At 61.5% G+C, this 56,934-nt stretch carries 51 protein-coding genes and 2 riboswitches (2 of these 53 cut by a window edge); of the genes, 30 read left to right on the top strand and 21 right to left on the bottom strand.

Features of this window, described 5'->3' with window-relative positions; genetic code table 11:
- Positions 1–233, top strand: the final stretch of a protein-coding gene (gene ybaL / locus AACH87_RS10460; RefSeq protein ID WP_338798750.1) for a YbaL family putative K(+) efflux transporter. The gene continues 1,507 nt to the left of window position 1, outside the view; only the last 233 of its 1,740 coding nucleotides appear in the window; the start codon falls outside the window, past its left edge; it ends in the stop codon at positions 231–233.
- A 32-nt stretch (positions 234–265) separates the two neighbouring features.
- Here ybaL and AACH87_RS10455 read toward each other — a convergent pair whose 3' ends face one another.
- The 6 genes from AACH87_RS10455 to AACH87_RS10430 all read right to left on the bottom strand — a co-directional run bounded on the left by AACH87_RS10455 (position 266) and on the right by AACH87_RS10430 (position 5,702).
- Positions 266–880 (bottom strand): DUF1566 domain-containing protein, encoded by a 615-nt coding sequence (locus AACH87_RS10455; protein WP_338798749.1) that lies wholly within the window; start codon positions 878–880, stop codon positions 266–268.
- A 230-nt stretch (positions 881–1,110) separates the two neighbouring features.
- Positions 1,111–1,776: a methionine ABC transporter permease gene (locus AACH87_RS10450; RefSeq protein ID WP_338798748.1), complete on the bottom strand. Its 666-nt coding sequence runs from the start codon at positions 1,774–1,776 to the stop codon at positions 1,111–1,113.
- A gap of 6 nt (positions 1,777–1,782) precedes the next feature.
- Entirely contained in the window at positions 1,783–2,838 is a 1,056-nt protein-coding gene (locus AACH87_RS10445; protein ID WP_338798747.1) for a methionine ABC transporter ATP-binding protein, read from the bottom strand.
- Between the two features lie 125 nt (positions 2,839–2,963).
- The gene (locus tag AACH87_RS10440; RefSeq protein ID WP_338798746.1) at positions 2,964–4,199 is read right to left on the bottom strand and encodes an MFS transporter; all 1,236 of its coding nucleotides are present in this window, start codon (positions 4,197–4,199) and stop codon (positions 2,964–2,966) included.
- A gap of 109 nt (positions 4,200–4,308) precedes the next feature.
- Complete coding sequence (locus tag AACH87_RS10435) at positions 4,309–4,950, bottom strand: CoA transferase subunit B (protein ID WP_338798745.1); 642 nt, start codon at positions 4,948–4,950, stop codon at positions 4,309–4,311.
- 44 nt (positions 4,951–4,994) lie between these two features.
- Complete coding sequence (locus tag AACH87_RS10430; RefSeq protein ID WP_338798744.1) at positions 4,995–5,702, bottom strand: CoA transferase subunit A; 708 nt, start codon at positions 5,700–5,702, stop codon at positions 4,995–4,997.
- Between the two features lie 120 nt (positions 5,703–5,822).
- Between AACH87_RS10430 and AACH87_RS10425 the strand changes: the two genes are divergently transcribed.
- Positions 5,823–6,365, top strand: a complete 543-nt coding sequence (locus AACH87_RS10425; RefSeq protein ID WP_338798743.1) for a PAS and helix-turn-helix domain-containing protein — start codon at positions 5,823–5,825, stop codon at positions 6,363–6,365.
- 136 nt (positions 6,366–6,501) lie between these two features.
- On the opposite strand, the gene AACH87_RS10420 is transcribed toward AACH87_RS10425, so the two are convergent.
- Together AACH87_RS10420 and AACH87_RS10415 are read right to left on the bottom strand one after the other, a co-directional pair.
- Entirely contained in the window at positions 6,502–7,782 is a 1,281-nt protein-coding gene (locus tag AACH87_RS10420) for an NAD(P)/FAD-dependent oxidoreductase (RefSeq protein ID WP_338798742.1), read from the bottom strand.
- Between the two features lie 199 nt (positions 7,783–7,981).
- The gene (locus tag AACH87_RS10415; protein ID WP_338798741.1) at positions 7,982–8,383 is read right to left on the bottom strand and encodes a carboxymuconolactone decarboxylase family protein; all 402 of its coding nucleotides are present in this window, start codon (positions 8,381–8,383) and stop codon (positions 7,982–7,984) included.
- 105 nt (positions 8,384–8,488) lie between these two features.
- Between AACH87_RS10415 and AACH87_RS10410 the strand changes: the two genes are divergently transcribed.
- Both AACH87_RS10410 and AACH87_RS10405 read left to right on the top strand, forming a co-directional pair.
- Positions 8,489–9,115: a peroxidase-related enzyme gene (locus AACH87_RS10410; RefSeq protein ID WP_338798922.1), complete on the top strand. Its 627-nt coding sequence runs from the start codon at positions 8,489–8,491 to the stop codon at positions 9,113–9,115.
- Between the two features lie 4 nt (positions 9,116–9,119).
- A complete protein-coding gene (locus AACH87_RS10405) occupies positions 9,120–9,845 on the top strand; it encodes a hypothetical protein (RefSeq protein WP_338798740.1) in 726 nt (241 codons plus the stop codon).
- 22 nt (positions 9,846–9,867) lie between these two features.
- Here AACH87_RS10405 and AACH87_RS10400 read toward each other — a convergent pair whose 3' ends face one another.
- The gene (locus AACH87_RS10400; RefSeq protein ID WP_338798739.1) at positions 9,868–10,650 is read right to left on the bottom strand and encodes an SDR family oxidoreductase; all 783 of its coding nucleotides are present in this window, start codon (positions 10,648–10,650) and stop codon (positions 9,868–9,870) included.
- Between the two features lie 266 nt (positions 10,651–10,916).
- On the opposite strand from AACH87_RS10400, the gene AACH87_RS10395 reads away from it, so the two are divergent.
- The gene (locus AACH87_RS10395; RefSeq protein ID WP_338798738.1) at positions 10,917–12,617 is read left to right on the top strand and encodes an electron transfer flavoprotein-ubiquinone oxidoreductase; all 1,701 of its coding nucleotides are present in this window, start codon (positions 10,917–10,919) and stop codon (positions 12,615–12,617) included.
- A gap of 221 nt (positions 12,618–12,838) precedes the next feature.
- Here AACH87_RS10395 and AACH87_RS10390 read toward each other — a convergent pair whose 3' ends face one another.
- Entirely contained in the window at positions 12,839–13,297 is a 459-nt protein-coding gene (locus AACH87_RS10390) for an Lrp/AsnC family transcriptional regulator (RefSeq protein ID WP_338798921.1), read from the bottom strand.
- 459 nt (positions 13,298–13,756) lie between these two features.
- On the opposite strand from AACH87_RS10390, the gene AACH87_RS10385 reads away from it, so the two are divergent.
- From AACH87_RS10385 to AACH87_RS10340, 10 genes are all read left to right on the top strand, one after another.
- Positions 13,757–14,728, top strand: a complete 972-nt coding sequence (locus AACH87_RS10385; protein WP_338798737.1) for a TRAP transporter substrate-binding protein — start codon at positions 13,757–13,759, stop codon at positions 14,726–14,728.
- An 83-nt stretch (positions 14,729–14,811) separates the two neighbouring features.
- Positions 14,812–15,306: a TRAP transporter small permease gene (locus tag AACH87_RS10380; RefSeq protein ID WP_338798736.1), complete on the top strand. Its 495-nt coding sequence runs from the start codon at positions 14,812–14,814 to the stop codon at positions 15,304–15,306.
- Positions 15,303–16,580 (top strand): TRAP transporter large permease, encoded by a 1,278-nt coding sequence (locus AACH87_RS10375; protein WP_338798735.1) that lies wholly within the window; start codon positions 15,303–15,305, stop codon positions 16,578–16,580. The genes AACH87_RS10380 and AACH87_RS10375 overlap by 4 nt, the downstream gene beginning before the upstream one ends.
- 16 nt (positions 16,581–16,596) lie before the next feature.
- Positions 16,597–16,688, top strand: a riboswitch (glycine riboswitch).
- Between the two features lie 21 nt (positions 16,689–16,709).
- Positions 16,710–16,835, top strand: a riboswitch (glycine riboswitch).
- A 52-nt stretch (positions 16,836–16,887) separates the two neighbouring features.
- Positions 16,888–18,042 (top strand): glycine cleavage system aminomethyltransferase GcvT, encoded by a 1,155-nt coding sequence (gene gcvT / locus AACH87_RS10370; RefSeq protein ID WP_338798734.1) that lies wholly within the window; start codon positions 16,888–16,890, stop codon positions 18,040–18,042.
- 102 nt (positions 18,043–18,144) lie between these two features.
- Positions 18,145–18,519 (top strand): glycine cleavage system protein GcvH, encoded by a 375-nt coding sequence (gcvH, locus tag AACH87_RS10365; RefSeq protein ID WP_338798733.1) that lies wholly within the window; start codon positions 18,145–18,147, stop codon positions 18,517–18,519.
- Between the two features lie 155 nt (positions 18,520–18,674).
- Positions 18,675–21,587 (top strand): aminomethyl-transferring glycine dehydrogenase, encoded by a 2,913-nt coding sequence (gcvP, locus tag AACH87_RS10360; protein ID WP_338798732.1) that lies wholly within the window; start codon positions 18,675–18,677, stop codon positions 21,585–21,587.
- Positions 21,588–22,014: 427 nt separating this feature from the next.
- Positions 22,015–22,407 carry a hypothetical protein gene (locus AACH87_RS10355; protein WP_338798731.1) on the top strand — a complete coding sequence of 131 codons (393 nt, stop codon included), beginning with the start codon at positions 22,015–22,017 and terminating at the stop codon, positions 22,405–22,407.
- A 173-nt stretch (positions 22,408–22,580) separates the two neighbouring features.
- Positions 22,581–22,778, top strand: coding sequence for a hypothetical protein (locus AACH87_RS10350; RefSeq protein WP_338798730.1), 198 nt, complete (start codon positions 22,581–22,583; stop codon positions 22,776–22,778).
- 167 nt (positions 22,779–22,945) lie between these two features.
- The gene (locus tag AACH87_RS10345; protein ID WP_338798729.1) at positions 22,946–24,658 is read left to right on the top strand and encodes a hypothetical protein; all 1,713 of its coding nucleotides are present in this window, start codon (positions 22,946–22,948) and stop codon (positions 24,656–24,658) included.
- Between the two features lie 1,160 nt (positions 24,659–25,818).
- Positions 25,819–26,217: an FKBP-type peptidyl-prolyl cis-trans isomerase gene (locus AACH87_RS10340; RefSeq protein WP_338798728.1), complete on the top strand. Its 399-nt coding sequence runs from the start codon at positions 25,819–25,821 to the stop codon at positions 26,215–26,217.
- 196 nt (positions 26,218–26,413) lie between these two features.
- Here AACH87_RS10340 and AACH87_RS10335 read toward each other — a convergent pair whose 3' ends face one another.
- Positions 26,414–27,076, bottom strand: coding sequence for an NAD(P)H-dependent oxidoreductase (locus AACH87_RS10335; RefSeq protein WP_338798727.1), 663 nt, complete (start codon positions 27,074–27,076; stop codon positions 26,414–26,416).
- A gap of 317 nt (positions 27,077–27,393) precedes the next feature.
- Here AACH87_RS10335 and AACH87_RS10330 point away from each other — a divergent pair, with 317 nt between their 5' ends.
- Both AACH87_RS10330 and AACH87_RS10325 read left to right on the top strand, forming a co-directional pair.
- Positions 27,394–29,598 carry an ATP-binding protein gene (locus AACH87_RS10330; protein ID WP_338798920.1) on the top strand — a complete coding sequence of 735 codons (2,205 nt, stop codon included), beginning with the start codon at positions 27,394–27,396 and terminating at the stop codon, positions 29,596–29,598.
- 31 nt (positions 29,599–29,629) lie between these two features.
- The gene (locus tag AACH87_RS10325) at positions 29,630–30,280 is read left to right on the top strand and encodes an RluA family pseudouridine synthase (protein WP_338798919.1); all 651 of its coding nucleotides are present in this window, start codon (positions 29,630–29,632) and stop codon (positions 30,278–30,280) included.
- 76 nt (positions 30,281–30,356) lie between these two features.
- On the opposite strand, the gene AACH87_RS10320 is transcribed toward AACH87_RS10325, so the two are convergent.
- Both AACH87_RS10320 and AACH87_RS10315 read right to left on the bottom strand, forming a co-directional pair.
- Positions 30,357–30,803: a DUF4902 domain-containing protein gene (locus tag AACH87_RS10320; protein WP_338798726.1), complete on the bottom strand. Its 447-nt coding sequence runs from the start codon at positions 30,801–30,803 to the stop codon at positions 30,357–30,359.
- A 93-nt stretch (positions 30,804–30,896) separates the two neighbouring features.
- Entirely contained in the window at positions 30,897–31,610 is a 714-nt protein-coding gene (locus AACH87_RS10315) for an autoinducer binding domain-containing protein (protein ID WP_338798725.1), read from the bottom strand.
- Between the two features lie 246 nt (positions 31,611–31,856).
- Here AACH87_RS10315 and AACH87_RS10310 point away from each other — a divergent pair, with 246 nt between their 5' ends.
- The 5 genes from AACH87_RS10310 (at position 31,857) to AACH87_RS10290 (ending at position 37,030) form a co-directional block, all read left to right on the top strand.
- Entirely contained in the window at positions 31,857–32,411 is a 555-nt protein-coding gene (locus AACH87_RS10310) for an acyl-homoserine-lactone synthase (RefSeq protein WP_338798724.1), read from the top strand.
- A gap of 48 nt (positions 32,412–32,459) precedes the next feature.
- On the top strand, positions 32,460–33,131 hold the full coding sequence (gene cysC, locus AACH87_RS10305) for an adenylyl-sulfate kinase (RefSeq protein ID WP_338798723.1): 672 nt from the start codon (positions 32,460–32,462) through the stop codon (positions 33,129–33,131).
- Entirely contained in the window at positions 33,128–34,135 is a 1,008-nt protein-coding gene (locus tag AACH87_RS10300) for a hypothetical protein (RefSeq protein WP_338798722.1), read from the top strand. The genes cysC and AACH87_RS10300 overlap by 4 nt, the downstream gene beginning before the upstream one ends.
- The gene (locus tag AACH87_RS10295) at positions 34,132–35,211 is read left to right on the top strand and encodes a sulfotransferase (RefSeq protein WP_338798720.1); all 1,080 of its coding nucleotides are present in this window, start codon (positions 34,132–34,134) and stop codon (positions 35,209–35,211) included. Before AACH87_RS10300 ends, AACH87_RS10295 begins: the two co-directional genes overlap by 4 nt.
- A 160-nt stretch (positions 35,212–35,371) precedes the next feature.
- Positions 35,372–37,030 carry a methyl-accepting chemotaxis protein gene (locus tag AACH87_RS10290; RefSeq protein WP_338798719.1) on the top strand — a complete coding sequence of 553 codons (1,659 nt, stop codon included), beginning with the start codon at positions 35,372–35,374 and terminating at the stop codon, positions 37,028–37,030.
- A 65-nt stretch (positions 37,031–37,095) separates the two neighbouring features.
- On the opposite strand, the gene AACH87_RS10285 is transcribed toward AACH87_RS10290, so the two are convergent.
- Positions 37,096–38,007, bottom strand: coding sequence for an EamA family transporter (locus AACH87_RS10285; protein WP_338798718.1), 912 nt, complete (start codon positions 38,005–38,007; stop codon positions 37,096–37,098).
- 159 nt (positions 38,008–38,166) lie between these two features.
- Between AACH87_RS10285 and AACH87_RS10280 the strand changes: the two genes are divergently transcribed.
- The 4 genes from AACH87_RS10280 (at position 38,167) to AACH87_RS10265 (ending at position 42,099) form a co-directional block, all read left to right on the top strand.
- Positions 38,167–38,709, top strand: a complete 543-nt coding sequence (locus AACH87_RS10280; protein WP_338798717.1) for a MarR family transcriptional regulator — start codon at positions 38,167–38,169, stop codon at positions 38,707–38,709.
- 281 nt (positions 38,710–38,990) lie between these two features.
- A complete protein-coding gene (locus tag AACH87_RS10275; RefSeq protein WP_338798716.1) occupies positions 38,991–39,752 on the top strand; it encodes an SDR family NAD(P)-dependent oxidoreductase in 762 nt (253 codons plus the stop codon).
- An 89-nt stretch (positions 39,753–39,841) separates the two neighbouring features.
- Positions 39,842–41,026: a beta-ketothiolase BktB gene (bktB, locus tag AACH87_RS10270; protein WP_338798715.1), complete on the top strand. Its 1,185-nt coding sequence runs from the start codon at positions 39,842–39,844 to the stop codon at positions 41,024–41,026.
- A gap of 77 nt (positions 41,027–41,103) precedes the next feature.
- Positions 41,104–42,099, top strand: a complete 996-nt coding sequence (locus AACH87_RS10265) for a tripartite tricarboxylate transporter substrate binding protein (protein WP_338798714.1) — start codon at positions 41,104–41,106, stop codon at positions 42,097–42,099.
- Positions 42,100–42,226: 127 nt separating this feature from the next.
- On the opposite strand, the gene AACH87_RS10260 is transcribed toward AACH87_RS10265, so the two are convergent.
- The 6 genes from AACH87_RS10260 to AACH87_RS10235 form a co-directional block, all read right to left on the bottom strand.
- Complete coding sequence (locus AACH87_RS10260) at positions 42,227–42,664, bottom strand: universal stress protein (protein WP_338798713.1); 438 nt, start codon at positions 42,662–42,664, stop codon at positions 42,227–42,229.
- A 116-nt stretch (positions 42,665–42,780) separates the two neighbouring features.
- A complete protein-coding gene (locus AACH87_RS10255; protein ID WP_338798712.1) occupies positions 42,781–43,563 on the bottom strand; it encodes a 2OG-Fe dioxygenase family protein in 783 nt (260 codons plus the stop codon).
- 173 nt (positions 43,564–43,736) lie between these two features.
- The gene (gene alaS / locus AACH87_RS10250) at positions 43,737–46,346 is read right to left on the bottom strand and encodes an alanine--tRNA ligase (RefSeq protein ID WP_338798711.1); all 2,610 of its coding nucleotides are present in this window, start codon (positions 46,344–46,346) and stop codon (positions 43,737–43,739) included.
- A 168-nt stretch (positions 46,347–46,514) separates the two neighbouring features.
- Positions 46,515–47,774 (bottom strand): ABC transporter substrate-binding protein, encoded by a 1,260-nt coding sequence (locus AACH87_RS10245; RefSeq protein WP_338798710.1) that lies wholly within the window; start codon positions 47,772–47,774, stop codon positions 46,515–46,517.
- Positions 47,771–49,387, bottom strand: coding sequence for a sensor histidine kinase (locus AACH87_RS10240; protein WP_338798709.1), 1,617 nt, complete (start codon positions 49,385–49,387; stop codon positions 47,771–47,773). Before AACH87_RS10240 ends, AACH87_RS10245 begins: the two co-directional genes overlap by 4 nt.
- Entirely contained in the window at positions 49,374–50,144 is a 771-nt protein-coding gene (locus AACH87_RS10235) for a response regulator transcription factor (RefSeq protein ID WP_338798708.1), read from the bottom strand. Before AACH87_RS10235 ends, AACH87_RS10240 begins: the two co-directional genes overlap by 14 nt.
- A gap of 305 nt (positions 50,145–50,449) precedes the next feature.
- Between AACH87_RS10235 and AACH87_RS10230 the strand changes: the two genes are divergently transcribed.
- The gene (locus AACH87_RS10230; RefSeq protein WP_338798707.1) at positions 50,450–51,811 is read left to right on the top strand and encodes a CitMHS family transporter; all 1,362 of its coding nucleotides are present in this window, start codon (positions 50,450–50,452) and stop codon (positions 51,809–51,811) included.
- Positions 51,812–51,915: 104 nt separating this feature from the next.
- On the opposite strand, the gene AACH87_RS10225 is transcribed toward AACH87_RS10230, so the two are convergent.
- Positions 51,916–53,340 carry a PLP-dependent aminotransferase family protein gene (locus AACH87_RS10225; RefSeq protein WP_338798706.1) on the bottom strand — a complete coding sequence of 475 codons (1,425 nt, stop codon included), beginning with the start codon at positions 53,338–53,340 and terminating at the stop codon, positions 51,916–51,918.
- Between the two features lie 208 nt (positions 53,341–53,548).
- On the opposite strand from AACH87_RS10225, the gene gabT reads away from it, so the two are divergent.
- The 3 genes from gabT to AACH87_RS10210 form a co-directional block, all read left to right on the top strand.
- Positions 53,549–54,841, top strand: coding sequence for a 4-aminobutyrate--2-oxoglutarate transaminase (gabT, locus tag AACH87_RS10220; RefSeq protein WP_338798918.1), 1,293 nt, complete (start codon positions 53,549–53,551; stop codon positions 54,839–54,841).
- A gap of 38 nt (positions 54,842–54,879) precedes the next feature.
- Entirely contained in the window at positions 54,880–55,977 is a 1,098-nt protein-coding gene (locus AACH87_RS10215; protein WP_338798705.1) for an ABC transporter ATP-binding protein, read from the top strand.
- An 80-nt stretch (positions 55,978–56,057) separates the two neighbouring features.
- On the top strand, positions 56,058–56,934 hold the 5' portion of the coding sequence (locus AACH87_RS10210; protein ID WP_338798704.1) for an ABC transporter substrate-binding protein. The gene runs 155 nt beyond the window's last position; the window shows 877 of its 1,032 coding nt (coding positions 1–877); the start codon lies at positions 56,058–56,060; its stop codon lies off the right edge, out of view.

Below are 56,934 nucleotides of genomic sequence, written 5' to 3'. Positions count from 1 at the left end.
ATGTACGCCAGATGGCTGAAACCGCCCGCGCACTCAACCCGGCAGTGGACGTGGTGGTGCGCAGCCACAGCGAAGAAGAATCGGCACTGTTGCGCGCCGACGGCGTAGGCGCGGTGGTCGTCAGGGATGAAGCCCTGGCCCAGAGCATGGCGCGCCATGTGCTGAACCACTATGCGCATGCAGACGAAGCCCCCGCAAGCCAGCGCCACACCACGGCGGGTGTGGGCGCCTGAGAGCGTGTTCACGTTCTGCGCAGTAGACAGCGTTACTGTTGCTCCGTCAGGCTGCGCACCAGTCGCACGGGTAACTTGGTGTCTTTGCCCACATCCTTGCGCGATTCGCCGGTGCGCAGGTTCACGGCCCAGCCGTGCAGAAACGACATCTGATTGGACGATGTTCCTGAGCGGCTTTGCATGACGTTGCCGTAGGTGTACTGGCTTTGCTGTACCGATTTCACATCGGTGGTGGAAGTCCAATGCCAATCAGGCGGAGATGCGGGGAACAACGCAGTGTCCAAGCCCGGTTTTTGTCCCGGGCGCTTGAAGAGGTGCTGCAGCTCGGGCGCACGCGGCAGCCGCCAGTCCACGCCCTCGGCCTTCGCACGCTCTGCTGCGCGGTTTCGAGCCTCTGCCCTGTCCAGCATCAGCGGGGTGCCTGTGCAGGTTTTCCCGTTCCAGCCCATCCCCTCCACGCAGCGCGCCCAGGCCAAGCGCAAGCGTGGGTCTGCCACATACGATCCGTCGGCTGATACCTTCAAAGGCACCGCCTCCTCGTCATCCTGCGCCCAGCAGGTGGCAGGGGCCAGCACGGCACACAGCAGCCACAAGGCAGCGAGGTAGCGGGTGCTGTGCGTGCGGGATAAAGAATGGGGAACAGTCATGCCAGCCATTCTTTCACGATGATGCGCAGTGGCAAGCCCTACAACAAGCTGTTCGCGCCAAGGTTTGACGCAGCGCACACCCTGCGTGCACTGCCCCTTTCCGGCTACCGTCTCGGATCTCGCACGAGAGATACAAAAACCAAATAAAAATAGCCGCTAGCGCCCGTTACAAAAGCGCCGGCAGCTATTAAATTATGAGCAATGCTGTTTGAGTAACTCGGCGGGCAGGCTCAACGATGGCTCAACTTGCGCACAGCCCAGTCCCCCAGGCTCTGAACAGCTTGCACGAAGAAGATCAGCACCAGCACCACGGCCAGCATGATCTCGGGCAGAAAACGCTGGTAGCCGTAGCGAATGCCCAGATCACCCAGCCCGCCACCGCCAATGGCACCGGCCATGGCCGAATAGCCGGTCAGGCTCACGAAGGTAATGGTCAACCCTGCCACGATGCCTGGCAACGCCTCGGGCAGCAGCACCTTCCACACAATCTGGCTGGTGGTTGCGCCCATGGCCTGGGCGGCCTCTACCAGGCCATGGTCCACTTCGCGCAAAGCGGCCTCTACCAGCCGTGCCACAAAGGGGGCGGCCGCAATGGTCAAGGGCACGACCGCGGCGGCCGTGCCAATCGAAGAGCCCGTCACAAACCGCGTCAACGGGATGATGGCCACCAGCAAAATGATGAAGGGCGTGGAGCGGATGGCGTTCACCACCCAGCCCACCAGCTTGTTGACGGGGCCGTTTTGCAGCACGCCGCCGTGGTCCGTCAACCGCAGGAATACGCCCAGCGGCACGCCCAGAAGGGCTCCCACCACGCCAGAAATGCCGACCATGATGATGGTCTCCCACAGCGAGGTGACAAACAGCTCCAGCATGGCTTCTGTGAAATTCGCAAACATGTTCTCTTACCCTCCGCTTTCCACAACCTGCACTTCCACGCCGCTGGCGCGCAGATGCTCTACAGCACCTTGCAGGCGGGCGGGCTCGCCTGTGGCGTACAAGGCCAGCGAGCCAAAGGTCTGGTCCTGAATTTCATCCACCTGCCCGTGCAGGATGCTCATGTCCACCTGAAACTCGCGCACCATGCGCGAGAGCACAGGCTGATAAGCGCTCTCGCCCGCATACGACAGGCGCAGCAACTGACCCACATGGCCCGGAGCCGAATTGCGCAGCTGGCTCGCAAGCTGGTGCACATGCTGCAGCACGCTGGCGGGCAGCTCTTGCGGAAGGATTTCGTCAATCAGGCTCTTGGTAATGGCCTGCTGGGGGCGGGTGAACACATCCAGCACCCGGCCCTGCTCCACGATGCTGCCAGCATCAATCACGGCCACGCGGTCTGCCACCTGCTTGATGACCTGCATCTGGTGAGTAATCAGCACCACTGTGAGGCCCAGCTCACGGTTCACCTGCCGCAGCAGGTCGAGGATGGAGCGGGTGGTCTCAGGGTCCAGCGCCGAGGTCGCCTCGTCGCTCAGCAGCACCTTGGGGCGGCTGGCCAGTGCACGCGCAATGCCCACCCGCTGCTTCTGCCCGCCGCTGATCTGGGCGGGGTAGCGGTCGGCCAGCGCGGCCAGGCCCACCAGTTCCAGCAACGGGCTCACACGCTCGCGGATGGCCGCTTTGTCCATGCCCGCCAGCTCCAGCGGCAGGGCTACGTTGTCGAACACCGTGCGCGACGACAGCAGGTTGAAATGCTGGAACACCATGCCGATGTCCCTGCGTGCCTCTCGCAACTGGGCATCGCTGAGCTTGGTCAGGTCCCGTCCGTTCACGATCACTTCGCCACGCGTGGGGCGGTTGAGCAGGTTGATGACGCGCACCAGCGAGCTTTTACCCGCCCCGCTGCGACCAATGATGCCGAACACCTCGCCTGGTGTGATGTGCAGGTCAATGCCCCGCAAGGCCTCCACCGGGCCTTTTGGGCCCTGGTATGTCTGGGTGATACCCCGTAACTCAATCATGCAAGCAAACGCGCCGCCCAGGTGGGTCACCCGCAGCGGCGCCGAAAAGTTGTGTAGGGGCTGAAATGTAGTGCGCGGCTATAAAAAATCAAACCATCAAAAAATTACGTCATAAGACACAGAGGTTATTTGGCTGCGGACGTGCTCTCCGCAGTGCAGCCCTGTACAGCAGCCTCCCGGGAGCGTCGCAGCGTGCCCGATATCACCCAGCCCAGAGCCACCACCCCCAGCGCCGCAGCGGTAAAAACAGGCACCAGCCAGCCCCGGTCCACACTCAAAGCCACCAGAAACACGCCCGCAGACTGCCCCATGAACAAGAGGCACGCAAACAGCGTCACGGCCATGCCCCGTGCGTGTGGCGCCATCTGGGTGGCTTGCGTCTGCAGGGTGTTGTGCAGCATGTAAAAGCCAAGCCCCGCCAGAAAACAGCCCACCACTGCCAGCCCCACCAGCGGGGCCCAGGCCAACAGGAGCAACCCACTGGCAATCAGCGATGCCCCAAGCAAAGCCAGTCCATGCTCCCCCAGCAGTGCGAGCCAGCGGCGTGCAAACAGGCTGTACAGCAGGCCGCCCACGCCGTAGAGAACCATCACCCCGCCTGCAGCCGCTGCCGACAGGCCAAACCCCTCCACCATGCGGCTGGGTACAAAGGCCAGGGTACCAAACGCCAATGCGCCTTCCAGCGTGACCACCGTGAGAACCCAGCGCACACGGGGTGCGGCCAACAGGTTGCGGGTATTGAGCAGGTACGAGCGCAAGGAAAACCTGGCAGGTGCGGCGGCCTGCCCGGCCATCGCTGACATCGCAGCCACTGCCGTCACTTGCCGCCACAGCAAAAAGGCCGCCATACCAAACAACAGAGACAACACGGCGAAGGCTACACGCCAGCCCAGCGCCTCCACGACAAAGCCACCAAACCACTGGCCCGCCATCATTCCAGAAACCGTGGCCACCATCAGCGCTGCCAGGGTTTCCTGGCGCTGCTCGTAGGGCACTTGGTCACCAATCCAGGCCATGCACAGTGGAATGATGCCGGCAGCGCATGCCCCCATGGCCGCACGCGAGACCACCAGCGCTGAAAGATTGGGAGCCAGCGCTGTAACACCGCTGAAGAATGCGCAGGCGGACGTTGCACCAATCACCACCCGGGTCTTGCCCCAACGATCGCCCAGGGGGCCATACACCAGCTGCAGCACACCATAGGCCACCGCAAACGCCGCGATCACTGCAGAGGCATCGCCTGTGCTCACCTTGAATTCGCTGGCCAGGGCGGGCAGCATGGGGTCACACACGCGCATGGATGCCATGCTGCAGAAAGCGGCCAGCGCCATGAAGCGCAGCGTACGGGTCGTGGTTTGCATGGCCGAGATTGTCAACGCATCTCTTCCGCGCCGCTCGCGCCAACAAAAAGGCCGACCACCCCAACGGGTGGTCGGCCCTGTTCTCAAATGAATGGAAAAGAGCGAAAGATCAGCGCAGCAAGGTCACGCCCGTCTTGGCCTGGATCTGCTCAAAAGACACCCCTGGTGCCAATTCCACCAGCTTGAGCCCCTCAGGCGTCACATCCATCACACCCAGGTCGGTGATGATGCGGTCCACCACGCCCACGCCCGTCAGGGGCAATGTGCAGCTGGGCAGAATCTTCATGTCTTCCGTCCCATCTTTCTTGCGGGCCACGTGCTCCATCAGAACGATGACGCGTTTGACGCCTGCCACCAGGTCCATGGCACCGCCCATGCCTTTGACCATCTTGCCGGGAATCATCCAGTTGGCCAGGTCGCCCTTCTCGCTGACCTGCATGGCCCCCAGAATGGACAGGTTGATCTTGCCGCCGCGGATCATGGCAAACGACTGGTCGCTGCCAAAAATGGACGAACCCTTGATGGTCGTCACCGTCTGCTTGCCTGCGTTGATCAGGTCCGCATCCACCTCATCTTCGGTGGGGAACGGGCCGATGCCCAGCATGCCGTTTTCGGACTGCAGCCACACTTCCTTGTCGGCAGGCACAAAGTTGGCAACCAGCGTGGGAATGCCGATGCCCAGGTTCACATAAAAGCCGTCTTCGAGCTCTTGGGCGGCGCGCGCCGCCATTTGGTCTTGACTCCACGACATGTTTACTTCTCCAGCTTGTTCTGTACTTGGGTGCTGAAGCAGGCTCACACGCCCGCTTTCTCCGTGATGGTGCGCTTTTCAATGCGCTTTTCGGGATGGGGGTTGTGCACAATGCGGTGCACATAAATCCCGGGCAGGTGAACCTGATCGGGCGGGATGGCGCCGGTCTCCACAACTTCTTCCACCTCCACCACGCAGATCTTGCCGGCCGTAGCAGCCGCGGGGTTGAAGTTGCGCGCCGTCAGACGGAACTGCAGATTGCCCGATTTGTCTGCGCGCCAGGCTTTCACCAGCGACACATCGGGCACCAGCGAGCGCTCCATCACATAGGTCTCGCCGTCAAACTCGCGCAGCTCCTTGCCCTCTGCCACGATGGTTCCCACACCTGTCTTGGTGAAAAATGCAGGAATGCCCGCACCGCCCGCACGCAGCTTTTCAGCCAGCGTACCCTGAGGGGTGAACTCCAGCTCCAGCTCGCCCGCCAGATACTGGCGCTCAAACTCCTTGTTCTCGCCCACATAGGAAGAGATCATTTTCTTGATCTGCCGGGTCTCCAGCAGCTTGCCCAGACCAAAGCCGTCCACACCAGCGTTGTTGGAGATCACGGTCAGGTTTTTGACACCTGAATCGCGCAGAGCATCGATCAAAGCCTCTGGGATGCCGCACAACCCAAAACCGCCCACAGCCAGCAATTGGCTGTCTGCGACTACGCCTTCCAGCGCCTTGGCCGCGGAGGGAAATAACTTGTTCACCACACTCTCCTTGCGAATATCGGATGCACTACGATACTACGTATATCCGTAAGTAGTACCCCGTAAAGAATAGCCCTCAGGCCAAAAGCCCTTGAACAGGCTTACACAAGACACCCCACCATGGACGTTGACTACCGACTCGCTTTTGACATGGCCCCCGTGGGCATGGTGATCTCACGCAACCGCACCATGGTGGACTGCAACCGCCACGTCTGCGAAATGTTCGGAGCCTCGCGCGAGGTGCTGATCGGGCAGTCGTTCCAGGTCCTGTATCCCAGCGCCGACGAGTACGAGCGCCAGGGTGCCCGCATGGCCCCGATCCTTAACGCCAAAGGCCACTATGCCGACAACCGCGTCATGAAGCGGGCCAACGGCGAACTGTTCTGGTGCCACGTATCGGGCCGCGCCCTCAACCGTGAAGAGCCCCATGCCTCGGGCATCTGGAGTTTTGAAGACCTCAGTTCGCAGCGCCCCGTGCGCGCCGAACTGACGGGCCGCGAGCGTGAAGTGGCGGCACGTTTGCTGGAGGGGCTGACCTCCAAGGAGATCGGGCGCACCCTGTCCATCAGCCACCGCACCGTGGAAATTTACCGGGCGCGCCTCATGCGCAAGTACAACGCATCCACAGCAGCGGACCTGGTGCACAAACTGCTGGCGGGGTAAGCGCCCTGCGCTTAGAGCAGCTAACACAACCCCGCTGGCGTCGTTGTTCCGTCTAGTCGTACCTGGTGTACTGCCTGCGACGGAACGCCTGGCCAGGGCCGCTTCGCTGGGTTGTGTTAGCCGCTCTTACCACCACTCAATGCAGCTTGAGCCGCCCTGATACCCGCTGTTGCAGCAACCGCGCCAAAGCCAGCACCACCGTCTTCACCGTGCCCAGAATGGCGCGATGGTGGTTCAAATGCAGTGAGATGTACATCCACTTGGCAATGAGACCTTCCACAAAGAAGTTGCGCCCACCCAGGCCTCCCATCAGATTGCCAACGCCCTTGTTGTCGCCCAGTGAAACCAGCGAACCGAAGTCCCGGTACACAAAAGGCGCTGTCACTTCCTGCTCTCGCAGCAAAGCCCCCAGCACCCGCGCAAGGTAGTCTGCCTGCTGATGCGCAGCCTGGGCACGTGAGGGCACGGTTTTGCCTTCACCCCACGGGCACGCAGCGCAATCCCCCAGGGCCAATATGTTCGGGTCAGAGGTACGCAAACGGTTGTCCACGACGAACTGGTGGAGACGATTGGTTTCCAGGCCAAGGCGGGCATTTCCGTCAGCAGCCTTGATGCCTGCGGCCCACACAATCAGGTCGGCAGGAATCTCCCCCGCAGGGGTCACCAGCGCACCACGGCGGATTTCATTGACGCGAGTCCCCGTCAAAACCCGCACTTGCTTGCGGCGCAATGCGGTTTCCGCCTGGGTCGATATCTTCTCGGGCAAGCCACCCAGAATGCGGTCACCGCCCTCCACCAGCGCAATGTCGAGCCTGAAACGCTGGCTGCTGCTCAGGCTCTCCAGCAATTCAGCATGGGCTTCCAGCAGTTCGGCAGAAAGCTCTACACCCGTAGCGCCTGCCCCCACGATGGCGATGGAGAGTGAACGGCTCTCAGAAAAGGCAGCCCGCGCACATGCGCCCAGCCAGTCGGCATGAAAGCGCTGCGCATCGCGCACGTTTTCCAGCAGATAGGCATGCTCTACGCCCGGAGTGCCAAAGACGTTGGAGCCGCTGCCCAGTGCCAGCACAAGCCAGCGGTAGCTGACCGTGCGGCGCGGCACAAGTACCTCGCCCTCAGCATTGCGGATTTCGTCCAGTTCGATGCACTTGCGCTCCCTGTCCAGCCCTGCCAGATCACCCAAGGCAAAGCCAAAGTGATTGCGCCTTGCCAGCACCGGGTACGACAGCCCCTCCTGATGCGCATCCAGAGTGCCCGCAGCCACCTCGTGTAGCGTGGGCTTCCAGATATGGAAAGGTGAACGATCCACCAGGAGCACGCGATCCCGGCCTTGCCGGGCACCCAGCTTGCGCCCCAGTTTGGCGGCCAGTTCGAGCCCTCCGGCTCCGCCACCCACGATCACGATGTCTGAATGCATGCCTGTCCCTCGGGTCGTTGCGATGCGGCCAGTGTAGGTGGCTGCAATACCATTTCAGCATTCGCGGTGAAGCGCCGACGCTTTGAAGAGGGTCATACGTTGAATCGGGGCCAACCAGTCAACCACTGCGCCGAGCGCATCTGCGGACTCGGTCGGTCCGCAGCACACACTTGACCAGCTCGATTCGCACACAGGATCCCTAGGCAGACGGTGGGGGCGCGTCAATCACCTCTGCCGCAGAGCGAAAAGCCTCTACCGCCGTGGGCACACCGCAGTAGATACTCGCGTGCAGCAACACTTCCTGAATCTCCTGCGGGGTTGCTCCATTGTTGAGTGCACCGCGCACATGGCCCTTGAGTTCATGCTGCTTGCCCAAAGCGGTGAGCATGGCCACGGTGATCAGACTGCGGTTTTTCAGATCCAGCCCTGGCCGCTGCCACACATCTCCCCACGCATTGCGGGTGATGTACTCCTGCATGGGCAGCGTGAATTCAGAAGCGCCGCCAAATGCGCGCGCCACAAAGTCCTCTCCCATCACTTGCTTGCGGGTTGCAAGCCCCTTTTCAAAATCCTTGCCGGGTATATCAGGCGTATCAGGCATGTCAGGTCTCCATCACGGTTGGTAAAAATGCGGGCCAGCAATTCATGATCGCATCGATGCACGTCCATGCAACCGCGTAAACCGCGATGCCCGCCTGCACCTATGATGAGACAGAAAACGCCCCAAAAAACCAAGGAGACAACCCCCGTGACACCACGCTACCCTTTCCCGGACCTCGACACGCTGCCTGAAGACATTCGCACCCGCATTCTGGAAGTGCAGGAAAAAGCGGGCTTCATTCCCAACGTATTTTTGGCGTTTGCACGCCGCCCTGCGGAATGGCGTGCGTTTTTTGCCTATCACGATGCGCTGATGCTCAAAGAAGAAGGCAACCTGACCAAGGGGGACAGGGAAATGATCGTGACCGCCACCAGCGCCGCCAACCAGTGCCTTTACTGTGTGGTGGCGCACGGGGCCATTTTGCGTATCTATGAAAAGAAACCGCTGGTAGCGGACCAGGTAGCGGTCAACTACCGCAAGGCCGATATCACGCCCCGCCAACGCGCCATGTTGGACTTTGCCCTGAAGGTGTGCGAGAGGTCCCACGAGATCGAGGACAGCGATTTCGACGCTTTGCACGCCCATGGCTTCGATGATGAAGACATCTGGGATATCGCCGCGATCACGGCTTTCTTCGGCTTGTCCAACCGCATGGCGAGTTTTGCCGGGATGATGCCGAATCCAGAGTTCTATCTGATGGGCCGCGTGCCCAAACCCAAGACTGCGGGATAAATCCATGGGCAAGCTGCGCCACTTTGTTCCGTTGGTATTGGCCATGCTCGCAGGCAAGGCCTATTCCGAGGGATTTGGTCCGCCCAGTGGCAGCCTGCCTGCGCAACTTCTGCCACTGGAAGTACCGGCCGGGTCACAGTCTCCGTTGCTTTCAGCCACCCTGTTCCGCAGCCAACCGCATGAACACGCTGTGCCCACCTATTACCTGGGCACGGGGATAGGGATTGCACGGCTGCAGATACCCAATGCCCCTGGCGCCGCTGTCTGGCAAGTGGTGAAAGAAGGCCAAGGTGCGCAAGCCCATGTCAAGCTGGTTCCAGTTGCACTGGATGTGCTGCAGGCAACCGACGCCCAGCCCGTCACGGTGCAGGCCTCTGCTCTGCCGATGGAATGCGCAGCAGCGTTTGAAGGCAGTTGCAACAGTCGCGATGGCACGCTGCGCATCACCACCGCGTTTGAAGGCAAGCGAAGACAGTCGAAGGTCCCCGGTGGCTTTTTTGGAACAGAGGCCCCCATCAACGCAACGTTCTACACCGGCGTGCGCACCCTGAGCATTGAGCACCTGCCATCAGGCCGCGTGCTCAAGCTGGAGGAACAACTGCGCAACACACGCGCCTACGAAGCCCCTCAATCCGCCATACGTTACCTGCCTGAGCTGAAACTCATGCTCTTGCTCGGGGTTGCCAAGGTGAACAGAGTACCGGTCGCGCACAGCGTTTTATTGCCTTAGCCACTCAACAGAAACGTGATCGTCACACGGCAAACCCGTCATCCGCGGCAATCACGGCACCATTGATGAAATGGCTTTGATCGCTGGCCAGCATGACCAGCAGCGCATCCAGATCCTCGGGGCTGCCGATGCGCTTGCGGGGCAGCATGTTCACCAGCTTCTGCCCCTGCTCGGTTTGCCAGTGGTGGTGGTTGATTTCCGTGTCGATATAGCCTGGGCAAATGGCGTTGACGTTGATGCCGTACTTGCCCCATTCCACCGCCATGGCCCGGGTCATGTGCACCACCGCGGCCTTGCTCATGCAGTACACGCCAATCTGCGGCAGCACCTTGAGCCCTGCCATGGAAGCAATGTTGATGATGCGCCCCCCCGTAAAACTGCCAGGCGCTGCGCCCCGTGAGCGGGCCAGCATGCGCTTGCCCACTTCCTGCGCAACGAAGAAGGCTCCCTTCACGTTGGTATCGAACACAAAGTCATAGTCTTCGGGGGCGACATCCTGGATACGCTGCGTGGTGCTCACCCCCGAGTTGTTGATAAGGATGTCGATGGAGCCCATCTCGGTCTCGGCGTGCGCCACTGCGGCTTTGATGGAATCGTGATCGGTCACATCCAGTTCCACCACATGGGCATCGCCGCCCTCTCCCTCGATGCGGGCGCGCAGCTCCTTGAGCTTTTCAATGCGGCGGCTGGCCAGCACCACACCTGCCCCGGCGCGTGCCAGCGTGCGCGCAAACTGCGCCCCCAGCCCGCTCGATGCCCCAGTGACCAGCGCCACACGCCCAGACAAGTCGATGCTGTATGCCATGAAAATTCTCCAATGCCTTTAAAAAAAGAACGATCGTTCTATTTTCGATATTCTTTGAATACAATCAGTCGCAAGCCAGACAGTGGTGCACACTGCTGCCTGCCCAGAATCACAGTGACTGACAAAACTCGATACGAGTCTGCTTCAACAGACTTGGCCAGCGTTCCGTGCCGTACACCAGTGCTATACGCGACGAAAATGCCAAGGGGAGTTTTGTTAGCTGCTCCAAGCCCCATTATCAAACTCAAACGCACGACGAGACACGCATGACGAACGAAGAAATCCTCGCCCAGTATGGCCCCCGTGAATCCATGGAATACGACGTCGTGATCGTCGGCGGTGGCCCTGGCGGTCTGTCCACAGCCATCCGGCTCAAGCAACTGGCGGCAGAAAAAGGCCAGGACGTGTCGGTCGTGGTGCTGGAAAAAGGCTCGGAGGCTGGCGCACATATCCTTTCGGGCGCCATCATGGACCCCAAGGCGCTGACGGAGCTGATCCCCGACTGGAAGGCCAAGGGTGCACCACTGAACCAACCCGTCACGGACGATGCCTACATCTTCCTGAGCAAGAAATCGGGCTTTCGCGTGCCCAACCCCTTGCTGCCGCCCTTCGCTCAGAACCACGGCAATTACATCGTGAGCCTGGGCAACGTGACCAAATGGCTGGCCGAGCAGGCCGAAGCCTTGGGCGTGGAAATCTTCCCTGGCTTTGCAGCGGCTGAAGTGCTCTACAACGAAGACGGCTCGGTGCGCGGCGTGGCTACTGGCAACCTGGGCGTAGGCAAGGATGGCGAGCCCACCGACAACTTTCAGCTGGGCATGGAACTGCTGGGCAAATACACCGTGTTTGCCGAAGGAGCGCGCGGCCACTTGGGCAAACAGCTCATTGCCCGCTTCAAGCTGGACGAAGGCCGTGACCCGCAAAGCTTCGGCATCGGCATCAAGGAACTGTGGGAGATTGACCCTAAGCGCCATCAGCCCGGTTTTGTGATGCACACCGCAGGCTGGCCCATGGAGAACGACACCTACGGCGGTGCGTTCCTCTACCACCTGGAAGGCAACAAGGTGGCCGTGGGCTTTGTGACCGGGCTGGGCTACAGCAACCCATATCTCAGCCCCTTTGAAGAATTCCAGCGCTGGAAGACCCACCCCAACATCCGCTACTACTTCGAAAACGAAAAGGGCGAAATCACCGCGAAGCGCCTGTCCTACGGTGCCCGCGCCATCAACGCCAGCGGCATCAACGCGCTGCCCAAGACAGTGTTCCCCGGCGGTGCGCTGGTCGGCTGCAACGCAGGCTACCTCAACGTGGGCCGCATCAAGGGCAGCCACGCCGCCATCAAGACCGGCATGCTGGCGGCAGAAGCCGCCTACGAAGCCGTGGTGGCAGGCCGCCAGCACGATGAACTGACCGCCTACCCGCAAGCGTTTGAAGCCAGCTGGCTGCACACCGAGCTGAACAAGGACCGCAACTTCAAGAACTGGTTCAAGTACGGCCTGACTACCGCCACTCTGATGAACGGCTTTGAACAGTTCGTGCTGCGTGGCCACATCCCCTGGACGCTGCACCGCGACAAGCCCGACCACGCTTACCTCAAGCCTGCAGCAGAGTGCAAGCCCATCGACTACCCCAAGCCCGATGGCAAGCTAACGTTTGACCGCCTCTCCAGCGTGTTCATCAGCAACACCAACCACGAAGAGAACCAGCCTGCGCACTTGACGCTGAAAGACGCCAGCGTGCCCGTCAATATCAATCTGGCCAAGTACGCAGGCCCCGAGGCACGCTACTGCCCCGCAGGCGTGTACGAATTTGTGCCCGACACCGCCCAGGGCGGCAATGCCCAGCGCCTGCAGATCAACGCCCAAAACTGCGTGCACTGCAAGACCTGCGACATCAAGGACCCCACGCAGAACATCGTGTGGGTGACGCCCGAAGGGGGCGGTGGCCCGAACTACGCTGGCATGTAAACGCAACGCAGGCCACCCTGCTTTGCCCACGAAAGCCCGCCCCATCCGGCGGGCTTTTTTCTTTGAACGCTTACATGCAGTTCTGTGCAAAGCGGGCTACGTGCAGCAGCTCATCAAGCGGGCCAAAACTGCCCCATGCCGCAGTCCTATCGCTACAGTTTTGATAGCTGCCTGCGCTTCATCTATAAGCGCCAGACGGCAAAACCCTCACGAACTACACATCAGCCTGCAAACAGTGGCAGGTCCGCCTTCTTCAGCGTGCGCAGCACAAAGCTCGATCGGCTGTGGCGTATGCCTTTGATCTTGTAGAGCTTCTCGCGCAGCAAACGCTCGTAGTCGCGTGTGTCTTTCACCACCACCCGCAGCAGGTAGTCGTAGTCGCCCGAGACCAGGTGCGCCTCAATCACCTCTGGAATGCTGGCCAGCGTCTCGCCAAACTTCTCCAGCGTGTTGTCCGAATGGCTGTCCAGCGTGACCTGCACCAGCACCGTGTCGGCCAGCTCCAGCGACTGGGGGTTAATGCGCACGGTGTAGCCCTGGATGACTCCAGACTCCTCCATCTTCTTGATACGCCCCCAGCACGGCGACGGGCTCAAGCCTACGGCCTGCCCAATCTCCTGCAAGCTGGCCCTGGCATTGGCTTGCAGCACCGCGAGAATTTTCCGATCAAGCTTGTCCATTTGCATGATTATTCCTTACTAAACCAATAAGCAGAAAAATTTTCTGCATTAAGAGATTTTTTTGACAAATTCAGCAAACTTGTCTGCGCGCCTGCGCGCATACTTTCACCCATCAAGGCGCTCTTACCGGGGCGCACAAACTGCCAAGGCCCCGACTGGTTACCGCCAGTGCGGGGCGCTTGCCATTTGGAGCGGCCAACACACCCCCTGGCGTTGTGGTTCCTTCTTGTCGTCCCTGATGTACTGCCTGCGACGGGACGCCTGGCCAAGGCCGCTTGGCGGGGTCGTGCTAGCCGCTCTGAGGGCCTGCCGAGTCCCATTCATAAGCACGCTTACCAGCACAAACCCCGATGCTGCAGCGCAACCACGGCCACCATAATTTGTCAGGCACTGCCCACGCTGGTAGTGCCCCGACACCACGGCCATCAAGAGCCGCCGCACACACTTTCAGGAGACACCATGCGATTGACCCAGCTTGCCTTTGGCATCAGCCTTGCCGTGGGATTGGTAGCCACCGCCGCTGCACAGACCACCATGCGCATCAGCATCTCGACGGCCCAGAACTCCCACCAAGGGGTGGCCATCGACACCTTTGCCAAGGAAGTGGAAAAACGCACCGGTGGTCGTTACAAGATCCAGACCTTCTACAACGGCGCGCTGGGCGGAGAGCGCGAGTCGATCGAAGCCGTGCAACTGGGCACACAGGAGCTCGCCTTCAGCTCCACAGGCCCCGTCCCCAATTTTGTGCCTGAGACCAAGATCCTCGACGTACCCTTCCTGTTCCGCGACAAGGCCCATGCCCGCGCGGTGCTGGATGGCCCCATCGGCCAGGACCTGCTCGCCAAGTTCGACGCCAAGGGCTTCAAGGCCCTTGCCTGGGCAGAGAACGGTTTCCGCCACATGACCAACAGCAAGCGCGATGTGAAGGAGCCGGGCGACCTCAAGGGCCTTAAGATGCGCACCATGGAGAACCCCGTGCACATCGCCGCGTACAAGGGCTTTGGCATCATCACCACGCCCATGGCCTTCCCCGAGGTGTTCACGGCGCTGCAGCAAGGCACGGTGGACGGGCAGGAGAACCCGCTGTCCGTCATCATCTCCGCCAAGTTTGACCAGGTACAAAAGCACCTCACGCTCACCGGCCACGTCTACTCGCCCTGCATCTTCGTGATGAACAAGGCAGCGTTTGACAAGCTCAGCGCGGCCGACAAACAGGCCTTCATCGACGCCGCCAAGGAAGGCACCAAAGCCAACCGCGCCCGCGTGGATGAAGACGACGCCAAGGGCGTGGCCGACCTGCGCGCCAAGGGCATGACCGTGATCGACAACGTGGACAAGGCCAAGTTTGTCGCGGCCCTGGCTCCCGTCAATGCCGAGTTTGAAAAGCAGTTCGGCAAGGCCGCCATCGACAAGATTCGCGAAGTGAAGTGACCGCATGGGCCTCTTCACCCTTTTGCTACACAAACCATAGCTACTTCCGCCCGTTAGTCCTGCGCTAACGGGCTTTTTCATTCATGAAAAATACCTTTCTCCAACTGGAACGGTGGACCACCGGCATTGCCATGGCAGGCGCATGCCTGATGCTGGCCATCGCCTCGTCGCTGGGCATGTTCCAGATCCTGATGCGCTTTGTGCTGGAGCAGCCCGCCGAGTGGACGGAAGTGCTGATCCGTTTCAGCCTGATCTGGATGGTGTTCCTGGCCATCCCCGCCGCCTTTCGCCAGGGGGCGATGGTGAGCGTGGACGTGCTCTACCGCTGGAGCCCGCCCGCCATCCGCCGCGTGCTCGACGCGGTGGTGAGCCTGGCCGCGCTGGCGTTGATTGCCGTGATCGTGTGGTTTGGCTGGGACTACGCCAAGCGCGGCGGCGTGCAGTCCATGGCCGGGCTGGAGTCGGTGTCGATGTTCTGGGCCTATGTGGCCATGCCGGTGGGCGGACTGTTCAGCGCCGTCGGAATCATCGGCAACTGGATCGATCCACAACGCCAGGAACTGGAGACTGCGCAATGACCACCACCATGCTCGTCACCATGGTGCTGTGCTTTGCACTCACCGTCTCCGTGGCCGTGTCCATCGGGCTCGCGTCCATTCTGGGCATTCAGGTGTCTAACGCCAACATGCTGATCTCGGTGAAGGAAATGTTCGCCTCGATCAACAAGTTTCCGTTGGCCGCCATCCCGTTTTTCATCCTGGCGGGCAACCTGATGGAAACCGGTGGCATCTCCCGCCGTCTGGTCGAATTTGCCAAGAGCATTGTGGGCGGCGTGCAAGGCGGCCTGCCCATGACCTGCGTACTCACCTGCATGATCTTTGCTGCCGTGTCAGGCTCGTCGGTCGCCACCACGTTTGCGATTGGCGCCATCCTGATCCCAGCGCTCATCAAGCACGGCTACCCCACCAGTTACGCAGCCGCCCTGCAGGCCACCAGTGCCGAGCTGGGCGTGATCATCCCGCCCTCTATCCCCATGATTCTGTACGGCGTGAGTGCCGAGGTATCGATTGGCGAACTCTTCATTGCGGGCTTCGGTCCCGGCATCCTTATCAGCCTGGCGTTGATGGCTTTTGTGTGGGTCTACTGCAAATACAAGGGCTGGGGCAAGAACGATGGCGATGGCCGCCTGCCCTTTGGCAAGGCCACACTGCAGGCGGGCTGGGCGCTGCTCATGCCGGTCATCATCCTGGGCGGCATCTACGGCGGCGTGTTCACGCCCACCGAGGCATCGGCCGTGGCCGTGTTTTATGCGCTGGTGGTGGGCGTGGTGATCTACCGCGAGATCAAGCTCAAAGACTTGTACGCCATCCTGCGCAAGTCGGCCATCTCGTCGGCGGTGATCATGTTCATCATCGCCAACGCCGGGCTGTTTGCTTTCCTCATCACGCGCGCCGGGGTGCCCGATGCCATCGGCCATTGGCTGGAGGCGGTGCTGCAGTCGCCCGCCATGTTCCTGCTGGGCGTGAACGCAGCACTCTTCGTGATCGGCATGTTCATCGAGACCAGCGCCGCCATCATCGTGCTCGCCCCCATCCTGGCCCCGGTGGCGGTGCACTTTGGTGTAGACCCAGTGCACTTCGGCCTGATCATGGTGGTGAACCTCGCCCTGGGCATGATCACGCCGCCCTTTGGCGTGAACCTGTTTGCAGCCTGCACGGTGGCGAAGATCTCGCTCGACCGCATCGTCAAGCACCTGCTGCCGTTTGTGTGCGTGATCCTGGCGTGCCTCATGGTCATCACCTACGTGCCCAGCATTTCGTTGGCTTTGCGCGATCTGGTCTACGCAAAGTAGGCTTACAATCCGCCCCGTCAGGAGAGAGTGCCCCACCTTGCAACCCAAGGCAGCGCGGCACCGCCGAAGGCGCAGGCAGCTGCCGAACGCTCAGGCAAAAGGACTGACAACCGCCCGCAGCGATGCGGGCGTTCCCTTGCTGGAGAGAGGTGGCTCGCACCATACGTGATGAAGCCCCCCACCGAAGGAGCAAACCGCACGGCCAGCCAAGGCGCTGCGGTGAATCTCTCAGGTAAAGCGGACAGCAGGGCAAATGCCGTAACCCCCGGTGGGTTGCGCCCCCTATTTGCCCTGGAGTCACTGCCGCATGTCCACGCCCTCCGCCCCTTCCGAGTCCCTGCTGACCACACCCCTCAACGCTCTGCATATCGAACTGGGCGCACGCATGGTGCCTTTTGCGGGCTACTCCATGCCCGTGCAGTACCCCGCTGGCCTGATGGCCGAGCACGTGCACACCCGCACCGCTGCGGGCCTGTTTGACGTGTCGCACATGGGCCAGCTCAAGCTCATCGGTGCCGACGCTGCTGCCGCGTTCGAGACACTGATGCCCGTGGACGTGATCGACCTGCCCGTGGGCAAGCAGCGCTACGGCCTGCTGCTGACGGATGAAGGCACCATCATTGACGACCTGATGTTCTTCAACCAGGGCGTGGTAGACGGCGAGCCCACCCTGTTCGTCATCGTGAATGGCGCGTGCAAGGTGGGCGACATCGCCCACATCCAGGCCCGCATTGGCCAGCGCTGCAAGGTGGTGCCCATGCCCGACCACGCCCTGCTGGCACTGCAAGGCCCGCAGGCCGCCACCGCCCTCGCCCGTCTGGCGTCGGGAGTGGAAAAGCTGGTATTCATGACGGGCGGCGCCTTCAACATTGCGGGCTGCGACTGCTTTGTGACCCGCAGCGGCTATACCGGTGAAGACGGCTTTGAAATCTCCGTACCCGCCACCCAGGCTGAGACGCTGGCCCGCGCACTGCTGGCCCAGCCTGAGGTGAAGCCGATTGGCCTGGGTGCCCGCAATTCGCTGCGCCTCGAAGCCGGTCTGTGCCTGTACGGCAACGACATTGACACCACCACCACCCCCGTAGAGGCGGCCCTGAACTGGGCCATGCAAAAGGTGCGTCGCACCGGCGGTGCCCGCGCGGGTGGCTTTCCGGGGGCAGACAAGGTGCTGGCCCAGCTCGACAACCCGGCCACCCTTACCCGCAAACGCGTAGGCCTGGTGGCGCTGGAGCGCGTGCCCGTGCGCGAACACACCGAGCTGCAGAGTACCGACGGCCAGAAGATTGGCGAAGTGACCAGCGGCCTGCTGGGCCCCACGGTGAATCAGCCCGTGGCCATGGGTTATGTGGATGTGGCCCACGCCGCCATTGGCACCCGCGTCAACGCCATCGTGCGCGGCAAGGCCGTGCCCATGGAAGTGCGCGCCATGCCTTTCACGCCGCCCAACTATTTCCGCGGCTGATCTCGCCAGGGCGGTGGCGCGTCATTCGCCGCCCCTGCTGCAGCCGCTACATTCAGGTTTCGCTTTTTCAAACCCTTTTCAACCCATTTTGAGGAGCCCCTCATGACCGTCAAATTTTCCAAAGAACACGAGTGGATCAACGCCGCTGACGCCGCTGCCGCTGTGGTGGGCATCACCGTGCACGCGCAAGACGCGCTGGGCGATGTGGTGTTTGTGGACCTGCCCGAAGTGGGCGCCACATTCAACCAGGGCGACGTGGCTGGCGTGGTCGAGTCTGTGAAGGCCGCTGCCGATGTGTACATGCCCGTCACCGGCGAAATCGTGGAAGTGAACGAAGCCCTGCGCGCCGACCCCTCGCTGGCCAACAGCGACCCGCTGAACACCGGCTGGTTCTTCAAGGTCAAGCTGGCCGACGCCAGCCAGCTTGACGGCCTGATGGACGAAACCACCTACACGGCTTTCGCTGCCAACGCGTGATGCCCTGATGACTGGGTGGGCTCCACGGCCCACTCAGCTTCAAAAACCATAGCTGCTTGCGCTTTATTCATCAGGATTTCAGAAGAAATCCGTGGTAAACCCCATCAAATCAGCGCAGCCAGCTCTCTTTTTCATAGCACCCCAGACTGCCCGCCATGACCGCCGCCCTGCCCACATCCCTGCCGTTGTCCGAGCTTGAAAACGCCACCGAATTCCTGCCCCGCCACATCGGCATCGATGCGGCTGATGAGGCACACATGCTTTCGGTGATTGGCGAGGCCTCGCGCCGCGCGCTGATCGACTCCATCGTGCCCCGCTCCATCGCCCGCAGCAGCGCCATGGACCTGCCCCCCGCCACGACCGAGGCCGCAGCGCTGGCGCAGCTCAAAGCCATTGCGGGCAAGAACAAGCTGCTCAAGAGCTTTATCGGCCAGGGCTACTACGGCACGCACACGCCCGGCGTCATCCTGCGCAACATTCTGGAGAACCCCGCCTGGTACACCGCCTACACGCCTTACCAGGCCGAAATCTCGCAAGGCCGCATGGAAGCGCTGGTCAACTTCCAGACCATGGTGTGCGACCTGACGGGCATGCCCATTGCCAACGCATCCATGCTAGACGAAGCCACGGCAGCAGCCGAGGCTATGACGCTGGCCAAGCGCTCCGTCAAGAGCAAGAGCAACGTGTTTGTGGTGGCGGGCGATGCGCATCCGCAAACCATCGAAGTCATCCAGACCCGCGCCCTGCCCCTGGGCATCGAGGTGAAGCTGGCCAACTCCGCCGAAGAATGGAACACGCTGCTGGCAGGCGACTACTTTGCCGTGCTGGCGCAATACCCCTCTACCAGCGGCCGCATTGACGACCTGCGCGCCGATGTGGAGGCAGCCCATGCCAAGCAGGCCGCCTTCATCGTGGCGGCAGACCTGCTGGCCCTCACGCTCATCACCCCGCCCGGCGAACAAGGTGCCGACATTGTGGTCGGCACCACCCAGCGCTTTGGCATGCCCATGGGCGCGGGCGGCCCGCACGCTGCCTACATGGCCTGCCGCGACGAATTCAAGCGCAGCATGCCCGGCCGCTTGGTGGGCGTGAGCGTGGACGTGCATGGCAAGCCCGCCTACCGCCTGGCCCTGCAAACGCGCGAACAGCACATCCGCCGCGAAAAAGCCACCTCCAACATCTGCACCGCCCAGGTGCTGCCCGCCGTGGTGGCCAGCATGTACGCCGTGTACCACGGCCCCCAGGGCCTCAAGCGCATCGCCCAGCGCGTGGCCAGCTACACCGCCATCCTGGCCCAAGGCCTCAAGCAACTGGGCGCGCCCGTGCGCGAACAGGCCTGCTTCGACACCCTGAGCCTGCACACCGGTTCCGCTACAAAATCCATAGCTGCTCGCGCTGTATCCATGGGCGCCAACCTGCGCATTTACTTTGAAGAGTACCTGTGCATTGCGCTCGACGAGACCACCACGCGCGCCGACATTGAACTGCTGTGGAAGATCTTCGCCAAGGACGGCCAGGCCCTGCCCAGCTTCAGCGCGTTTGAAAACGGCATCGAGCCGCTGATCCCCGCCGCGCTGCGCCGCACCAGCAGCTACCTCACCCACCCCGTCTTCAACACCCACCACTCTGAGACCGGCATGCTGCGCTACATCCGCGCACTGTCGGACAAAGACCTGGCGCTGGACCGCAGCATGATCCCGCTGGGCTCGTGCACCATGAAGCTCAACGCCACCAGCGAGATGATCCCCATCACCTGGCCTGAGTTTGCAGGCGTTCACCCCTTTGCCCCAGCAGACCAGCAGCAAGGCTACAAGGAGCTGGACGAGCAACTGCGCGCCTGGCTGTGCCAGGCCACCGGCTACGCGGGCATCAGCCTGCAACCCAACGCGGGCAGCCAGGGCGAATACGCTGGCCTGCTCGCCATCAAGGGCTACCACGAGTCGCGTGGCGAGGGCCACCGCAACATCTGCCTCATCCCCAGCAGCGCCCATGGCACCAACCCCGCCAGCGCGCAAATGGTGGGCATGCAGGTGGTGGTGACCGCCTGCGACGCCAACGGCAACGTGGACATGGTCGACCTGAAGGCCAAGTGCGAACAGCACAGCGCCAACCTGGCCTGCATCATGATCACCTACCCCAGCACGCACGGCGTGTTTGAGACCAGCGTGAAGGAGCTGTGCGCCCTGGTGCACAGCCACGGCGGCCGCGTGTATGTGGACGGCGCCAACATGAACGCCCTGGTGGGCGTGGCCGCCCCCGGCGAGTTTGGCGGCGACGTGAGTCACCTGAACCTGCACAAAACCTTCTGCATCCCCCACGGCGGTGGCGGCCCCGGCGTGGGCCCCGTGTGCGTGGTGGCAGACCTGGTGCCCTTCTTGCCCGGCCTGCCCGGCCAGGGCGACCAGCCAAAGAGCCCGGCCAACGGCAAGGTCGGCCCCGTCAGCGCCGCCCCCCTGGGCAATGCCGCCGTGCTGCCGATCAGCTGGATGTACATCCGCATGATGGGTGCCGAGGGCCTGAAAGCCGCCACCGAAACCGCCATCTTGAGCGCCAACTACATCAGCGCCCGCCTCAAAGACCACTACCCCACGCTGTACGCCAGCGAAAACGGCCATGTGGCGCACGAGTGCATCCTGGACCTGCGCCACCTCAAGGAAACCAGCGGCGTAATGGCTGAAGACGTGGCCAAGCGCCTCATCGACTACGGCTTCCACGCGCCCACGCTGAGCTTCCCCGTTCCCAACACGCTGATGGTGGAGCCCACCGAAAGCGAAACCCTGTTCGAGCTGAACCGCTTCATCGACGCGATGATCGCCATCCGCGAAGAGATCCGCCAGATCGAAGCAGGCAAGCTGCCGCAGGACAACAACCCGCTGAAGAACGCCCCACACACCGCCGAAAGCCTGCTGAGCGGCGACTGGACCCGCCCCTACACCCGAGAGGCTGCTGCGTACCCCGTGGCCGCGCTGCGCCACGCCAAGTACTGGTCGCCCGTGGGGCGCGTGGACAACGTGTATGGGGATCGGAATCTGTTCTGCAGCTGTGTGCCGGTGAGTGAGCTGGCGTAACGCACGCGGAGCGATGTAGCGCCATCTTGGACGGCTCAACCGCTAGTAACAAAGGCCCGGGTAACCGGGCCTTTGTTTTTGGCTGTTCTAGAAAACGAGGCTTGATTTGTATCCCCTTTAGGGATGTCATGCATAACCCTCGCAAGTCGGTGGTAGTGCGGATCGGGATAGGCCGCAAGGCGTCTTTTCTTGCCAATAGCGTGGCTATTGGCAAGAAAAGCAACGCAGCGGACTGCCCGAGACCGCGCCATCACAGACCGCAGAGAGTTATGCAGGTCACCCTTAGAGGGCTTGAAGCCTAATACACAACTAGATACAATCTAGAAACATTTAAAACTTTTTTAGAGCGTCCCTCAAAATCGTTATCCAAATAATTCAATCAACTGCAAAAAACCTAAAAATCAGAGAACCGCAGGAATAATATAAAATGAATTTTACAATACTTAAAATATTTACAATTATTTTCTGCTCAATATTTATAGTAATTGGTGCAGGCTCCACAATTTTAGCCATTCTATCTGGAGGTGATTTCCTCTCTCTAACTCATGGAATAGCATTCATCATCATTCCTACAATAATTTTAAAAATGAGTCTTTCTTCAATAAAAGAAAGAAAAAGGCAATTACTAAATTTTAAAAAAATGACTTACGAATGGTACAAAAACGAACATCCAGAGCATATTCAAAACAACAAAGTCTATTGCTTTTCATGCGGAGGTCAGAAAATTAACGCCAGAGCGCTTATGAACCATACATATCATCGTGAGCACTTCTGCACACAATGCGGAAAGACGCTTTACTACTCACCCGAACAGTCTTAAGGATGTACGACATAACCCTCGTCAGTCGGTGGCCATGCGGATCTGGGTAGGCCGTGAAGCATTTTTCTGCAGTTAATAGTGGACTATCAGCAAGGAAAGCAATGCAGCAGACGCCTAAAATCGTGCTACCACACACCACTGGGAGTTATTCAGGACATCTTTAGACGATATTTATGAGTTATGTACTAGCAACTACCCACAGCAAAGTGCAGTGGTACAAATTCAATTTCAACCGCTCACTTAAAGAAGGTGAATTTGAACTGCTCAACGAACTAGATTTACACCAAGTTCCATCTTTTGGTGACAAAGAAACAGCCAAGTTGGCTGCTAAAGCTCTGGGTCTTAAAACATGGCGCTACGTAAAAATTTAGCTTTCTAACTCGTCACTCAAGCGCACCCGCGTGCTGCGGGCCGCTTATCTTGGTCATTAGGCCATACAAGGCAAGCAAATATACCTCCCGTGAGATCCCAATAGACTTGGTTAAAAAATAAGAAAATTTTCATGAGGCACATTCAAAATCTCCCACACAACTTTCCAATGGCTCTACTCCAGAAATTTGATTTCGGATTACCGGACGCCAAGGATGATCCGCTACTCGAGGTTTGCGCCTTGAAAATCGCTCCAATTGCGCAGTTTTTAACGGACAACAAATCAATACTAGTTGGCGACAGAGGCTCCGGAAAAACTGCCGTTTTCCGTTTACTGTCAGATAGAAAAATTCAATTCACAAATAATGACAACCTTAATCAAATTCACATCCCTATAGACGAGGAATTATCGTACAAGACCCTCAAGGGGCATATATCAAATCAAATTAAAGAATCAACAAAGGAAGACGCATCCCCTCACCGCTTGGTATGGGAGCTCTTTATTTTTAGTCGTTGCCTAGAAGGTCTTAGAAAGCAGTTTGAAGGCAATCGAAGATTCGATAAAATAAACGAGGAATTCCAAGAGGCTGTAGGATTAAAAAATCCAGGCAAGGTGGGCCTAATTGATTTAATAACCAAAACAAAGAAGACATTTGGGGTCAAGCTTGAGAATGGACACATGGGATATGTTGTTCCGAACTTTTATGCCTCGGTGGAGCCCAAAAGGGAAGCTGACGAGCCCATCGATCAATCCAACTTCCTCGATTTGCCACGATTCAAATCGGAATTAAACTTATTGCTAGCCGATGCAAAAGCTGTTGCCTATGTTCTAATCGACAAGCTTGATGAATTTGTTTCTGGCGAAGAGTACAAAACCCAACTAAGCACATTACAAGCTCTGATTCAAAGCTGGAGAGACTACCAATCATATCCAAAGATAAAGATAAAACTATTTCTACGACGAGACCTTTATGAGCGTCTCGATTTTTCCTCAATCGGAAGAGATAAAATTGAGCCGCGAAAGGTTGAACTCATTTGGACCGACGAGGATATTCGCCATTTAATTGCCACGCGAATATTCCACAACATCCAGAGCATAAATAAAGGAAAGTCGCTAGCAATATACTGCGACGAAAGATACCTAACAATAGATAGACAATTTCTAAACGAAATACGAAGCTTAGACTCAATCCCAGAGAACGAAAGATCAATATTAGATGTTGTGAAGCACAAATTTCTAATGATGCGCGACTATTTGCGTCAACGCAAACGCGACGCCTACGATGCACGCACGACCAATGTTCATGACATGGCCTACACCGCTTTGATTACGACCCTATTCCCTAGGGCTGCAAATCATAAAACCAAGGCCAACAAGATCGAGCAGATTGAGATATCCACGTATTTCTCAACCCATTTCCAATTCTCAAGCAAAACAACAACGCCCCGCATCATACTGCTTTTTCTACAGTATTGCCTCGAGGCCACCAGACATTACTATCTAAACAATCCTACGGAATCCATTCAAATAAACGAAAAGGGGGAGTATCCGGTTTTTCTACGCGACCACCTTTTCCAAGCGTATGAGCAAGTTAGAGTCCTTGCCATGCAAACAATAACTGGACTGAATAGCGCGTGGCAAAGATCGGCCGCCAATATTATGCGCCACGCATCAACCTCAAAAACCCCAGAAGCAATTTCATTTAAAGAAGCGAAGAAGCATTTAGGGAAAGATGTCACAGATGAAGAGCTATCCAATTTTTTTGCTTTTTATGAGCATGCAGGACTTTTTGCATGCACAAATCGAGCAGATAACTTGGACGGCCGAATCTATTCCATCCCGATCATTTTTCAGAGGATGAGCGCCAACGCTTTCACATGAAGCATGCGCCTGAGGTCTAACTGCTCGTTCAACGCGGAAGCCAACACAGTCCACGCCTTCGGCATTCTCATGGCCTGTGTTGGTACCCTCCGCAATTCGTTCTCTGGTGTCGGTTAACTAGGGCGAGAAATGCATTTCGACGAGGAGTACGCTAAATGCTTTGCAGCAAATGCAGGAGTGCACAGTGCCGATACATCATTTAATCTTTCAGCCCAAGTTAAGGCGAACACTCGTTCATGCATGTTGTAACCGTAGCTTCTAACATATCGCTCAACCCCGCTCCCTTCGATCGCTGGACGCTGCGCGATAAAACCACGCAGCGCCGATTAGCTCTACTACAAGCGCTTCCCCCCCAAAAAGTCAAACGAATACTCCTCTGCAATGAATCGCGCAGCGATTGATTGCAGAATTTAAATTCACTTCACTTTGGTACCAGCACACTCAACATGGCGCTGTGTCTGAGTGCAAAGAATCCGGACAGCGAAACTACAAACGGTCATTGATGCAGGCGGTCTGTTGACTGCGAACCTTGACGAAAGACGCACGGCAGGTACCCATTCGTTAGGCCTCTGAGTTGGCAGCACCCCAACTACGTCCAAATGACCGCGAATCTATGAACATTGAACAATTCGCCTCAATCATACGAAGCGTAATCAGAAAGAACGGATTCGGTGACTTTCATGCTTTCCCGACCGGAAAGATGTGAGGTCGCTTTCCGGCGCACAGCAGAACGAGGACCACGAATCGATTGCTCTCCGTTGGGCGGCCAATAAGGCGCAACCCGAGGAGGAGTACCTTGTTGCATTTATGTGCTCCCCCACGCAGTTCAAGGTAGTTCGTTTTGAGCGAGGAAATCGCGAGCAGCAAATCTATACGGCCGAGGCCTAACCAATCGCTAGAGTTGACTCACGTCGGCGAGCCGCCGCTCTCGGCTCAGCTTCAACGTTGGCCCCCTCATAATCCGCTTTATTCAGGCCCCCCCTCACTCCAGTACTTGTGCGCAAAGCGCCAGAAGCTATCATTTTGAGAGTGGGGCACCGCCTCAGAACCACCGGCTGTTCTCCCCGCAGGCAGGTAGCGCCCCATTCCACATCTCCTTACCCCTTGACGCCCCCACAGGCCCTACCATTGGCCTTTGCATTTTTTCCGGAGTTTTCTTCATGCGCGTTCTTTTTGCCCTGCTCGCTTCTCTGGCCCTGGCCCCTGCCATGGCACAAACCAAACCCGTCACCACGGCCAGTGGGCTGGTGTATGAAGTGATCCAGGAAGGCTCGGGCGAATCGCCCAAGGCAACAGATACTGTGAAGGTGCACTACAAGGGCACCTTCCCTGATGGCAAGGAGTTCGACAGCTCTTACAAGCGTGGTGAGCCGACCGAGTTTCCACTCAACCGTGTGATTCCCTGCTGGACGGAAGGCGTGCAGCGCATGAAGCCCGGTGGCAAGGCCAAGCTGACTTGCCCGCCCGAGATTGCTTACGGTGCGCGTGGCGCGGGCGGGGTGATTCCACCCAACGCTACGCTGAACTTTGAGATTGAGTTGATCTCGGTGAAGCGCTGAGGAGACATTGACTGGGCCTGATCGGCTTGATGCGCTGTGCCGGGCTTCGACAGGCTCAGCCTGAACGGATATCGGGCGTTAATTCGCCCGCGCTTGAACTTGCAGTAGTGCATCGGTAGCTGGCAACGCCAAGCAAAAAGCCTCCCGTCTTTTGGACGGGAGGCTTTTTTTGTTATGACCGTGTGGGCTGTGCGGCTTACACGGTGGTCACAAACTGCTCGCGGGGGCGGCGCACCTTCTGCAGGTTCACCAGCCAGTCGCCTTCGTCGGCGCGGTAGCCCAGGGGCAGGATGGTGACGCTGCGCAGGCCCTTGGCGCGCAGGCCCAGGATTTCGTCGAGGGCGGCGGGGTCAAAGCCTTCCATGGGGGTGCTGTCCACTTGCTCAAATGCGGCGGCAATGACGGAGGCACCGAAGCCGATGTAGGCTTGGCGGGCTGCATGCTGGAAGTTGACCTCGGCACCGCGCTGGGGGTAGGTGTTCAGCAGCATGTTGCGGTAGTTTTCCCAGCCTTCGTTCTTGAAGCCGCGCACTTCGTTGGTGTAGTCGAACATGGCGTTGATGCGCTCTGCAGTGTAGTCGTCCCATGCGGCAAACACCAGCAGGTGCGATCCGTCGGTAACCTGGGCCTGATTCCAGGCGATGGCCTTGATGCGCTCGCGCACGGCGGGGTCGGTCACCACGATCACTTCAAAGGGCTGCAGGCCGCTGGATGTGGGGGCAAGGCGTGCGGCTTCCACAATGCGGTCCACCTTGTCCTGCGGCACGGCCTTCGCAGGGTTCATCTTTTTGGTGGCATAGCGCCAGTTGAGCTTGTCGATGAGCACGTTGTCGGCAGAGGTTTGTGCAGTGTTGGACATGTGAGTGGCTTTCTGTCTTGCAATAAGAGGTGAAATGACCACTGAACTGTAAGTGCGATAGAGCGGGCCGGATAGCCGCGCTGGCGAAACATATTGTTCGGGTTTGGGCAACAATCGCACCGTTTTGGACCTGCGCCCCCGGCATTTTTGAGTGAAATGGCGTTTGCAGCGCTGCATGGGCGGGCGTGTCTGCATCACGACCAACTGCTCTGGGGCTTGTGCACACCGTACCGCCGTACACTGGAGCCCTGCAGATGCCTGCGCTGCACCGCGCCCGCACCCACGCGCACCAGATGCCCTGCGCTGCCCACCGCCCCATGAGCCAACCGGATCTTTCCTTTTTGCTGAACCGAGAGCCCGACAAGCCAGAACCGGCTGTGCGGGAGGAGCGCCGCAAGGCAGACCGGCCCCAGGGCTCGGTGGCGAAACTGATTGCCGAGCTGCGCGCCTACCAGGCGGAACTGGAGGCGCAGAACAAGGTGCTGCGCTACAGCCAGACCGTGGCAGAGAGTGCTTCGGAGCGGTTTGAGACGCTGTTCTCCAGCGTGCCGCTGGCGCTGATGGTGGTGGATGAATACGACATGGTGGTGCAAGCCAACTCCATGGCGCACCGCTCCTTCCAGCCTACCGAGCGCGACAGACCCCTCACCTCCCTGATGCCCTTTGTGTGCGACAGCGACGCCGACCGCGTGCAGCAGGCGTTTGCGCAGGCGCGGGAGGAAGGGCACAGCGAGGTGACCGAGGTGGTGTTTGTGATTGCGCCGGATGTGCGCATCACCGGTGACTTGCACATCGCACGCATTGAGACCGCCCAGGGCGAGAGCCCACCGCAGTTGCAGTTTTTGTGCGCAGTGATTGACCAGGGTCCTTTGCTCGCAGAGCGGCAAGCGCTGCAGCAGCGCAACGAACAATTGCACGCTAGCGAAAAGCGGCTGGAGGCGGTGATCAACTCGGCGCTGGACGCCATCATCTGTGTGGACCAGGACGGGCTCATTACCGTGTTCAACCCCACGGCAGCGGCGCTGTTTCAGTGCAGCGCGCAAGATGCCCTGGGCAGCCCGCTGGAGCGCTTTTTGCCCGCAGCCGGGCAGGCCATGGCCTTTGCCCAGTTGACCACGCAGGCCATGCTGGGCGAGATGACCGCCTGCACCGCCAGTGCCAAGGAACTGGCGGTGGAGGTGAGCGTGTCGTTCGAGCGCCATGCCGAGGGCGAAACCACCACCGTATTTGCCCGCGACCTGACGGGCCGCAAAAAGACCGAAGCCCATCGCAACGAACTGGAAGCGCAGCTGCGCGAGTCCCACAAGATGCAGGCGGTGGGCACCATGGCGGGGGGCATTGCGCACGACTTCAACAACATTCTTGGCGCCATTCTGGGCAACGTGGAGCTGGCCAAGGCCGATTGCGGTCCCGGCTCTGCGGCCATGGAGAGCCTGCTGGAGATTGAAAAGGCGGGGCGCAGGGCGCGTGACCTGGTGCGCCAGATTCTGACCTTCAGCCGCAACGAGCCCCCACGCCGCACGGCCGTGGCACTGGCCGAGGTCGCCCACGACACGGAACGGCTGCTGCGCGTGACACTGCCGCCAGGCGTGGAACTGCACATGCAGTTGCCACAGGACCTGCCCCGCATACTGGCAGATGCCACCCAGGTGGAGCAGGCACTGCTGAACCTGTGCACCAATGCCATCCACGCCATTGGCGCGGCCAAGGGCAGCATCCATGTAGAGGCCGCGGCCACCCAGCCCGACCAGCGCCTGAGCGAACGCCTGGGCCTGGCGGCTGGCGACTATGTGGCCCTGACGGTGCAAGACAACGGGCCCGGCATGGATGCCATCACGCTGCAGCGCATTTTTGAGCCCTTCTTCACCACCAAGCCCGTGGGCCAGGGCACGGGCCTGGGGCTGGCCGTGGTGCACGGGGTGATGCGCACGCACGAGGGCGCAGTAGACGTACACAGCGCGCCGGGGGAAGGCAGCCGGTTCACGCTGTACTTTCCGGTGGCGCAGCCTGCGCAAAATGCAGCCCCCCAGCCCGGCCAGAGGATGCAAGCGGATGCGCCCGTGCAATCCCTTGCATCCATCACCACATCTACAGCAGAGCAACCACAAGCCGCCCCGGCTGCGGCCCCAGCTACTGCCGCACGGCCCCCGCATGTGATGTATGTGGATGACGATCAGGCGCTGGTGTTTTTGGTGCAACGGCTGCTGCGCCGCCGGGGCTACCAGGTCAGCGGCTTTACCGATCCGCACGAAGCCACCGAGGCGTTGCGGGCCGCACCGCAGGACTACGACCTGTTGGTCACCGACTACAACATGCCCGGCTTTTGCGGGGTGGATCTGGTGCGCGAAGCCCGGCTGATCCGTCCCGATCTGCCCGTGGCCCTGGCATCGGGCTATGTCACCACCGAGATTGAACAAGCGGCCTTGGCGGAAGGCGCACGCGCGCTCATCCACAAACCCAACGATGTGGAAGAGCTGTGCGCCACCGTGCACCGCCTTGTGCGCGGTGACGATGCTGCCTGACGCGGGCACCGTGACCGCCCCCCTGCCCTACATGCCCCCCGTGCCCGAGGGCGTGCAAGCGGTGTGGGAGGACGAGCACTTGCTAGTGCTGCACAAACCCGCAGGCTTGCTGTGCGTGCCCGGCCGTGGCCCCGACAAGCAAGACTGCCTGAGCGCGCGGGCGCTGCAGCGCTGGCCTGATGCACTGGTGGTGCACCGCCTGGACCAGGCCACCTCAGGCCTGGTGATGATGGCGCGCAGCCTGCCCATACAGCGACAGCTCAGCGAAGCCTTTGCGAGCCGCAAGATGGAAAAGCGCTATGTGGCCGTGGTGCACGGCTATTTGGCAGCGGGCAACGGCGATGAGTGGCAAACCATCAACCTGCCCATTGCTGCAGACTGGGAACGGCGCCCGCTGCGGGTGGTGGACGCAACCACTGGCAAGCCCAGCCAGACCCTGTGGCGCGTGCTAGCCCATGACCCGCACGCAAACACCACGCGCGTCGAGCTGGAACCCCTCACAGGCCGCACCCACCAGCTGCGTGTGCACATGGCAGCGCTGGGCCACCCCATCGTGGGAGATGCGCTGTACGGGTCCACCCAAGTCAGCCATCAAAGGCTGCTGCTGCATGCCAGGGCGTTGGGCTTTTATCACCCGGTTCATCAAAACTGGTGCCATGTGCTGGCTCCTGAGGCTTTTTGACAACCGCCGGGGAATGAAGAAAAACCGCCCGAGCGCTTGGTGAAAAAGCGCGAGCAGCTACAAATTCAATAGCAAATCAACACAAGTGGGGCGCGATGCCCACTGCACGCACCAACCGGTCTTGCCAAGGCAAGGCGTCCACCACGGTAGAGAGCAATTCCAGGTTGCGCGCCCAACCCGTATCTCCACCCGCCGCGTAGACCAGCATCACGTTGGTGCGAGGCTGACCCAGCCGCCGCCACGCAAATGGGCGGTCATGCCACAACAGCTGCAGCTCCCAGTCCCACCCAATAGACACCGCAGGAAACGAGGTGCTGACCCACTCCGTGTAACCGCTGATGACGGTTTCGCTCCCGCAGACGCAGGCCAGAGGGCCGTTATCGGGTCCGTCCAGGCCCGATACCAGGTGCTCGATGGGCAAGGACAGCAGCTCGTCAATCGACAAGCGCAACAGGCCGTCAGGCGATACCTGCATGACCACTGCCCGCAATGCCAAACAAACGCCCTCCCACAGAGCGGCCATGGATTACCAGGAAAACGCGCATGCACCGGGCGCTGCATGAGAGAGAGGTGGCAAGCAAAACGGACATGGACGACAGCAGCGGCGACAAGTCGGCTAACCCAGCAGCCCCAGCATGGCGGCGCGCACGGTGGCTGCCGTCTTGTTGGTGGTCTGCAGTTTGAACACGGCGTTCTTCACATGGAAGTTCACGGTGTTTTCGGAAACGTCCAGCAGCGTGGAGATATCGGCAGACGTTTTGCCATCGGCAGTCCATTTCAGCACCTCGATTTCTCTGGCGGTCAAGTTGGGCTGAATCAGCTCGGCTTGCCGGGTCGTGAAAATCCGGGACAGCGCGCCGTGTGCCACGTGGGCAAGCCAGCGCATCTTCATCTCGTTCTCGCGCAGTTCCTGCTCGCCCACCGCATCGGCCGAGCGTGCCAGCGTGAACATGCCCCGCACGCCGCCACCGTCCACACAGGCTTTTGCCCAGCCAAAGCGCAGTCCGAAGGAGCGGGCATCTTCCCAGAACTCCTGAGCCTGGGCAAACACGGCTGAAGTCCACAGCAGCGGTGCGTGGCTGCGGCATCCATGGTGTACGGTGGGGTCTATCTGCACGTAACTTTCCCGCACATAGCGGTCTTGCCATGCCTCAGGGTAGTTGTTGAGCAAGATGGTCTGGGGGTTGGACAAAGGCAATGGAACCCGCAATCCATAAGCGCAATGCTCAAAGCCCAGCGAGCGAGCCGCAGCTTCAATTTTCCGGAACACCTCGTGTTCCGAACGGGTCTGGTCCAGCACGTCCAGAAGATCTTCTTGCCAGCTTGTCATAGGAGTCCACCCGCAGTCCCTGTGCGCTTGCCTGAGAGCCTGTTGAAAGCAGGAACAAAGCTTCGCCTTAAACGTCACTTAATTGTTACGTTTCAGAACATTCTGGGGGCAACTTCCCAATTTGGCGAGAAGAATTTTGCATAAAACACCGTCGGTGTGCTGTGTCGGGTAGGCCCTACCAAAGTTGGTAGTTACAAATCGCCCGGCGTAATTCTCTAATGACCAAAACGTCTGAGGGGGATTGAGATGCGCTTCACATCCGGTTGTTCTGCTGAGCTGCGCCCTGCCCTGATGCAACGCCTGGCCCGCTATCGCCACCGGGTCTTTGTCGAAACGCTGGGCTGGCAGTTGCAATGCCGCAACGCGCTCGAGTACGACCAGTTTGACCGTGACGACACCCTGTATGTGATTGCGCAGAACGCAGAGGGAGACGTGATTGGCACCGCACGGCTGCTGCCCACCACCAGGCCTTATCTGCTCTCTGAAGTGTTTCCCACTCTGCTCAATGGGGCACAGCCGCCCCGTTCGCCCGATGTGTGGGAGTTGTCTCGCTTTGCAGCCATGGATTTTTCAGGGCAGACGGGAACAGCCCTGGAGCAATTTTCCTCTCCCATCACCACAGGTCTCCTGCGGGCAGCCAGCCGCTGTGCCATGGCACAGGGCGCGCAGCGCATGGTCACCGTGTCTCCGCTGGGTGTGGAAAGGTTGATTCGGCGCACCGGGTTCGAACACCACCGGCTGGGCCCGCCGATGCTGGTGGACAACCAGCCGTTGTTTGCCTGCTCCATCCGCTGCGAGTAAGCCTCCGCGCAGCGCCCATCCACAGCCACTCAACCCCGAAGGCCTGACATGATGAACGCACTGAGGCAACCGACCGAACCAGTCCCAGCAGGCCTGCAAACAGCGCCAACCGCTGAGCGGGTCGTCATTCCCCACACGGGGCATATCACGGCGCATCTGCGTGAACATTTGCTGCAGCAGCGGCCCGTGACCGTGTGGTTCACGGGCTTGAGCGGCGCAGGCAAATCGACGCTGGCCTACGCCCTGGAGGAACGGTTGCATGCGCGTGGCTATTCAAGCTTTGTGCTGGACGGAGACAACCTGCGCCATCGCCTGAACAAGGACCTGGGCTTCACCGCCCGTGAGCGCAGCGAGAACATTCGGCGGGTGGCCGAGGTAGCGGCGCTGATGAATGAAGCCGGTCTGATGGTGTTTACCGCCCTGATTTCCCCTCAGGAGGAAGACCGGGCCACCGCACGCGCCATTGTGGGTGCCGACCGGTTTCTGGAAGTGCATGTCAGCACGCCGCTGGAGGTGTGCGAAGAGCGGGACCCCAAGGGGCTGTATGACCGCGCCAGGGCGGGTGCCATTCCCCACTTCACGGGCATCAGCGCGCCCTATGAGGCTCCGCAGTTGCCCGATCTGGAAGTGAATACGGCTGGTCTCAGCCTGGACCAGGCCTGCGCGCAGGTGCTGCGCTTGCTCACCGAGCGTGGATTCATGGAGCCCCCGACATCATGACGGCGCCCCACCCCACCTCGGCAGCCCCAGCTGGCATGCCCGCTTATGACCTCTTCAACGGCGATGCGGATGGTCTGTGCGCGCTGCACCAGTTGCGCATGATGGAGCCACGCGACGCCGTTCTGGTCACCGGGACGAAGCGGGATATCGCACTGTTTGATCGGCTCCCCAAAAACGTGGCGCTGGAAGTGACGGTGCTCGACATCTCCTGGGACCGCAACGCCCAGCAGGTTGCACAGGTGCTGGAGGCTGGTGGCAACGTCACCTACTTTGATCACCACGCCGCGCAAACGCTGGTGCGACACCCCCGGCTGCACACCCATATCGACACCTCTGCACAGGTCTGCACCAGCATCCTGGTGGACAGGTACCTGCAGGGTGCCATGCGTCAATGGGCCATTGTGGCTGCCTACGGAGACAACCTGCCTGCCGTGGCAGACACCATGGCCCGTGCCCATGGCTGCAACGCTGGTACACGGGGGGCCCTGGCACAACTGGGCTATTTGCTCAACTACAACGCGTATGGAGAAAGCGTCGAGGATCTGCACTTTCATCCGGCGCAGCTCTTTCGCTCGATACACCGCTTTGAGAGCCCACTCGACTTCGTAGCCAAGGCCCACGAGTACCGGCGCCTGCTGGAGGGCCACACCGAAGATCAGCGGGCCGTACAGGCCCTCTCGCCCCACGCCAGTTCGGCGCGGGCTTCGGTGTACCTGCTGCCCGACAAGCCTTGGGCCAGACGCCTGAGCGGCTCACTGGCAAACCAGCTGGTAGGCAGCCAGCAAGGGCGGAGTGTGGCGGTGGTCACGCCCCGCTCGGACGGCAATTTCCAGGTCAGCCTGCGCCTGGGCGCGCAATGCCAGGGCCGTGCAGACGTGTTCTGCAGCCGCTATCCGGAAGGCGGCGGCCGCCAGACCGCGGGCGGCATAGACCGGCTGCCCTCCAGCGATCTGGACCGTTTCGTCGTGGACCTTTTCCAATACCTCCAGGAGCAAACCGCATGACTCAAGCCAAGGCAACAACGTCCCTCCGCCCCCTGCCCCTGCTGATGGTGCCTCTGCGACGCTGCGGCAGCCATGCCCTTCGCCTGCGCCTGAATGTGAACCCAGCGTTCCATTCGCCTTACCCCCTGCACATCGTGGATTTCATGCCTCTGGTGCCGCTGTATGGCGACCTCAACGACGACCGCAACTATCAGCAGATGGTGAAGGATGTGGTGGGCCTGCAGGCGGCTCTGATGGTCAAGTGGCCGGGCGTGAGCTTTGACGCGGCAGACATCTACCGAGCCATTGCCAGCGAGCCGCGCAGCGTGCACCGCATTGCATGGGAGCTGCTGCTTCGCAGTGCCGAGCAGCACCAGGCCAGCGTGGTCATGGACAAATCGCTGGACAACATTCACTACGCGCAAGAGCTTCTGACCCTGTTTCCGAACATGCGCTTTTTGAATGTGGTTCGTGACCCACGTGCGCAGGTGGCTTCCATGAACCGGGCCATCATTCATGACTTCGACACCACGCTCAACGCCCAGGCCTGGGTCAAGGCCCATACCGCTGGGCGCGCATTGGCGCAAAGCCATCCAGACCGGACACTGACCATTCGGTATGAAGACTTCCTGAGCGACCAGGAGCGGACGCTGCGGCGCGTATGCCAATTCATCGGCATTGAGTTCCTGCCACAGATGCTGGACATCGCCTCGTCACAAGAGGCTCAGGAGCTGTCGCAGATGTCGGCCCTGTGGGAGTCCAACTGCTACGCCCCCATTGCTGCGAACCGTGACAAATTCAAGGCCCAGCTCACACCCCAGGAGATTGAAATCATAGAAACCCTGGCGCTTGACCACATGCAACACTACGGCTACGAACGCATGACGCAGGCGCAAGCCCCGCTGCCCGATGCCGAAACCCTGGCAGAGTGCCGCCGCCGTTCAGACGCGCGCCGCGCCGAGGCCTGGGAGCAATTGCGGGCCACAGCACCCAGCGACTATGCGGCGCGAAGAGTGCGCGCCGATTACCTCGAGCGGGTCAGGCAACGTCTGCAAGCTGGCGCACCGGCAGATACGAGCCTGGAGACCGTGGCCTGACAAGGCCCAAGAGACAGCGCCAGTTATATCCGCCAGTTATATCCGCCAGTTATATCCGCCAGAGATATCCAAGCGAAGAAGACACGACAAGCCATCCTGCAGGCACCTGACGGACTCACACGCTGACTTGCCCCATCTCATAGAACTCCAAGGACTCACCATGCGCATCCAAGACCTCAAACTGGGCATTCGCCTGAGCGTAGCCTTTGCACTGCTCCTCTTGATCACCGTAGTGATCGCGGCGCTGGGCATTGTCAACATCTCTTCGCTGCAGCACAGCAATGAGCACATCGCCACGTCAGAACTCAAGCGCCAGGACATGGTGCAGCAGTGGCAAACCGACATCCTGATGAACTGGCTGCGCACGGAAGCGCTGCTCAAGGCCAACGACGCCAAGTACACCGCCAAGCTACGCAAAGACATGTCTGCCGTGGTGGAAGTGCAGAGCAAACGGATGGAGGACGTCAAGAGCTACCTCTTGCCAGGCAAGGAAAGAACCCTTTACGACCAGGCGATTACCGCGCGAGACGCCTACCGCGCCCAGCGCACAGCGCTCATCAAGGCCAAAGAAGCGGGCGAGGACGTGACAGAGCAGACAGACACGGCGCTGGCCCCTTTGTTCAACAGCTACTCTGCGGTGCTGCAGGAGCTGACTCGCACACTGGACGCAGGCGTGGCCAATACCCTCAAAGACACCACCAGCAAGGCGCAGAGCAGCATGCTGTGGGTTGGCGTGAGCACGGGCCTGGCCATTCTGGTGGGGCTGTTTCTGGCTTACTGGACCACGCACTCCATCACAGTGCCCGTGCAACAGGCGGTAGCCGCCACCACGGCCATCGCCGCAGGCAATCTGGCCGTCCACATTCCGGCAGGTGCCAAAGACGAACCCGGCCAGCTTCTTACAGCACTGGGCATGATGCGCGGCAAGCTCTCTGCCATCGTGGCCAACGTGCGGCAAAGTGCAGAAAGCGTGTCGAACGCCAGCGCCGAAATCTCGCAGGGCAACCACGACCTCTCTGCCCGTACCGAACGCCAGGCCAGCGCGCTGGAAGAGACAGCCGCCTCCATGGAAGAACTGGGTGCCACGGTACGCCAGAACTCGGACAGCGCCCAGGCCGCCAACCAGCTCGCAGCCAAGGCCAACACCGTGGCCGTGGAAGGCGGCGAAGTGGTAGCCCAGGTGGTGGAGACCATGAAGGGCATCAACGACAGCTCGCAGAAGATTGCCGACATCATCAGCGTCATTGACGGGATTGCCTTCCAGACCAACATCCTGGCGCTGAACGCCGCGGTGGAAGCGGCCCGTGCGGGCGAACAGGGCCGCGGCTTTGCCGTGGTGGCCAGCGAAGTGCGTGGCCTGGCCGGCCGCTCAGCCGAGGCCGCCAAAGAAATCAAGCAGCTCATTTCTGCGAGCGTGACACGCGTGGAACAAGGCACGGCCCTGGTCGACAAGGCAGGCCACACCATGACCGAGGTGGTGAACTCCATTCGCCGCGTGACGGACATCGTGCGGGAGATCAGCGCAGCAAGCGCCGAACAAAGTGACGGTGTGGCGCAGGTCGGCGAAGCCGTGATGCAAATGGACCAGACCACACAACAGAACGCTGCCCTGGTCGAGCAAATGGCCGCAGCTGCCAGCAGCATGAAGACACAGGCCCAGGAACTGGTCGAGACGGTCGCCGTGTTCCGGCTGGAAGCAGGCGCAACGAGCTCGGTTCGGCACGAGCCTCACACCCACGGTGGTCAAGAGGCAACCCCTGCGCCCCGACTCGCTGTGCCAGGGCACGCCATGGGGCAACGCGCCATTGCTGCGGGTTGATCTGCGCTACCGCCAACTCGGTATGAGCATGGGTGGGGCCAAGAGCCCCGCAATCGCCCCGCCCCTCAAAGACGTTTGCGTGTGGCTGAACACTGAACCAGACCAATGCACACCAGCACCGTGAGCATGCCAACCAGTGACCAGTCGCGCAGCGCCTGCCCCAACAGCACCCAGCCCAGCACCACCGCAGCCACCGGGCTGAGCAGCCCCAACGAAGCCACCGCCACCGAAGGCAACCGGGCTACGCCACGAAACCACAGGGCGTAAGCCACCAAGGCCCCAGCCAGGCACAGATAGGCGTAGCCCAGAACATTCGCCCCGGTCAACGCAGGCAAGGCTGGGTCTGCGAGCAAGGCCACGGGCAGCAGCATGGCTCCGCCCAGCAGCAACTGCCAGCCGGTAAAGGCCAGCAGGGGCAGCTGGGTTTGCCATTTGCGCGACCAGAATGTCCCCGCAGCCATGCTCAGGGTGCCGGCCAATGCAGCGGCCACGCCCAGCGGGTCCCACACCGTGCCGGGTCCCACCAACAGCATGGCCATGCCAGCCACCGCGGCAGCCCCCGCTGCAAGCACCACGGGTGCGGGGCGCACCCGGTCTACCGCCCAGGCCAGCCCCATCACCAGCAAAGGTTGAATGGCCCCCACCACTGCAGCGACCCCACCCGGCAAGCGGTAAGCCGCCACGAAAAGCATGGCCTGGAAAAACCCGATGTTCAGCGCCGCAAGCACCAGCAAGCGGCACCAACCACCGGGCACAGGCATGCGTCTGCACCAAAGCACCAGCAGCAAACCCGCGGGCAGAGCCCGCAGCACTGCTGCGGTGAAGGGTCGCCCAGGCGGCAGCAGCTCGGTCGTCACGATGTAGGTGGAGCCCCAGATGAGAGGAGCCAGCGCGGTGAGGACCACATCCAGTCCGCCCGGCCCTCCACGGGAGGTTGATGAAGGTGAAAGAGATGAGGCAGATGAAGATGTGGACATGAGACAAAACAGGTGCAGTGCGGAACTGGAACGCCAGCCGGTCAACCGACCAAACAATCCGACGACCACATGGCGCCAGGACAGCTATGAAATTTATCTTGAATTCAAGACAAAACCATACCATAAAATCTTGAAATCAAGATAAATGCGTTTCCAACCATGCCAGCCTCACGCCCTTCCCGCCCCGCAGATGCCGTGGATGCCATCCTCGCCCAATGGCAACGTGAAAGGCCCGATCTGGATGTAAGCCCCATGGGCATCATTGGCCGGCTGCACCGCTGCACAGCGCTGCTGATGCGCAAGGTGGAAGACGTGTTTGCGCAATTCGGTCTGAGCGCGTGGGAGTTCGACATGCTGGCAGCTCTCAGGCGCTCGGGGGAACCCTACTGCTTGGCACCCACCACGCTGTTTTCCACGCTGATGGTCACCTCGGGCACCATGACGCACCGGATGCAGCGCCTGGAATCGCGGGGTCTGGTGGAGCGACTACCGAATCCCCAGGATGCCCGCAGCTCGCTGGTGCAGCTCACCCCCGATGGCCTGGATCTCATCAACCGTGCAGTGGAAGCCCATGTGGCCAACGAGCACCGCCTGCTGTCGGCCTTCAAGGCCAGTGATCTGGCTGCGCTGGAAATGCGTCTGGCCCAGCTGCTGCAGGTGCTGGAGCCTGCTGGCGCAGAGTCCACGCCACCCGAGGCCTAGGGATGTCCTGCATAACTCCCTGCGGTCGGTGGTAGCGCGGCCTCGGGCAGTCCGCTGCGTTGCTTTTTTTGCCAATAGCCCCGCTATTGGCTGCAAAAAGACGCCTTGCGGACTATCCCGATCCGCACCACCACCGACTCGCGAGGGTTATGCAGGACATCCCTAAGCAGATAACCTCCCTTCGGTCGACAGGTCAGCCCCGTTTGGCGGATGGATGATGGGAACCCAGACGGGGGCAATCACCAAGCTGTAAGGGGCGCGCACGGCGCTACCATCTTGCCATGCCATCCACACAGCTTTTCATCCTCACCGGTGCATCACGCGGCATGGGTCTTGCCATGGCGCAACAGTTGCTCCGCCCTCATCACACGCTTGTCTGCATTGCCCGCCACAGCAATCCGGATCTCGCTGCAGCAGCCCTGGCGGCCGATGTGGCACTGGAGCAATGGCAACTCGACCTTTCCCGCGGCCAGGCCGCGGCAGAGCAGCTGCAAGCGTGGCTGAAGAAGCAGCCTGCCGGAGCCTATTCCAGCGCTACGCTCATCAACAATGCAGGCGTCATACCGCGCATTGCCCCGCTGTCTGACAGCGACCCTGCAGACCTCGCCAACGCACTGCGCGTGGGACTGGAAGCCCCGATGCAGCTCACAGCAGCCTTTCTGCAAGCCACCTCAGTGTGGCAGGTTCCACGCAAGGTGCTCAACATTTCGTCGGGGCTGGGGCGTCGTCCCATGGCGTCGCAGGCTGCCTATTGCGCAGCCAAGGCGGGCATGGACCATTTCACGCGTTGCCTGGCACTGGACGAAGCCCAAAAGCCCCATGGGGCCAAGGTATGCTCGCTGGCTCCTGGTGTGATCGACACCGACATGCAAGTCCAGTTGCGCGGCGCACCTGCTGCGGACTTTCCGGACGCACCCAACTTTGCCCATCTCAAGAACGGTGGGCTGCTGACCTCGCCCGCCGATGCCGCCACCCGCGTGCTCGCCTGGCTGGACCGGGCCGACTTTGGAGCCCAACCCGTGGCGGACGTGCGCGAGGGTTGACCTCCGCAGCAACAGCCACTCTGTTTTTCATAGCAGCCTGCGCTTGATTGGCAAGCGCTAGCTGCACATTTGACTATAAGGACCTGAACATGAGCCGTGAAGTCGTCGTTGTCAGCGCTGTGCGCACCGCCATTGGAACTTTTGGCGGCAGCCTCAAGGATGTGCCCCCTACTGAACTGGGCGCACTGGTGGTTCGTGAATCCCTGGCCCGCGCGCAGGTAGAGGGCAAGGACGTGGGCCACGTGGTGTTCGGCCATGTGGTCAACACCGAGCCCAAGGACATGTACCTCTCGCGCGTGGCCGCCATCAACGGTGGCTGCGCCGAAGGCACACCCGCCTTCAACGTGAACCGCCTGTGTGGCTCGGGCCTGCAGGCCATTGTGAGCGCCAGCCAGTCCATCCTGCTGGGCGATGCCGACATCGCCATTGGTGCCGGGGCCGAGAACATGAGCCGCGCGCCGTTTGCCAGCCTCAACATGCGCTGGGGCGCACGCATGGGCGATACGCAAATGGTGGACATGATGATTGGTGCGCTGCACGATCCGTTCCACAAAATTCATATGGGCGTAACGGCCGAGAACATTGCTGCCAAATGGGGCATCACACGCGAGGACCAGGACAAGCTGGCCGTAGAGAGCCACAACCGTGCCGAACGTGCCACGGCAGCAGGCTACTTCAAGGACCAGATCGTGCCCGTCACGCTGAAGAGCAAAAAGGGCGAGGTGCAATACGCCACGGACGAGCACTTCCGCGCAGGAGCCACCCTGGAAGACATGGCCAAGCTCAAGCCGGTGTTCGCCAAAGAAAACGGCACCGTCACGGCAGGCAATGCCTCTGGCATCAACGACGCAGCAGCCGCCGTGGTGCTGATGGAAGCGGGTGCAGCCCAAGCCCGCGGAGCCAAACCCCTGGCGCGCCTGGTCGCCTACGCCCACGCAGGGGTAGACCCCAAGTACATGGGCATTGGTCCCGTGCCGGCCACGCAATTGGCCCTGAAGAAAGCCGGGCTCAGCGTGAATGATCTGGACGTGATCGAAGCCAATGAGGCCTTTGCTGCACAGGCCTGCGCGGTGACCCGTGACCTGGGCCTGGACCCCGCCAAGGTCAATCCCAATGGCTCGGGCATCTCGCTGGGGCACCCCATCGGTGCCACTGGTGCGCTCATCACCGTCAAAGCCATTCATGAACTGCAACGCATAAAGGGCCGCTACGCACTTGTGACCATGTGCATTGGCGGAGGCCAGGGCATCGCAGCGATTTTTGAGCGCCTGTAAGCCCAGGCCCTCTGCACCAGCCCACGCCTGCAGCTTGCACGGGGGCTGGCCCCATATTTCCGCATGGAGACTTTTTGATGATCCGCTCTTTGATTTCCTTTACCGCACTGGCCTTCGCGCTGGGCCTCAATGCTCAGGCACAGACCGGGGCAGCCGCTTCTGCGCCTGCTGGTGCTTATCCCAGCAAGCCCATCCGCCTTATCGTGCCTTTTCCTCCAGGTGGCGGTACGGACATTCTTTCGCGCCTTGTGGCGACCAAGCTGACCGAAAGCGCCAAATGGACGGTGGTGGCAGACAACAGAGCCGGTGCCGGAGGCACCATTGGCATTACCGAGGCCGTCAAGTCCACCCCCACCGGCTATGACTTGGTGATGGGCCAGAAAGACAACCTTGTGATTGGCCCCTGGCTGTACAAGAACCTGCCCTGGGACCCCACCAAAGACCTGACCGCGGTGGCCCATGTGGCCTACACGCCGGTCATCATCGTCACCAATGCCAACTCCAAATTCAAGACGCTGGCGGATGTGGTGACAGCCGCCAAGGCATCGCCCGGCACCATCACCTACGGGTCTCCCGGTAACGGAACCTCCATCCACCTTGCAGGCGACCTGTTTGAAAAGGCTGCTGGCATCAAACTCAGCCACATCCCCTACAAGGGCTCCAACCCTGCGCTGATGGACGCGCTGTCGGGCAATGTGGACCTGCTGGTGTCCTCCCTGCCCTCGGCCATGGCCCAGATCAAGTCGGGCAAATTGCGCCCCCTGGCCGTGACCTCTGCCAAGCGCAGCAGCTCGCTGCCTGATGTGCCCACCGTGGCAGAGTCAGGCTTCAAGGACTTTGACGTGAGCACCTGGTATGGCGTGTTCGCGCCTGCAGGCACCCCCGCTGCCGTGGTGAACACCATCAACGCAGAGGTCAACAAGCTGCTGGCGACACCCGAGATGAAAGCCGCCATCCAGGCGCAGGGCGCGGAAGCACAAGCGATGACACCCGCGCAACTGGCAACGCTGCTCAAGACCGACTACACCAAGTGGAAGGGCATTGTGGAAGCCTCGGGCGCAAAGATTGAGTAATCCCTGAGGCGCTTTGCGCCAACGCTGGCGAGAGAGCCAGAAAGAGAAAACAAAAACGGCTCCTGCAGGAGCCGTTTTTGCTGATCAGCACATGGGGCACATGCACTGCAAGAAGTGCCTGGACAGGTCAGTCGCGCACCACCAGAACGGGGATGTGTACCAGCCCCAGCACGCGCTGGGTCACGCTGCCCAACACCAGCTTTTCCAGGCCACGGCGGCCGTGGGAGCCCATGACGATCAGGTCGGCGCCAGTGCTTTCCACCGCACGCACAATGCCTTCGTGCACGGCATGGCCTTCGCCCACCACGGTGGTCACATTCACACCAGCCTCGGTCAAAGCCTTGCGGGCTGCATCCAGGGCGGCATTGGCTTCAGCGGTGGCGGCGCTGAGGTACTGGGCCTGGCCGTATGCAAAATCGGCCCCCACGCCGGTGAAGGGATATGGGTCCACCACGTAGAGCGCTGTCACGGCACTGCCGAAGGTCTTGGCCAAAGCCGTTGCCTTGGACACAGCCAGCATGGAAGTCGCAGAACCGTCGATGGGAACCAGAATGTGCTTGAACATGGTATTGCTCCTAAGGTGATGGAAACCGGGCGGTAGCCCGGATACAAGCCAGAGTGTGAACCTGCACCATACCCTGCATCTTGATTCGCATCAAATTGAGGCGCATCGGCCTGTGCTCATGGCTGTGGGCGATCTCCATCCATCACATCGGCCCCCTGAAAGTTGCCGCGGCGGCAAGTCACCACCAGCGTGTCGCGGTAAGCCCCCGGTTCCAGCGGCTGAATGGGCGTGCTCTCGTGGATCATGCGGACATCGTCCAGCAGCATGAGGGACCAAGGCTGCGTGAGCGTGAAGCGCACACCACTGGGGCCAGTGGCCTCGAACACCCGGGTTTCGCCGCCCTTGACGGCATGGCGACCTACCAGAAACACGGCCACCAGATCCACCCCGTCGCGGTGCGCCCCTTCGGGCGTGGGGCGGCCAATGCCGTCAGTGGTGTCAATGCGGAACTGGTGCGCTTCCAGAAACCAGGGCTCGGTGCGTGGCTGGGCAGCAAACACATCATCTGACAGCCGGGCCAGTGCCTGCATGAGCTGCGTCCACACAGGCCGTTCCACCGTAGCTGGCAACATGGGCCCAAACATGCGCTGCATGCCGCCGTGCAGCGCGTTGTATTCCACAGGCTGCCAATGCGGGCGGTGCGGCACCTGCTGCACAGCACCCTCTGCCTTCACCACAAAGCAGGAATGGCGGCGGCGGCGGTAGCGCCCACCGTCCTTCAAGAAATCGTCCGGGGGCAGGTCCTGCCAATCGGGGTTCAAGGCCATCAACTCCTGCAGATCGCAGCCAACCCAGGTGGCGACATCTGCGGGCGACAGCACGGCATAACCGGTGCTGCGCAACTGCTCTGTGACTTGGGAAGGGCTGGTAAACGGCGGGGAGAAGGTGAGTTGGGTCATAGAACCCAAGAGCTTAACCGCAGGCCCTGCAGCTTTGCCGGGCCGCACAGCAAAACACACGCAGACAGCGAGGTGGATCAAAGAAAAAGCCGCCCCTGGCACAACCAGGGGCGGCTTTTGTTTTTTGCTAAGCCCGTCCGGGAACCGGGGGGCAGCGAAAGGGAGCGTTCGCCTTAAACGCGCTCAGCCACCCAGGCTTGCACCGAGGCCAGCGCCGCAGGCAGCTTGCCTGCATCGGTCCCGCCCGCCATGGCCATGTCTGGCTTGCCGCCGCCCTTGCCGCCCACTTGTTGGGCCACAAAGTTCACCAGCTCGCCCGCCTTGACCTTGCCCACGCTGTCGGGTGTGACGCCAGCAGCCAGTTGCACCTTGTCGCCATCCACCGCAGCCAGCACGATGGCGGCTGTCTTGAGCTTGTCCTTGAGCTTGTCCATGGTGTCGCGCAGGGTCTTGGCATCGGCACCTTCGAGCTTGGCTGCCAGCACTTTCAGGCCCTTCACATCCACGGCCTGCCCCACCAGTTCATCGCCCTGGCTGGAGGCCAGCTTGCCCTTGAGGGCGGACACTTCCTTCTCCAGCGCCTTGATCTGGTCCAGCGCTTGGCCGATGCGGGAGGTCAGCTCGGCGGCAGGCGTCTTCAGCGCACCTGCGGCCTGGTTCACGGTGTCTTCCAGGCTTTGCAGGTAGGCCAGGGCATTGGCGCCCGTCACAGCTTCAATGCGGCGCACGCCTGCAGCAACACCGCCTTCTGCCACCACCTTGAACAGGCCAATATCCCCCGTGCGCTGAACATGGGTACCACCGCACAGTTCTCGGCTGGTGCCTATGTCCAGCACGCGCACGGTCTCGCCGTACTTCTCGCCAAACAGCATCATCGCGCCGGTCTTCTGGGCCGACTCGATGTCCATCACGCGGGCATCGGTGGCTGTGTTCGCCAGGATTTCCTCGTTCACGCGGCGCTCGATCTCACGGATCTCGGCATCGGTGACCGGCGCGTTGTGCGCAAAGTCAAAACGGGTGCGATCGGCATTCACCAGGCTGCCCTTTTGCTGCACGTGGCTGCCCAGCACTTCGCGCAGGGCCTTGTGCATGATGTGCGTGACCGAGTGGTTGCGCATGGTTGCGGCGCGCACTGCGGTGTTGACCTGGGCCTGCACGGTGTCGCCCACGTTGAGCGTGCCCTCTTCCAGCGTGCCGTGGTGGCCAAACACATCGGCCTTGATCTTGAGCGTATCGCCCACTGCAAAACGGGCAGAACCGCTGGTGATGACGCCTTCGTCACCCACCTGGCCACCGCTTTCGGCGTAGAAGGGGGTCGTATCCAGCACCACCACACCGTTCTGACCTGCCTTCAGGGCTGCAGCGCTGGTGCCGTCTACGTAGATAGCTACGATTTTTGCAGTCTCGGCCAGGCTGTTGTAGCCGGTGAACTGGTTGGCGTCACCGGTGTATTCCAGCGCACGGTCCATCTTGAACTTGCCTGCAGCGCGGGCCTGAGCCTTCTGCTTTTCCATGGCGGCCTTGAAGCCAGCCTCGTCCACTTCCACATCGCGCTCGCGGCACACATCGTTGGTCAGGTCGAGCGGGAAGCCGTAGGTGTCGTGCAGCTTGAAGGCCACCTCACCGGGCAGCACCTTCGCGCCGCCTTCCAGCGCTGCGTCTAGAATTTCCATGCCGTTGGCCAAGGTCTCGAAGAAGCGCTCTTCCTCGGTCTTGAGCACGTCGGTAATGCGCTGCTCCTGCTCGCGCAGGGCCGGGTAGGCATCGCCCATCAGGCGGGCCAGGTCGGCCACCAGCTTGTGGAAGAACGGGGTCTTCTTGCCCAGCTTGTAGCCGTGGCGGATGGCTCGGCGCACGATGCGGCGCTGCACGTAGCCGCGGCCTTCGTTGCTGGGGATCACGCCGTCGCTCACCAGGAACGCGGTGGCGCGGATGTGGTCGGCAATCACACGCAGGCTCTTGTTGTCCAGGTCGGTCACGCCGGTTTCGCGGGCGGCGGCCTTGATGAGCTGGTCGAAGATGTCGATCTCGTAGTTGCTGTGCACATGCTGCAGGATGGCCGCCAGGCGCTCCAGGCCCATGCCGGTGTCCACGCAAGGGGCAGGCAGCGGCACCACAGAGCCGTCTTCCTTCATGTCGAACTGCATGAACACGTTGTTCCAGATCTCGATGAAGCGGTCGCCGTCTTCATCGGGGCTGCCTGGAGGGCCGCCAGGGATTTCCGGGCCGTGGTCGTAGAAGATTTCGGAGCAAGGGCCGCAGGGGCCGGTGTCCGCCATCATCCAGAAGTTGTCGGACTTGTAGCGGCCGCCCTTGTTGTCGCCGATGCGGATCACGCGCTCGGGTGGCAGACCGATTTCCTTGGTCCAGATGTCGTAGGCCTCGTCGTCTTCAAGGTACACGGTAGCCAGCAGGCGCTCGGGCGGCAGCTTGTAGACCTCGGTCAGCAGCTCCCAGGCCCACTTCAGCGATTCGCGCTTGAAGTAGTCGCCAAACGACCAGTTGCCCAGCATTTCGAAGAAGGTGTGGTGGCGGGCGGTGTAGCCCACGTTTTCCAGGTCGTTGTGCTTTCCGCCCGCACGCAGGCAGGCCTGCACGGACACCGCGCGGTTGTACGAGCGCTTGTCGGTGCCCAGGAACACGTCCTTGAACTGCACCATGCCCGAGTTGGTGAACATCAACGTAGGGTCGTTGCCGGGCACCAGCGACGACGATGCCACGATGGTGTGGCCGCGCTCGGCGAAGAAGTCGAGAAACTTGGCGCGGATTTCAGATACTTTCATCCGGGTCTTTCTACGCTGCCTCGGCATGCCGGGAGCGGTTGCATCTAGGAAAAGGGTTGGAACGGGGTTCGGAACCTTCAATTATCTCACCGTTATCTGCACGCATCGGCTGGCGTATTGGCTGGCAGACGTCACCCGCCAGCCCTCGCCCGCACGGGTCAGCCGCGCTCACTTGCGGGGCTGCACGCTGGTGGCCCAGGCTTGCAGAAAGCGCTGCCGCTTGAGCGGGTCCAGATACGCAAGCAGCCCCAGGCCGGGCGACAGCAAGCGCCAGGCGCTGCTGCCGGGAGCTACCTCAGCAGAAGCAGCAGAGAGTGCCGAGGCAGCCCCCACACGCCCGGGCAGCGCCAAAGCACGCCCATCGCGCGCCGCAGCCACAGCCTGGCGCACTGGCAAAAGACGTGTATCCCGCGCCAGCACGGCCTGCCCTTGAGGGGAGAGCAGGTAGTCAAGAAAAGGCCTTGCCTTCTCGGGGTGCGGGGCCGTGGTGGGGATGAGGGCGACCCGGGTGGTCAGCAGCGTGTAGTCCTCGGGCACCACCACCCGCAGGCTGGCACCAGCGTCCATGCGCGCCAGCGGGTAAGACGCGGGCACGTTGTAAACCAGCGCGAGTTCGCCCTTTTCAAGCCGGTCCAGCAAGGGCTCAATGTGGTCCCCCAGGCGCACGCCCGCCTCTCCCATCGCCGCCAGCAGCACGCTGGCCGTACTGTCAAAGCGCGAGTCCTGCGTAGCCAGCAGGTAGCCCAGGCCGCTGCGGGTGGCGTCGTACATGCCGATGCGGCCCTGCAGCGGACTGCCAGGCTGGCGCAACAGGGCCAGCAGCTGCCCCCGGGTACGTGGCACCTGCGCTACGGGCAAAAGGCGCGGGTTGTAGGCCATGACCACGGCATCAGCCCCCAGGGTGAACACCTCTCTGCGCCAGTGCGCCCCCTCGGGCAGTTCCCGCGTCTGGGGCGACTGGTGCCCCCAGGCCAACCCGTCGTTGGCCAGCTGGGTTTGCAAGTCGGGGCTGCTGCTGATGATGAGATCGGGCGCATCCTCCGGCACTGCAATCTCTGGGCGACCCAGGGCACTGCCCGATCGCGCTGCAGCGGCAAAGGCCAGCGCCCGGGCATGCATGTCCAGGCTCTGCCGGTCTGCGTACCAGACGGTGACACTGGGGTGGAGGCGCTGAAAGTCGCGGATGGCGGGGGCAAACAGGACCGTGTCGGTGGAGCTGTCAATGCGCAGCACGGCCTCCTCGCGCTCGGGGGCCGCAAACCGGGTGACCGAAGCGGGTGCTGCCATGGATGCCTCCGCAGTGACCGAACGGCACCAGGGTGAGGCCGCAAGGGCCACCCCGCCCAGCAACGCCAGCGTGCGGCGGCGTGATGCGGCAGGGGCGGTACTTTCAAGCGAGCGCTGCGGGCGAAGGTCGATCTTGTTCATGCAATACCTCTCCTAACGGAGGGAGACGCGGGCTCTGCCCCAGCGCCCGTTTCTTGCGGCACCTGGGCATGCAAACGCATGCACACCCGCCACCCCACCACCGTGCCAGCAGGCTCGCTCTTGCGATGCCCCGCCTGCAGGGTTCCACCGTGGCCCAGCACCACGCGCTGCACAATTGCCAGCCCCAGGCCCGCACCGCCCGGGGCCGCGCCCGCGCCCCGCGCAAAGCGCTCAAACATCCGCGCCTGCTCGGCGTCCGGCACACCGGGGCCGCAGTCGTCCACCGCAACACACCAGTGCGCCAGCCCTGTCGCGGCATCCAGTTCGGCAGACACCGTCACATCCACGGGCCCCTGTTCAGGTCGCCCATGCTTGAGGGCGTTGTCCACCAGGTTTTTGAAGGCCTCGCGCAGCATCAGCGCATCGCCCATCATCCAGGCTGCGGGGCTTTCATCAGGTATCTTTTCAGGCTCCAGCGCTTGATAATCAATCGCAAGCAGCTCATTTTTTGATAGCAAAAATCTTTCAGCATCCACATGAGGCTGCCACCACAAGCGCACCACAGGGCGGGGTTCGGCGCGGGGCACCACGTCGTGCAGGGCTTCCTGCAACAGCACCAGCAAATCCACCGGCGCAAAACGCTGCAACTGGTCCTGATGCGTCACGCTGGCATCGCTGAGCAACTGGTTGAGCAAGCGCCGCAAGCGCAGTGCGTTGCGCTCTACCGCCTGCAGGCTTTGCCGCTGGGCTGCGGGGTCGTCATCGTCCAGCCCTTCCTGTGCCTGTGCGATCAGCGCCGCCAGCGGGGTGCGCATCTGGTGCGCGGCTTCGGCAATGAAGGTGCGCAGCGCATCCAGATTGACCGAGAGGCGCTGCATGAAGCCGTTGAGCGCACGCACGGTCTGCGCCAGCTCCTGCGGCACGGGGCTGGTCACCGGATGCAGGGCCGATGCGGGCCGTGCCAGCAACTCCTGCTCCAGCAATGCCAAGGGCCGCAAGGCGCGCTGTACGCCTAGCCACAACAGGCAGAACACCCCGGCCATCAACGCAACGATGGCGGCCGTGGCGCGCAGCACAATGTCTGCCGCCAGCGCATCACGGGCCAGCCGGGTCTGCCCCACCTGAACCCACACCAGCCCTGCCCCGGCACCGCCCGCAATGTAGCGTGGCACCATGGCAAAACGCACCAACTGGCCGCGATAGCCCTGGTCAAAAAACAGGGGCTTGGCCGCCGCATCTGAGGGCAAACCTGCCGGTGGCGCGGGAAGGTCGTCATACCCGGTGATGGTGCGCCCGTCTGGCCCCACGATGCGATAAAACGCCCGGTCTTCAGGGGCCATGGCCAGCACATCCAGGGCCGCATAGGGCAGGTCCACTTGCCACTGGCCCTGCACCAAGGCCACGCTGTCTGCCATCGACAAGGCCGAGGCCTGAAGCAGATGGTCGTACGACCCATCCGCAGCGCGTTGGCCGTAGCTGCGCGCTGCAAAAAACAAAACCACCGTGGCCAGTACAAACAGCGCGTAAATCGCGCGCAGCAAGGTGTGCCGCACCGCAGGCAGCGTACGCACCAGGCTGGGCGAGGCAGGCGAGCTGCTGTCAGCGGGGTGCATCGGATGGCACGACGGTCGTCATCGTGGGGGACTGCGGTGCCTGTGCATCGCCTGCGCCCTCTGACGTTGAAGGCACCGGATCACCTTCGTTCGGCAGCACATCGGCCCGGTAACCCACGCTGCGCACGGTGGCAATGCGCAGGCTGCTGGTCGCAAGCTTCTTGCGCAATCGGCCCACATAGACCTCGATGGCGTTCAGGCCCACGTCTTCGTCAAAGTTGAAAAGGCGACCGGCAATCTCATCCTTGCTGACCACCCGGCCCAGGCGGCCCACCAGAATTTCGAGCAGGCTGTATTCGCGGTGGGGCAAGTCCAGCTCCACGCCCTGCAGGCTGACGCGGCGTGCAGCGCTGTCGATGACCAGCCCTCCCACGTCCCAGCGGCCTGCGGCCTGCCCTTGCGGGCGGCGCAGCAGCGCCCGGCAGCGGGCATCCAGTTCGCGAAAGTCAAACGGCTTGTCCAGGTAATCGTCCGCGCCCTCGTCCAGAGCGTTGACCCGGTCTTCAATGTCCGATCGGGCGGTCAGCATGAGCACGGGCGTCTTGTTGCCCTGCCTGCGCAATTGCGCCAACAGGCTCAGCCCGTCCAGCCCTGGCAGGCCGATATCGAGCAGCACCAGATCGAACGCGGTGTAGCCCAGCACCTCCAGGGCCTTGCGTCCATCAGACTGCCAGTCCACCGCATGCCCCTGCCTGCGCAAGCGGCGCACCACGGCCTCGGCCAGATCGGGGTCGTCTTCTACCAGGAGGATGCGCATGGCTGCAAAAAGGAAAGAAAGTAGAGCAAGGGCAAGACCGTACGGCGCACGCACCGTCTAACCCTCTATTGTTTCACGAGCCACCTACAACCAAGGGTTTACCCTATAAGTGGATACCCTCGATTTTTGGGCACGACAGGCGCACGACAGAGTGAAAACCTAAGGTTCACCCCCATCGCCGGGCGGCGGTGCAGATCCTTCTGCACATGGGCAACCCAGCGTAGCGGCCATAGCAGCCGCTTTTTTTGCTTTGTTTTCCTGCTCTGAACGGAATCCCCGATGACACCCACAAGGAGACCCCTGCCATGCTGCTGACCCTGCTTGGATTCGGCATGGTGCTGACCTTCATGACGCTGATCATGACGCGCAAGCTCTCGCCCCTGGTGGCGCTGATCAGCATCCCCATCGTATTTGCCGCCATCGGTGGGTTCGCCCCCACCATGGGCGGCATGATGCTTGACGGCATCCGCAAGATTGCGCCCACGGGTGTGATGCTGATGTTTGCCATCCTCTACTTCGGCGTGATGATCCATGCCGGTCTGTTTGACCCGGTGGTCGGCGTCATTCTCAAGATCGTGAAGGGCGACCCGCTCAAGATCGTCATGGGCTCGGCGGTGCTCGCGCTGCTCATCTCGCTCGATGGCGATGGCTCCACCACCTACATGATCACGATTGCATCAATGCTGCCGCTGTACAAGCGGCTCAAGATGAACCCGCTGAGCCTGACCTGCGTGGCACTGATAGCGAGCGGCATCATGAACCTCACGCCCTGGGGCGGCCCTACGGCCCGCGCCGCCAGTGCCTTGCATGTGGACCCTGCGGACGTGTTCGTCCCCATGGTGCCTGCCATGGGCCTGGCCATCGTGGCGCTGCTGGGTGTGGCTTTCTTCCTGGGCCTGAGCGAACGCCGCCGCCTGGGCAGCGTCAGCCTGCCAGCCAGCGACACCATCGCTGCCATGGAAGCGGACGAAGAAAGCACGGGCGAACATCTGCCCACCATCGCAGGCCCCGACAGCGCTGACATGCGCCGCCCCCGCCTGCTGTGGGTGAACCTGGCCTTGACTACCGCGCTGATGGTGGCGCTCATCATGAGCCTGCTGCCGCTGCCTGTGCTGTTCATGGTGGGCTTTGCCGTGGCCATCGTCATCAACTACCCCGACGTAGCCGACCAGCGCAAGGTGGTGGCCGAATACGCCACCAACGCACTGGCCGTGGTGGCACTGATCTTTGCCGCAGGCATCTTCACCGGCATCCTGTCAGGCACGGGCATGGTGGAAGCCATGTCCCGCGGGCTGCTGGCAGCCATCCCTAAGAGTCTGGGGCCCTACATGCCCACCATCACGGCACTGCTGAGCATGCCGCTGACGTTCTTCATGTCCAACGACGCGTTCTACTTTGGCGTGCTGCCCATCCTGAACGAGGCCGCACAGGCCTACGGCGTGAGTGCGGTGGAGATGGCCCGCGCATCGCTGATTGGCCAGCCCGTGCACCTGCTGAGCCCTCTGGTGCCTTCGACCTACCTGCTGGTGTCGCTGGCAGGGGTGGACTTTGGCGATCACCAGCGCTTCACCCTCAAATGGGCCACGCTGGTGTCGCTCGCCCTGATGGGAGCCTGCCTGCTGCTGGGTCTGTTCCCCATCATGGGCAGCGTGGTCGCGGCCCACTGATACCCCTCACTGCGTGGCACCGCCCACGCAGTGACTTGCTGCCGCCCGCGCCCCGGCGGCGCGGCAGGGCATTCATGGTGCGTTGTCGGCAATAAAGAGCTGCGCTACTGCGCTGCCTGGGCATGCCGGGCGCGCACCATGCTCTGGTCCAGAAAACTCCACAGCCGCTCATCCAGGCTGAAGGCCACGTTGAAGCGCAGCCAGCCCGTGGGGCGCGATTCCGTCAGGAAGAGCTGCCCCGGCCCCAACATGATGCCCGCCCCCGTGGCTTCTTTGGACAGCTCTGCGCTGTCGGGCAGATCAGGGTGCCGCGCCCATAGGTACATGCCCGCCTCGGGCTCGTGGAACAGCTCAAAACCCAGCGTGTCCAGCCTGCGCCCTACTTGCTGGTGCGCCTCGGCCAGACGTTCGCGCAGCGACTTCAGGTGCTTGCGCCAGCGCCCATCGGTCACCACCCCAAAGGTCAGCCGCTCCGTGATCTCGGACGAAGTCAGCCCAGAGACCATCTTGAGTTGGACCAGTTCGTCAAGCAGATCGCGCCGGGCCAGCACAAAACCGGTGCGCAGGTTGGGCGATATGGTCTTGGAATAGCTGCCCACATACACCACGCGGTGGAGCTGATCGAGGCTGGCCAGCGAGGGCCGGGACGTAGGGTCCATGTCCGCGTAGATATCGTTCTCCACCAGCATGAAATCGTGCTGCTCGGCCAGTTGCAGCAGGCGGTGCAGATGCGCCATGGAGGCCACCGAGCAGGTCGGGCTCTGCAGCCGTGGCTGGGTAAAGAAGGCTTTGGGCTTGTGCTCGGCCAGCAAGGCCTCCAGCGCAGGCAGGTCATACCCCGTGGCGGTGCGGGGCACGCCCAGGATATGAGCGCCCGCAAAGCGCAGCATGAAGGTCAGGTTGGGATAGCCGGGGTCGTCCACCAGCACCACATCACCAGGCTTGACCAGGCGGCGCGCCACCAGATCCAGCGCCTGGCTGGAGCCCTGCGTGAGCAGCACCTGGTCGGCATCTACCGCCAGATGGTGCTCCGCCAGCGACTCCGCCACCACCATGCGCAGCGCCATGTGCCCATGCGGCAGGCCGTAGCCGTCCAGCTCCGGGCCATCCGAAGAAAGCTGCCGCATGCTGCGCCGCACCGCATCGCCAAACAGCCAGTCGTGCGGCAACCAGCCGCAACCGGGCTTGAGGGGGAGGTTGCGGTTTTCAAAAATCTGCTTGAGATACCAGCGCGCATCAAAACGGGGCACGGGGCGCTCTTGCCCTGCGCCCAAAGAGGGCGCCACATCGTCCCCCCGCCGCTTGACGAAAAAACCGGCGTTGGACCGCGACACCAGCCAGCCTTGGGCTACGAGCCGGTCGTAAGCCTCCACCACCGTGAATACGCTCACGCCATGCGATGCGGCAAAGGCCCGGATGGAGGGCAGCTTGCTTCCGGGCTTGAGCACCTGCCCGGCAATCAGGCCACGCAGACCATCCACGATCTGACCGACCAAGGGGGTCTGGCTGTCCGGACTGAGAGTGAGCATCAAGCAAAACCAATCAAGGGAAAAGAGGGGGCGGCAAAAAAATGGGGGCGCATTTTGCACCGTCTTGGCGCACACCAAATCAGGGAATGCCTGTACAGGATTTTAGACCTGCACAGTTCGCGCCAAACAGGGCTGCGGTGTACATGGACGGTATGTGGCGCGACTTCCAGAATCCAGTCCATTCCTCATCAACAAGCTGCTGGACATCATGCAACAAGACCGCCACTTCACCAACGCCGCCCTCCTCGCCCGCCGCCACGCAGCCGTGGCACGGGGCGTGGGGCAAGCCCACGAAATCTTTGTCAACAAGGCACTCAACTCGGAACTGTGGGACGTGGAAGGCCGCCGCTTCATCGACTTTGCCGGGGGTATTGCGGTGCTCAACACCGGCCACCTGCACGCTGGCGTGATCGATGCCGTCAAAGCCCAGCTGGACCACTACACCCACACCTGCTTTCAGGTGGTGGCCTACGAGCCCTACGTGGAGGTGTGCGAGCGCCTGAACACGCTGGCCCCCGGCGCGTTTGCCAAGAAGAGCCTGCTGCTGACCACGGGTGCAGAGGCGGTGGAGAACGCCATCAAGATCGCCCGCTCCCACACAGGCCGCCCCGGCGTCATAGCGTTCACCGGCGGCTACCACGGGCGCACCAACTTCACCCTGGGGCTGACCGGCAAGGTTGCACCTTACAAGCTGGGCTTTGGCCCCTTCCCCGGCGAGGTGTACCACGCCCTGTTCCCCAACGCACTGCACGGCGTGAGCGTGGAGCAGGCCCTGCATTCGGTAGAGCTGATCTTCAAGAACGACATTGAGCCCGAGCGTGTGGCGGCCTTCATTGTGGAGCCCGTGCAAGGTGAAGGCGGCTTCTACGTGGCACCTGCCGAGTTCATCAGCGGTCTCAAGACCCTGGCCGACCGCTACGGCATTCTGCTGATTGCCGACGAGGTGCAGACCGGCGCAGGCCGCACAGGCACCTGGTTTGCGTGCGAGCAGTGGCCCGTCGCGCCCGATCTCATCACCACCGCCAAGTCCCTCGCAGGGGGCTTCCCGCTGTCTGGCGTGGTGGGCCGGGCAGAGGTCATCGATGCGCCTGCCGCTGGCGGGCTGGGCGGAACCTACGCGGGCAGCCCTGTGGCCTGTGCAGCTGCTCTGGCCGTGATTGACGCATTTGAAAAGGAAGGCTTGCTGGCACGCAGCCAGGACATGGGCGCACTGCTGGTGCGCGGGCTCAAGGCCATCGCCGCCAAGGTACCCGCCATTGGCGATGTGCGCGGCCTGGGCGCGATGGTGGCCATCGAGCTGTTTGAGAACGGCGACCCGCACCGTCCCGACGCCGCCCTGACCAAGAAGGTGGTGGCCGAGGCGGCCCGACGCGGTCTCATCCTGCTGTCGTGCGGCACCTATGGCAACGTGATCCGCATCCTGGTGCCACTGACTGCGTCGAACGAGCTGCTGGAAGAAGGCCTCGCCATCCTGGCAGACAGCTTTGCCGCCGTGGGCTGAGCCACCACTCGTACGGTTTGAACCTGACAGGACACCCCATGACACACGCAGAACCCCTTGTCCGCTTCAGCGGCGTGCAAAAGACCTACGACGGTGAGCAGCTGGTAGTGCGTGCGCTCAACCTGGACATCCAGCGCGGCGAGTTTCTGAGCCTGCTGGGGCCTTCGGGCTCGGGCAAAACCACAACACTGATGATGCTGGCCGGGTTTGAGTCCCCCACCTCGGGCGACATTCTGCTCAATGGCAAGCAGATCACCGGCACGCCACCGCACAAGCGCAACTTTGGCATGGTGTTCCAGAACTACGCGCTGTTTCCCCACCTGACAGTGGGCGAAAACGTAGCCTACCCGCTGACGGTGCGAAAAGTACCCAAAGCCGAACAGGCAGAGCGCGTGAAAAAAGCGCTGGACATGGTGCGCCTGTCTGGCATGTCAGACCGCCTGCCCGCCCGCCTGTCGGGTGGGCAGCAGCAGCGTGTGGCGCTGGCGAGGGCCCTGGTGTTCAACCCCCAGCTCGTGCTGATGGACGAGCCCCTGGGGGCCTTGGACAAGCAGCTGCGCGAACACATGCAGATCGAGCTGAAAGAGCTGCACCGGCAGCTGGGTGTCACCTTCGTCTACGTGACGCACGACCAGGGCGAGGCCCTGACCATGAGCGACCGCGTGGCCGTGTTCAACGAAGGCATCATCCAGCAGCTGGACGGCGTGGAAAACCTGTACGAAACCCCCAGCAACCGCTTTGTGGCGGGCTTTGTGGGCGACAGCACCGTACTCACGGGCACAGTGCAAGGCACGGGCACGCAAGCCGCCTTGCAACTGCCCAGCGGGCAATGGCTGCGCGGCACCAACGTGAACAATGCCCCACAAGGTGCACCGGCCGAGGCCTGCATCCGCCCCGAGCGGATCGTGCTGCACCCCGCGCACACCACCGGGGCGCTCAACGCCCTTGCCGCCACCGTTGCAGGAGCCATCTACTACGGCGACCACCTGCGGCTGATGTGCGACATCGGCGCAGGCCAGCAACAGGCCTGCGTCAAGCTGCCTTTGACCCGTGCCGATGCAAACCCGCATCCCCAGCCCGGCGAAAAGGTGCTGCTGGAGTTTCCCCCTGAATCCACCCGTATCTATACGCTCTAAAAAAGCGTTTGGCTGCATTGAGCTCTCCCATTTCCCACTTCCCGTTTCCGCAACTCTCTCCCCTTCAAGGAAAACGCACCATGAAAAAAAGCCTGATCGCCTGCGCTGCCCTGGCCGCCTGCTTTGCCCTGCCCGCCCTGGCACAGCAGCAGCTCACCGTTGTGAACTTTGGCGGAGCCAACGCCAACGCGCAAAAGAAGGCCTTCTACGAGCCCTATGAAAAGCTGGGCAACAAGATCGTGGCCGTGGAATACAACGGCGAGCAGGCCAAGGTCAAGGCCATGGTGGAAACCAAGAAGGTCACCTGGGACGTGGTGGAAGTCGAATCGCCCGACGCAGCCCGTGGCTGCGATGAAGGCCTGTATGAAAAGCTCGACTACAGCAAGATCCTCCCCAAGGCTGACCTGCTGCCTGCCGCCGTGAACGAGTGCGCTGTCGGTATCTTCGTGTGGTCTACCGTGATGGCCTACAACGGTGACAAGCTCAAGACCCCACTAACGAGCTGGGCGGATTTCTGGGACGTGAAGAAGATCCCCGGCAAGCGCGGCATGCGCAAGGGCGCACGCTACAACCTCGAATTTGCGCTGCTGGCCGACGGTGTGAAGCCCGCAGACGTCTACAAAGTACTGGCCACCAAAGACGGGGCCGACCGCGCCTTCAAGAAGCTGAGCGAGCTCAAGCCCCACATTCAGTGGTGGGAGGCTGGCGCACAGGCCCCCCAGTTCCTGGTGGCTGGCGATGTGGCCCTGACAACGGTGTTCAACGGCCGCATTGACGCGGCCAACCGCGAAGGCCGCAACCTCAAGATCTACTGGCCCGGCGGCATCTACGACCTGGACTACTGGGCTATTCCCAAGGGCACGCCCAACAAGGACGCTGCCTTGAAGTTCATCGCCTTCACCATGCAAACGCCACAACAAGCGGCCTATGCCCAGAACATTGCCTACGGCCCCGCCA

This window comes from Acidovorax sp. DW039, from assembly GCF_037101375.1.
GTDB lineage: Bacteria > Pseudomonadota > Gammaproteobacteria > Burkholderiales > Burkholderiaceae_C > Acidovorax.
The sequence above is the reverse complement of the archived record's forward strand: the minus strand, read 5'-3'. Positions and strand labels throughout refer to the sequence as shown.

Bases quoted from the DNA above. Each gene is read 5' to 3' on its own strand.
- AACH87_RS10455 (WP_338798749.1), bottom strand. From the start codon at position 880: ATGACTGTTCCCCATTCTTTATCCCGCACGCACAGCACCCGCTACCTC.
- AACH87_RS10450 (WP_338798748.1), bottom strand. From the start codon at position 1,776: ATGTTTGCGAATTTCACAGAAGCCATGCTGGAGCTGTTTGTCACCTCG.
- AACH87_RS10445 (WP_338798747.1), bottom strand. From the start codon at position 2,838: ATGATTGAGTTACGGGGTATCACCCAGACATACCAGGGCCCAAAAGGC.
- AACH87_RS10440 (WP_338798746.1), bottom strand. From the start codon at position 4,199: ATGCAAACCACGACCCGTACGCTGCGCTTCATGGCGCTGGCCGCTTTC.
- AACH87_RS10435 (WP_338798745.1), bottom strand. From the start codon at position 4,950: ATGTCGTGGAGTCAAGACCAAATGGCGGCGCGCGCCGCCCAAGAGCTC.
- AACH87_RS10425 (WP_338798743.1), top strand. From the start codon at position 5,823: ATGGACGTTGACTACCGACTCGCTTTTGACATGGCCCCCGTGGGCATG.
- AACH87_RS10420 (WP_338798742.1), bottom strand. From the start codon at position 7,782: ATGCATTCAGACATCGTGATCGTGGGTGGCGGAGCCGGAGGGCTCGAA.
- AACH87_RS10415 (WP_338798741.1), bottom strand. From the start codon at position 8,383: ATGCCTGATACGCCTGATATACCCGGCAAGGATTTTGAAAAGGGGCTT.
- AACH87_RS10410 (WP_338798922.1), top strand. From the start codon at position 8,489: ATGAGACAGAAAACGCCCCAAAAAACCAAGGAGACAACCCCCGTGACA.
- AACH87_RS10405 (WP_338798740.1), top strand. From the start codon at position 9,120: ATGGGCAAGCTGCGCCACTTTGTTCCGTTGGTATTGGCCATGCTCGCA.
- AACH87_RS10400 (WP_338798739.1), bottom strand. From the start codon at position 10,650: ATGGCATACAGCATCGACTTGTCTGGGCGTGTGGCGCTGGTCACTGGG.
- AACH87_RS10395 (WP_338798738.1), top strand. From the start codon at position 10,917: ATGACGAACGAAGAAATCCTCGCCCAGTATGGCCCCCGTGAATCCATG.
- AACH87_RS10390 (WP_338798921.1), bottom strand. From the start codon at position 13,297: ATGGACAAGCTTGATCGGAAAATTCTCGCGGTGCTGCAAGCCAATGCC.
- AACH87_RS10385 (WP_338798737.1), top strand. From the start codon at position 13,757: ATGCGATTGACCCAGCTTGCCTTTGGCATCAGCCTTGCCGTGGGATTG.
- AACH87_RS10380 (WP_338798736.1), top strand. From the start codon at position 14,812: ATGAAAAATACCTTTCTCCAACTGGAACGGTGGACCACCGGCATTGCC.
- AACH87_RS10375 (WP_338798735.1), top strand. From the start codon at position 15,303: ATGACCACCACCATGCTCGTCACCATGGTGCTGTGCTTTGCACTCACC.
- gcvT (WP_338798734.1), top strand. From the start codon at position 16,888: ATGTCCACGCCCTCCGCCCCTTCCGAGTCCCTGCTGACCACACCCCTC.
- gcvH (WP_338798733.1), top strand. From the start codon at position 18,145: ATGACCGTCAAATTTTCCAAAGAACACGAGTGGATCAACGCCGCTGAC.
- gcvP (WP_338798732.1), top strand. From the start codon at position 18,675: ATGACCGCCGCCCTGCCCACATCCCTGCCGTTGTCCGAGCTTGAAAAC.
- AACH87_RS10355 (WP_338798731.1), top strand. From the start codon at position 22,015: ATGAATTTTACAATACTTAAAATATTTACAATTATTTTCTGCTCAATA.
- AACH87_RS10350 (WP_338798730.1), top strand. From the start codon at position 22,581: ATGAGTTATGTACTAGCAACTACCCACAGCAAAGTGCAGTGGTACAAA.
- AACH87_RS10345 (WP_338798729.1), top strand. From the start codon at position 22,946: ATGGCTCTACTCCAGAAATTTGATTTCGGATTACCGGACGCCAAGGAT.
- AACH87_RS10340 (WP_338798728.1), top strand. From the start codon at position 25,819: ATGCGCGTTCTTTTTGCCCTGCTCGCTTCTCTGGCCCTGGCCCCTGCC.
- AACH87_RS10335 (WP_338798727.1), bottom strand. From the start codon at position 27,076: ATGTCCAACACTGCACAAACCTCTGCCGACAACGTGCTCATCGACAAG.
- AACH87_RS10330 (WP_338798920.1), top strand. From the start codon at position 27,394: ATGAGCCAACCGGATCTTTCCTTTTTGCTGAACCGAGAGCCCGACAAG.
- AACH87_RS10325 (WP_338798919.1), top strand. From the start codon at position 29,630: ATGCCCCCCGTGCCCGAGGGCGTGCAAGCGGTGTGGGAGGACGAGCAC.
- AACH87_RS10320 (WP_338798726.1), bottom strand. From the start codon at position 30,803: ATGGCCGCTCTGTGGGAGGGCGTTTGTTTGGCATTGCGGGCAGTGGTC.
- AACH87_RS10315 (WP_338798725.1), bottom strand. From the start codon at position 31,610: ATGACAAGCTGGCAAGAAGATCTTCTGGACGTGCTGGACCAGACCCGT.
- AACH87_RS10310 (WP_338798724.1), top strand. From the start codon at position 31,857: ATGCGCTTCACATCCGGTTGTTCTGCTGAGCTGCGCCCTGCCCTGATG.
- cysC (WP_338798723.1), top strand. From the start codon at position 32,460: ATGATGAACGCACTGAGGCAACCGACCGAACCAGTCCCAGCAGGCCTG.
- AACH87_RS10300 (WP_338798722.1), top strand. From the start codon at position 33,128: ATGACGGCGCCCCACCCCACCTCGGCAGCCCCAGCTGGCATGCCCGCT.
- AACH87_RS10295 (WP_338798720.1), top strand. From the start codon at position 34,132: ATGACTCAAGCCAAGGCAACAACGTCCCTCCGCCCCCTGCCCCTGCTG.
- AACH87_RS10290 (WP_338798719.1), top strand. From the start codon at position 35,372: ATGCGCATCCAAGACCTCAAACTGGGCATTCGCCTGAGCGTAGCCTTT.
- AACH87_RS10285 (WP_338798718.1), bottom strand. From the start codon at position 38,007: ATGTCCACATCTTCATCTGCCTCATCTCTTTCACCTTCATCAACCTCC.
- AACH87_RS10280 (WP_338798717.1), top strand. From the start codon at position 38,167: ATGCCAGCCTCACGCCCTTCCCGCCCCGCAGATGCCGTGGATGCCATC.
- AACH87_RS10275 (WP_338798716.1), top strand. From the start codon at position 38,991: ATGCCATCCACACAGCTTTTCATCCTCACCGGTGCATCACGCGGCATG.
- bktB (WP_338798715.1), top strand. From the start codon at position 39,842: ATGAGCCGTGAAGTCGTCGTTGTCAGCGCTGTGCGCACCGCCATTGGA.
- AACH87_RS10265 (WP_338798714.1), top strand. From the start codon at position 41,104: ATGATCCGCTCTTTGATTTCCTTTACCGCACTGGCCTTCGCGCTGGGC.
- AACH87_RS10260 (WP_338798713.1), bottom strand. From the start codon at position 42,664: ATGTTCAAGCACATTCTGGTTCCCATCGACGGTTCTGCGACTTCCATG.
- AACH87_RS10255 (WP_338798712.1), bottom strand. From the start codon at position 43,563: ATGACCCAACTCACCTTCTCCCCGCCGTTTACCAGCCCTTCCCAAGTC.
- alaS (WP_338798711.1), bottom strand. From the start codon at position 46,346: ATGAAAGTATCTGAAATCCGCGCCAAGTTTCTCGACTTCTTCGCCGAG.
- AACH87_RS10245 (WP_338798710.1), bottom strand. From the start codon at position 47,774: ATGAACAAGATCGACCTTCGCCCGCAGCGCTCGCTTGAAAGTACCGCC.
- AACH87_RS10240 (WP_338798709.1), bottom strand. From the start codon at position 49,387: ATGCACCCCGCTGACAGCAGCTCGCCTGCCTCGCCCAGCCTGGTGCGT.
- AACH87_RS10235 (WP_338798708.1), bottom strand. From the start codon at position 50,144: ATGCGCATCCTCCTGGTAGAAGACGACCCCGATCTGGCCGAGGCCGTG.
- AACH87_RS10230 (WP_338798707.1), top strand. From the start codon at position 50,450: ATGCTGCTGACCCTGCTTGGATTCGGCATGGTGCTGACCTTCATGACG.
- AACH87_RS10225 (WP_338798706.1), bottom strand. From the start codon at position 53,340: ATGCTCACTCTCAGTCCGGACAGCCAGACCCCCTTGGTCGGTCAGATC.
- gabT (WP_338798918.1), top strand. From the start codon at position 53,549: ATGCAACAAGACCGCCACTTCACCAACGCCGCCCTCCTCGCCCGCCGC.
- AACH87_RS10215 (WP_338798705.1), top strand. From the start codon at position 54,880: ATGACACACGCAGAACCCCTTGTCCGCTTCAGCGGCGTGCAAAAGACC.